Source organism: Saccharopolyspora sp. NPDC003752, from assembly GCF_053605825.1.
On record NZ_JBSGJZ010000049.1, the window covers coordinates 1 to 56,160 of the forward strand.

Annotated in this window: 50 protein-coding genes (1 of these 50 only partly in view); 23 read left to right on the forward strand and 27 right to left on the reverse strand. The window is 71.7% G+C overall.

All coding sequences use genetic code 11. The annotated features are described in order from the left end of the window. Window positions 1-129 precede the first annotated feature (129 nt). The 7 genes from ACWEV3_RS37645 to ACWEV3_RS37675 all read right to left on the reverse strand — a co-directional run bounded on the left by ACWEV3_RS37645 (window position 130) and on the right by ACWEV3_RS37675 (window position 8,955). Window positions 130-477 (reverse strand): hypothetical protein, encoded by a 348-nt coding sequence (locus ACWEV3_RS37645; RefSeq protein WP_452618476.1) that lies wholly within the window; start codon window positions 475-477, stop codon window positions 130-132. Next, on the reverse strand, window positions 474-1,133 hold the full coding sequence (locus ACWEV3_RS37650; RefSeq protein ID WP_452618477.1) for a hypothetical protein: 660 nt from the start codon (window positions 1,131-1,133) through the stop codon (window positions 474-476). Before ACWEV3_RS37650 ends, ACWEV3_RS37645 begins: the two co-directional genes overlap by 4 nt. Window positions 1,134-1,612: 479 nt before the next feature. Further along, entirely contained in the window at window positions 1,613-2,197 is a 585-nt protein-coding gene (locus tag ACWEV3_RS37655) for a dihydrofolate reductase family protein (protein WP_452618478.1), read from the reverse strand. Between the two features lie 387 nt (window positions 2,198-2,584). Continuing rightward, window positions 2,585-5,380, reverse strand: coding sequence for a hypothetical protein (locus tag ACWEV3_RS37660; RefSeq protein ID WP_452618479.1), 2,796 nt, complete (start codon window positions 5,378-5,380; stop codon window positions 2,585-2,587). A 136-nt stretch (window positions 5,381-5,516) separates the two neighbouring features. Further along, the gene (locus ACWEV3_RS37665; protein ID WP_452618480.1) at window positions 5,517-7,391 is read right to left on the reverse strand and encodes an HSP90 family protein; all 1,875 of its coding nucleotides are present in this window, start codon (window positions 7,389-7,391) and stop codon (window positions 5,517-5,519) included. A 473-nt stretch (window positions 7,392-7,864) separates the two neighbouring features. Then, window positions 7,865-8,320, reverse strand: coding sequence for a PaaI family thioesterase (locus tag ACWEV3_RS37670; RefSeq protein ID WP_452618481.1), 456 nt, complete (start codon window positions 8,318-8,320; stop codon window positions 7,865-7,867). Window positions 8,321-8,346: 26 nt separating this feature from the next. Next, window positions 8,347-8,955: a TetR/AcrR family transcriptional regulator gene (locus tag ACWEV3_RS37675; RefSeq protein WP_452618482.1), complete on the reverse strand. Its 609-nt coding sequence runs from the start codon at window positions 8,953-8,955 to the stop codon at window positions 8,347-8,349. 204 nt (window positions 8,956-9,159) lie between these two features. On the opposite strand from ACWEV3_RS37675, the gene ACWEV3_RS37680 reads away from it, so the two are divergent. From ACWEV3_RS37680 to ACWEV3_RS37695, 4 genes are all read left to right on the forward strand, one after another. Further along, window positions 9,160-10,179: a DNA-binding response regulator gene (locus ACWEV3_RS37680; protein ID WP_452618483.1), complete on the forward strand. Its 1,020-nt coding sequence runs from the start codon at window positions 9,160-9,162 to the stop codon at window positions 10,177-10,179. A gap of 108 nt (window positions 10,180-10,287) precedes the next feature. Next, window positions 10,288-10,602: a hypothetical protein gene (locus ACWEV3_RS37685; protein WP_452618484.1), complete on the forward strand. Its 315-nt coding sequence runs from the start codon at window positions 10,288-10,290 to the stop codon at window positions 10,600-10,602. Further along, complete coding sequence (locus ACWEV3_RS37690) at window positions 10,599-12,182, forward strand: alpha/beta hydrolase (RefSeq protein ID WP_452618485.1); 1,584 nt, start codon at window positions 10,599-10,601, stop codon at window positions 12,180-12,182. The genes ACWEV3_RS37685 and ACWEV3_RS37690 overlap by 4 nt, the downstream gene beginning before the upstream one ends. 190 nt (window positions 12,183-12,372) lie before the next feature. After that, window positions 12,373-13,575: an MFS transporter gene (locus ACWEV3_RS37695; RefSeq protein ID WP_452618486.1), complete on the forward strand. Its 1,203-nt coding sequence runs from the start codon at window positions 12,373-12,375 to the stop codon at window positions 13,573-13,575. Between the two features lie 268 nt (window positions 13,576-13,843). Here ACWEV3_RS37695 and ACWEV3_RS37700 read toward each other — a convergent pair whose 3' ends face one another. Next, window positions 13,844-14,527 (reverse strand): response regulator, encoded by a 684-nt coding sequence (locus ACWEV3_RS37700; protein ID WP_452618487.1) that lies wholly within the window; start codon window positions 14,525-14,527, stop codon window positions 13,844-13,846. Continuing rightward, entirely contained in the window at window positions 14,520-15,656 is a 1,137-nt protein-coding gene (locus tag ACWEV3_RS37705) for a sensor histidine kinase (RefSeq protein ID WP_452618488.1), read from the reverse strand. The genes ACWEV3_RS37700 and ACWEV3_RS37705 overlap by 8 nt, the downstream gene beginning before the upstream one ends. A 111-nt stretch (window positions 15,657-15,767) precedes the next feature. On the opposite strand from ACWEV3_RS37705, the gene ACWEV3_RS37710 reads away from it, so the two are divergent. The 3 genes from ACWEV3_RS37710 to ACWEV3_RS37720 all read left to right on the forward strand — a co-directional run bounded on the left by ACWEV3_RS37710 (window position 15,768) and on the right by ACWEV3_RS37720 (window position 21,484). After that, window positions 15,768-17,198, forward strand: coding sequence for a serine hydrolase domain-containing protein (locus tag ACWEV3_RS37710; protein WP_452618489.1), 1,431 nt, complete (start codon window positions 15,768-15,770; stop codon window positions 17,196-17,198). 316 nt (window positions 17,199-17,514) lie between these two features. Next, window positions 17,515-20,199, forward strand: a complete 2,685-nt coding sequence (locus ACWEV3_RS37715) for a sugar-binding protein (protein ID WP_452618490.1) — start codon at window positions 17,515-17,517, stop codon at window positions 20,197-20,199. A 163-nt stretch (window positions 20,200-20,362) separates the two neighbouring features. Then, window positions 20,363-21,484 carry an ROK family transcriptional regulator gene (locus tag ACWEV3_RS37720; protein ID WP_452618491.1) on the forward strand — a complete coding sequence of 374 codons (1,122 nt, stop codon included), beginning with the start codon at window positions 20,363-20,365 and terminating at the stop codon, window positions 21,482-21,484. A 157-nt stretch (window positions 21,485-21,641) separates the two neighbouring features. On the opposite strand, the gene ACWEV3_RS37725 is transcribed toward ACWEV3_RS37720, so the two are convergent. Together ACWEV3_RS37725 and ACWEV3_RS37730 are read right to left on the reverse strand one after the other, a co-directional pair. After that, window positions 21,642-22,196 carry a dihydrofolate reductase family protein gene (locus ACWEV3_RS37725; RefSeq protein ID WP_452618492.1) on the reverse strand — a complete coding sequence of 185 codons (555 nt, stop codon included), beginning with the start codon at window positions 22,194-22,196 and terminating at the stop codon, window positions 21,642-21,644. 111 nt (window positions 22,197-22,307) lie between these two features. After that, complete coding sequence (locus ACWEV3_RS37730; RefSeq protein ID WP_452618493.1) at window positions 22,308-23,648, reverse strand: erythromycin esterase family protein; 1,341 nt, start codon at window positions 23,646-23,648, stop codon at window positions 22,308-22,310. Window positions 23,649-23,773: 125 nt separating this feature from the next. Here ACWEV3_RS37730 and ACWEV3_RS37735 point away from each other — a divergent pair, with 125 nt between their 5' ends. Next, the gene (locus ACWEV3_RS37735) at window positions 23,774-24,910 is read left to right on the forward strand and encodes a serine hydrolase domain-containing protein (protein WP_452618494.1); all 1,137 of its coding nucleotides are present in this window, start codon (window positions 23,774-23,776) and stop codon (window positions 24,908-24,910) included. Window positions 24,911-24,926: 16 nt separating this feature from the next. Here ACWEV3_RS37735 and ACWEV3_RS37740 read toward each other — a convergent pair whose 3' ends face one another. Together ACWEV3_RS37740 and ACWEV3_RS37745 are read right to left on the reverse strand one after the other, a co-directional pair. Then, a complete protein-coding gene (locus ACWEV3_RS37740) occupies window positions 24,927-25,718 on the reverse strand; it encodes an SAM-dependent methyltransferase (protein WP_452618495.1) in 792 nt (263 codons plus the stop codon). A 565-nt stretch (window positions 25,719-26,283) separates the two neighbouring features. Then, window positions 26,284-26,853 carry an alpha/beta hydrolase gene (locus ACWEV3_RS37745; protein WP_452618496.1) on the reverse strand — a complete coding sequence of 190 codons (570 nt, stop codon included), beginning with the start codon at window positions 26,851-26,853 and terminating at the stop codon, window positions 26,284-26,286. A gap of 34 nt (window positions 26,854-26,887) precedes the next feature. Here ACWEV3_RS37745 and ACWEV3_RS37750 point away from each other — a divergent pair, with 34 nt between their 5' ends. Next, complete coding sequence (locus tag ACWEV3_RS37750; protein ID WP_452618497.1) at window positions 26,888-27,412, forward strand: sensor histidine kinase; 525 nt, start codon at window positions 26,888-26,890, stop codon at window positions 27,410-27,412. Continuing rightward, window positions 27,400-28,089, forward strand: a complete 690-nt coding sequence (locus ACWEV3_RS37755) for a response regulator (RefSeq protein ID WP_452618498.1) — start codon at window positions 27,400-27,402, stop codon at window positions 28,087-28,089. Before ACWEV3_RS37750 ends, ACWEV3_RS37755 begins: the two co-directional genes overlap by 13 nt. A 165-nt stretch (window positions 28,090-28,254) precedes the next feature. Here the strand turns inward: ACWEV3_RS37755 and eccD are convergent, their stop codons facing one another. From eccD to ACWEV3_RS37770, 3 genes are read right to left on the reverse strand one after another with little or no spacing between them, the layout of a single operon-like run. Next, complete coding sequence (gene eccD / locus ACWEV3_RS37760) at window positions 28,255-29,619, reverse strand: type VII secretion integral membrane protein EccD (RefSeq protein WP_452618499.1); 1,365 nt, start codon at window positions 29,617-29,619, stop codon at window positions 28,255-28,257. Further along, window positions 29,619-29,960: a YbaB/EbfC family nucleoid-associated protein gene (locus ACWEV3_RS37765; RefSeq protein ID WP_452618500.1), complete on the reverse strand. Its 342-nt coding sequence runs from the start codon at window positions 29,958-29,960 to the stop codon at window positions 29,619-29,621. Before ACWEV3_RS37765 ends, eccD begins: the two co-directional genes overlap by 1 nt. 19 nt (window positions 29,961-29,979) lie before the next feature. Beyond that, window positions 29,980-30,570 (reverse strand): hypothetical protein, encoded by a 591-nt coding sequence (locus ACWEV3_RS37770; protein ID WP_452618501.1) that lies wholly within the window; start codon window positions 30,568-30,570, stop codon window positions 29,980-29,982. A 132-nt stretch (window positions 30,571-30,702) separates the two neighbouring features. On the opposite strand from ACWEV3_RS37770, the gene eccCa reads away from it, so the two are divergent. The 7 genes from eccCa (at window position 30,703) to ACWEV3_RS37805 (ending at window position 39,569) form a co-directional block, all read left to right on the forward strand. Next, a complete protein-coding gene (gene eccCa / locus ACWEV3_RS37775; protein WP_452618502.1) occupies window positions 30,703-34,695 on the forward strand; it encodes a type VII secretion protein EccCa in 3,993 nt (1,330 codons plus the stop codon). Between the two features lie 28 nt (window positions 34,696-34,723). Beyond that, entirely contained in the window at window positions 34,724-35,080 is a 357-nt protein-coding gene (locus tag ACWEV3_RS37780; RefSeq protein WP_132484128.1) for a WXG100 family type VII secretion target, read from the forward strand. 31 nt (window positions 35,081-35,111) lie between these two features. Beyond that, window positions 35,112-35,441 carry a hypothetical protein gene (locus ACWEV3_RS37785; RefSeq protein WP_132483904.1) on the forward strand — a complete coding sequence of 110 codons (330 nt, stop codon included), beginning with the start codon at window positions 35,112-35,114 and terminating at the stop codon, window positions 35,439-35,441. Between the two features lie 315 nt (window positions 35,442-35,756). Then, window positions 35,757-36,116: a hypothetical protein gene (locus ACWEV3_RS37790; RefSeq protein WP_452618503.1), complete on the forward strand. Its 360-nt coding sequence runs from the start codon at window positions 35,757-35,759 to the stop codon at window positions 36,114-36,116. Window positions 36,117-36,121: 5 nt separating this feature from the next. Then, window positions 36,122-37,345: a WXG100 family type VII secretion target gene (locus ACWEV3_RS37795; protein WP_452618504.1), complete on the forward strand. Its 1,224-nt coding sequence runs from the start codon at window positions 36,122-36,124 to the stop codon at window positions 37,343-37,345. 170 nt (window positions 37,346-37,515) lie between these two features. Further along, window positions 37,516-38,283, forward strand: coding sequence for a hypothetical protein (locus ACWEV3_RS37800; protein ID WP_452618505.1), 768 nt, complete (start codon window positions 37,516-37,518; stop codon window positions 38,281-38,283). Between the two features lie 35 nt (window positions 38,284-38,318). Then, window positions 38,319-39,569: an alpha/beta hydrolase gene (locus tag ACWEV3_RS37805; RefSeq protein WP_452618506.1), complete on the forward strand. Its 1,251-nt coding sequence runs from the start codon at window positions 38,319-38,321 to the stop codon at window positions 39,567-39,569. A 143-nt stretch (window positions 39,570-39,712) separates the two neighbouring features. On the opposite strand, the gene ACWEV3_RS37810 is transcribed toward ACWEV3_RS37805, so the two are convergent. Further along, the gene (locus tag ACWEV3_RS37810) at window positions 39,713-40,087 is read right to left on the reverse strand and encodes a VOC family protein (protein ID WP_452618507.1); all 375 of its coding nucleotides are present in this window, start codon (window positions 40,085-40,087) and stop codon (window positions 39,713-39,715) included. 251 nt (window positions 40,088-40,338) lie between these two features. On the opposite strand from ACWEV3_RS37810, the gene ACWEV3_RS37815 reads away from it, so the two are divergent. After that, a complete protein-coding gene (locus ACWEV3_RS37815; protein ID WP_452618508.1) occupies window positions 40,339-40,536 on the forward strand; it encodes a hypothetical protein in 198 nt (65 codons plus the stop codon). Window positions 40,537-40,627: 91 nt separating this feature from the next. Here ACWEV3_RS37815 and ACWEV3_RS37820 read toward each other — a convergent pair whose 3' ends face one another. The 7 genes from ACWEV3_RS37820 to ACWEV3_RS37850 form a co-directional block, all read right to left on the reverse strand. Beyond that, window positions 40,628-41,794 carry a S8 family serine peptidase gene (locus tag ACWEV3_RS37820; RefSeq protein ID WP_452618509.1) on the reverse strand — a complete coding sequence of 389 codons (1,167 nt, stop codon included), beginning with the start codon at window positions 41,792-41,794 and terminating at the stop codon, window positions 40,628-40,630. Next, entirely contained in the window at window positions 41,791-42,450 is a 660-nt protein-coding gene (locus ACWEV3_RS37825; RefSeq protein WP_452618510.1) for a sensor histidine kinase, read from the reverse strand. Before ACWEV3_RS37825 ends, ACWEV3_RS37820 begins: the two co-directional genes overlap by 4 nt. A 147-nt stretch (window positions 42,451-42,597) precedes the next feature. After that, window positions 42,598-43,257 carry a response regulator transcription factor gene (locus tag ACWEV3_RS37830; protein ID WP_452618511.1) on the reverse strand — a complete coding sequence of 220 codons (660 nt, stop codon included), beginning with the start codon at window positions 43,255-43,257 and terminating at the stop codon, window positions 42,598-42,600. Window positions 43,258-43,710: 453 nt separating this feature from the next. Next, entirely contained in the window at window positions 43,711-44,349 is a 639-nt protein-coding gene (locus ACWEV3_RS37835) for a DNA-binding response regulator (protein WP_452618524.1), read from the reverse strand. Between the two features lie 69 nt (window positions 44,350-44,418). Further along, window positions 44,419-46,656 (reverse strand): sensor histidine kinase, encoded by a 2,238-nt coding sequence (locus ACWEV3_RS37840; RefSeq protein WP_452618512.1) that lies wholly within the window; start codon window positions 46,654-46,656, stop codon window positions 44,419-44,421. Further along, a complete protein-coding gene (gene eccB / locus ACWEV3_RS37845) occupies window positions 46,656-48,038 on the reverse strand; it encodes a type VII secretion protein EccB (protein ID WP_452618513.1) in 1,383 nt (460 codons plus the stop codon). The genes ACWEV3_RS37840 and eccB overlap by 1 nt, the downstream gene beginning before the upstream one ends. A 148-nt stretch (window positions 48,039-48,186) precedes the next feature. After that, window positions 48,187-48,735: a TetR/AcrR family transcriptional regulator gene (locus ACWEV3_RS37850; protein WP_452618514.1), complete on the reverse strand. Its 549-nt coding sequence runs from the start codon at window positions 48,733-48,735 to the stop codon at window positions 48,187-48,189. A gap of 66 nt (window positions 48,736-48,801) precedes the next feature. Here ACWEV3_RS37850 and ACWEV3_RS37855 point away from each other — a divergent pair, with 66 nt between their 5' ends. From ACWEV3_RS37855 to ACWEV3_RS37870, 4 genes are all read left to right on the forward strand, one after another. Further along, window positions 48,802-50,295, forward strand: coding sequence for an MFS transporter (locus tag ACWEV3_RS37855; protein ID WP_452618515.1), 1,494 nt, complete (start codon window positions 48,802-48,804; stop codon window positions 50,293-50,295). Between the two features lie 295 nt (window positions 50,296-50,590). Beyond that, window positions 50,591-50,962 (forward strand): OsmC family protein, encoded by a 372-nt coding sequence (locus ACWEV3_RS37860; RefSeq protein ID WP_452618516.1) that lies wholly within the window; start codon window positions 50,591-50,593, stop codon window positions 50,960-50,962. A 104-nt stretch (window positions 50,963-51,066) separates the two neighbouring features. Next, the gene (locus ACWEV3_RS37865) at window positions 51,067-51,711 is read left to right on the forward strand and encodes a class I SAM-dependent DNA methyltransferase (protein WP_452618517.1); all 645 of its coding nucleotides are present in this window, start codon (window positions 51,067-51,069) and stop codon (window positions 51,709-51,711) included. A gap of 249 nt (window positions 51,712-51,960) precedes the next feature. After that, complete coding sequence (locus ACWEV3_RS37870; protein WP_452618518.1) at window positions 51,961-52,215, forward strand: hypothetical protein; 255 nt, start codon at window positions 51,961-51,963, stop codon at window positions 52,213-52,215. A 140-nt stretch (window positions 52,216-52,355) separates the two neighbouring features. On the opposite strand, the gene ACWEV3_RS37875 is transcribed toward ACWEV3_RS37870, so the two are convergent. From ACWEV3_RS37875 to ACWEV3_RS37885, 3 genes are read right to left on the reverse strand one after another with little or no spacing between them, the layout of a single operon-like run. Continuing rightward, entirely contained in the window at window positions 52,356-53,588 is a 1,233-nt protein-coding gene (locus ACWEV3_RS37875) for a cytochrome P450 (RefSeq protein WP_452618519.1), read from the reverse strand. A 17-nt stretch (window positions 53,589-53,605) separates the two neighbouring features. Next, on the reverse strand, window positions 53,606-55,000 hold the full coding sequence (locus tag ACWEV3_RS37880; RefSeq protein ID WP_452618520.1) for an NAD(P)/FAD-dependent oxidoreductase: 1,395 nt from the start codon (window positions 54,998-55,000) through the stop codon (window positions 53,606-53,608). Then, window positions 54,990-55,202, reverse strand: a complete 213-nt coding sequence (locus tag ACWEV3_RS37885; RefSeq protein ID WP_452618521.1) for a ferredoxin — start codon at window positions 55,200-55,202, stop codon at window positions 54,990-54,992. The genes ACWEV3_RS37880 and ACWEV3_RS37885 overlap by 11 nt, the downstream gene beginning before the upstream one ends. A 174-nt stretch (window positions 55,203-55,376) precedes the next feature. Between ACWEV3_RS37885 and ACWEV3_RS37890 the strand changes: the two genes are divergently transcribed. Further along, window positions 55,377-56,160, forward strand: the 5' portion of a protein-coding gene (locus ACWEV3_RS37890) for a LysR family transcriptional regulator (RefSeq protein ID WP_452618522.1). The gene runs 80 nt beyond the window's last position; 784 of the gene's 864 nt are visible here — the first part of the coding sequence; it begins with the start codon at window positions 55,377-55,379; its stop codon lies beyond the right edge, outside the window.

The window sequence follows — 56,160 nt, forward strand, 5'->3', positions numbered from 1 at the left end:
GTGGCACCCGGGCCTCGACCTCACCGGCAAGCGGGTCGCCGTCATCGGCGCCGGTTGCACCGCGGCCCAGATCGTCGACGCGATCGCCAAGTCCCAAGCGTTGAAGCGGTGGCAACAGCCGACGAATGCCTAGCCACGCATCAAGGAATCCTTGACCGCAACCGCAGGAAACACCCTGACGTCAAGCTCACCAGAAAGTTCGACGGAATCAAACTCGACAATAAAATGTGTCTCGCCACGCTCAGACCTGATCGAAAGCGAAGTGGCCGTTTCTCTGAAAAATTCCCACAGCACGTCGTTACCCTGGCTCCATTCGAACCGGATCGACTTCTCATGCGTGTCATAGCTCAGCGCTAGATCGCCATTTTCTGCTGTGATCGTAATCGAACGAATCCAAGGCTCTTCCAAAGGCTGCGGAGATTCACCGAATTCGTTCAGAAATTCTTGTTCGCCAGGGACGTTGAGCACGTCGGTCATTTTTTGCCCCTCCTGGGGATGATCGTAGTGAGCCGCAATCCTTGCGGAGTAACCTGCCACGCAGTTTCTAGCTGAAGGAACCCGCCAGGGCCAGCAAAGAGCGAGTCTCGGATCTGATACGTGCCATATTCGTCTGTAAAGGTCCGGACAATGTTCTCATCTGATCTTACTACTTGCTCCAAGTGCCGCTTCAGTGCAGCATGGCCGTCTGGCGTGTCGAATATTCGAATACGGTTCAGTTCGTTGATCAGCTGCTTCGACCGGTTTGTGTTGTGCTTATTGGATCTCACCTTGCCGAAGAAGTATTTGAATTTACCCCGATCAATGATCGCACGATTTCGCCGCCCGCTAGTCACCTTCGTTGATTTTGTAGAGTTAGTGGAACTTGTTGCGTCTGGTACCCCTAGGATTTCGGCCTTGTATTTCTCGATGCGTTTCTGTACGTCTACACATAAGCGAAGGGCGTTCCCAATTTCGATCGAAGCCTGCTGCCAGGTTTCCAGGACTTCCGCGATTTCGGGATCGTTGCTTTCAGATACGGCCGAGTATAAGACGCTCGTCGCTTCGTCAATGAGGGATGCAGCCTGATTCAACTGGACAACAGAAAGGCGCTCTACAGCGAGGTCTAGGTTTCGTGCGATGTCGTCAACCGACATGCCCACCTTCTACGCTAGTCTGCTAACCCTCGGATGATAGCGATCATTGCGACAGCCACAGTGGCAGCCCAGCAGAAATCCAATCGCCGCCTGGTGGCAGCACACCGAGACGACACGGAACCGGGGCAGACCAGCCGCAAGGGGCGCAACGGCGGCCACACGACAGACCAGTAGCACAGCCACCAGCAGCAGCAAACCCCCGCCCAACGAACCGCAGCCGCAACCTTTCCCAGCCACCGTGACACATCGTGACCACGCCGCCACGCGGCAGCAGCGAACCGAAACACCAACGAACCGACGACACCGCCAACCCCAGCCACAACCATCCACACTCACCATGACCACCGCCACAAGGCAGCCCGGTCACAGCAAGTCACGAACTCGTGCAGGTGACGGCAATTTTTTGGACGCATGTGCGGGTTCCCGACGTTTGATCACCCTCTACGCCCTAACCCATTTCGCGCGAAATTGCCCGCCTGTCAGGTGCCGGGCGAGCCTTGCTCCGCCGCAGCGGTGGGGCGGTACCGCACGTCGATGGCCGATGCCGGGTCGCTCGCGCCGACGCGGTGGAGCCGGATCGGCGCGCCGCCCGGGTTGTCGTACAGCCGGATGCCGTCGCCGAGCAGGACCGGCGCGATGTGCAGGTCGATCTCGTCGATCAGCCCCAGTTCGAGGAGCTGGCGGCCGATGTCGGCCGAGAAGATCTCGAGGTTCTTGCCGCCGGCCGCCTCCAGGCCGATCCGCACCGCCTCGGCCGGACCGCAGTTCAGGAACGTGACCCCGTCGGTGGGCGTGGCGTCCTCGGGGTGGTGGGTGAGCACGAAGACCGGTCCGCTCCAGGCGCCGCCGTAGATGCCGCCAGGGTCCGGGTAGCGGTCCCAGCCGTCCCGGCCGCCCAGCACGGCGCCGGTGGTCGTGGCGTACTCGCCGGCCAGGCCATCGCGGGACGATACGCCGGCCATCCAGTCCATCCCGTGGTCCGGTCCCGCCACGAAGCCGTCCAGCGACATCGTGAAGTGCCAGAGCACCTTTCCGCCCGCGACCTGCGGTTCGATGTCGCCCATTCGTCGCCTCCACGGTCTGATTGCAGTCTGCAATCGGTGTGTTCCCAAGTTAGGGCACCCGATAGCAGGCCGCAACCGGTCCGTGGCGGTGGGTTGAGGGCACTGATGATCACGAAATCTGTTTCGTCCGAGGGCAGGAAGCGCACCTGCAGGATCTTGCCCGGCTGCATCTGGTCGACCACCTTCGGGAGCACCGGCCGGTCCTGCCGGATGTCGAAGGTGCCGCCGTCGGGGCGGGTGATGCGCACCGCCAGGTCGAGCACGCTCTTGCCGTCGCGGATCTCGCCGGTCGGCGCATTCCTGTGGGCGCAGGACGGTTCCGGCCTCCGACCGTTCTATGTGGACAGAGGTGGTGCCGGGACGGCCGCCCGCCCCGGCACCGGTGGATCACTCGCTCCGCCCCAGTTCCGCGAGGTATTCCGCCCGCTGTTCGGTCAGGCGCTCGACCAGGGCGGGTGCCTCGGCCCGCTCGATGGCCGAGGTGTAGCAGGCGAGCGACTCGTCCGCGCGACCCTGGCCGCGCAGGATCTGAGCGGCCAGGAACTCGCTGTTCGCGCCCGCGTTCGCGTCGCCGCTCGCGGCGTACCCGTCCGCCGCCGCCAGGGCGCACTGGACCGCCTCGTCGTGGCGCTCCGCACCGGCGAGCTCGCGCGCCTTGGAGTCGGTGGCGTCGGCCGCGAGCCACGCCTCGCCCGCGGCGTTCGCCTCGGCGATCACCGCGTCGAAGTCCGCGATGGCCGACTCGTCGCCCAGGTTCGCCTTGGCCAGCCCGCGCTCGTTGAGCATCCGCAGCGCCGACTGAACGTCCCCGGCTGCGCGCGCCCGCTCCAGCACGGCGTCGATCACCTCGATGGCCTCGTCGTCGCGGAACTGCACCAGCATCCGCGCCAGCTGCGTCGCCAGGCCCACCTGCAGCGGCAGGTGTTCGGCCTCGACGGCGTGCCCGAGCCCCCGCTGGAACGCGCCGTAGGCGACGCCCGGCTGGTCGCCGCGCAGGGCCGCGACGCCCAGGCCCAGCATGGTCTCGCCGAGGGCGACCGGCGGCGCCCCGGACTCGGACTCGCCGCGGTAGACCTCGTCGATCACCTCGATCGCCTCGTCGGCCTGGTCCGACCAGGTCAGGTACTGCCCGAGCCGGAACTTCTCGGCGAAGGCGCCGGTGATCCCGGCGGATTCGGCCTGCCGCAGCGCGAACCGCATGCGGGCCGCGGCCTCGGCGTCACGGCCCAGGTCCGAAAGCAGTTGCGCGCTCAGGCCGGCGGCGTTGAGCACCAGCCGGGCACCGCCGATGGCCACCTGCAGGGACAGCGCCTCCTCGGCCGCCTGCAGGGCCTCGTCGAGCAGGCCCCGGGTGGCCAGCGCCTGCGCCTTCATCCGCAGCCCGACCTGGCGGGTCTGCCTGCCGATCCCGGCATCCTGGAGCAGGTCGTCGATGGAGCCGACGGCCTCCTCGAACCGCTGCGACATCATCAGCAGGAATGAGCGGTGCAGCACGGCGTGGTTGCGCAGCTGCCGCTCTGCGATGGTCGGCTCCGCCACCGGCACGAGCAGGGCCGCCGCTTCCTGCGCGTCGCGCAGTGCTTCGTCGACCCGATCTTCGGTGCCGAGCACGTCCGCCCGCGTCGCGAGCAGATCGGCCAGGACGTCGCGGCCGGCGCGGGCGCGGGCGTCCTCGATCGCGGCGTCGAACGCCGGCAGGTCGGCCGCTGTCGCGGTGCCGTACAGGGCGAGGCCGATCTGGTCCTCGACGTCGGCGTAGTCGTCCCGGCCGAGCTCGCGCAGCGCCTTTCCGCGGTCGGCGAGCGCGTTCGCGGCCTGCTCGTGCCGATCCCTCGCCACCAGGGCCTGCACCGCGACGCGGTAGGCGTCGGCGGCGATCGCCCGCCCACCTGCGGTGAGAGCGCGCTCGACGGCGTCCATGACCCCGTCGTGATCTCCGGTCGCGGCGCGCTCACCGGCCCGCCGCAGCCAGTCCTCGGCCGTGGCCGGCTCGGTCGTGGTGACCTCGGCCGCCACGACCGGCGTGTAGGTGCTCGACTCCAGCGGCACGTCGTAGCGCTCGTCGGCGAGCGCCCGGGACCAGGCCACCTGCCGGGTGTGGAAGTCGTTGCCGTTGCGGACGTCGAACGCCGCCGCCAGCCGGTCGGCCGCCGCCCAGAACGTCGCGGCCAGGTCCGCCGCCGTCCACGGGCCGGCGTGGTCGCCCAGCAGCGGCGCCAGCGCCGGGTCGTCGGAGTGCCGCACCGGCGTCGAACCCTGGCCGGCCCGGGTGACCGCGTCCAGCAGCACGGCCGCGGCGCACGACCCGGCGAACTTCTGCCGGTCGTTCATCGGGTCCACCACCAGGTCGCGGATGTGCCGCTCCAGCAGCGCCAATCCGCGTGCCTCGTTGCCCGTGACCGCGCAGAAGACCCAGTGCCGGGCGATCATCGCGATGTTGTCCGGGTTGCCGCGCGCGGCCCGGTAGCCGCGCATGTGCGCGGCGGCGGCGTCCTCGCCGCGCCCGAGCCTCAGCAGCGGCAGCAGCGAATCGGCCTCGTTGCCCTCCGGCTCCTCGCCGCAGCTGAGCTGCTGCTCCTGGATCTCGTCGAACAGCGCCACGGCGGCCGCGTCGTCGCCGATGGTCTGCTGGTAGTCCGCGAACTCGCTGCGCGCGCAGGCCTCGCAGTGCGAGTATTCGTCCCTGGGCAGGGCTTCCAGTTCCAGGCGGAACCGCTCGGCGTCCTCCAGCCGCCCCGTCTCCACGGACGAGGAGAACAGCGACTGCACCACGCCGGAGCGGCCGACGCCGGCCTCGGTGTAGCGGCGGTCCATGTCGGCGAGCACGGCCTCCAGCTGCGCCGAGGAGAACTGCAGGCTGCCGGTCACCGTGGAGGCCATCCACTTGAAGTACCAGAGCAGGTCCCAGGAATCGGCGGCGCCGGTGAGCTCCGAGGGGAACCGGACCGGGTCCGAGTCGAACTTGCCCAGGCACCAGGCGAAGGCGGCGAGCATGCCGTCGGTGTCGCCGGTCATCTTCGCCGAGGTCACCAGGCGCATCCGCGCCGCGTAGGCGAGTTCCTCGTGCCCGGCCTCCTCGGACAGCGCGATGGCCTGGTCGAGCAGCGCGCGCTCCGGCGCGCCGTACGGCGTCCGGTCGGCCTCGTCGAGCAGGTCGGTGATGGTCTTGGCGGCGTCGCTCATGACTGGTCCGCCTCTCCGCGATTCACAGTGGTGGTTGCGTTCAGCCCGATCTCCCGTTGCGTGGTTTCTCGTGGTTGGTTCGCGTCACGGTCCCCTGAGGTGCGGTTGAGGAGGACTGAGGTTGACACAGGGCTACTCATGCCAGGTCGCTTTCGAATCCGATGGACAGGTGGACGAGATCGGTCATCGTCGTCGTGAGCAGACGGCGATCGCGGGCGGACAGCGGGCGGTGGCCGGCGAGCATCGCCTGCAGGTAGACCAGTTGCACCGAGCGGGAGAACACCGCCTCGTCGCGGACGTCCGCGAGCTGCCGGACCAGCGGGTTGGACCAGTTCAGGCACAGCCGGGCCGTCGCGTCCGCGCCCCGCACCGCCGCGTGCTTGGCCATGAACGCGTCCGCGTCGGAGACCAGACCGGCCCACAGGGTGGGGGCGACGTCGGTGGCCTTGGAGCGCTCGATGTGCCGCAGCACCTCCGGATCCGCCACGTACAGCGCGGGCAGGTCCACCGGCGCGAACATGCGCACCGCCGCCTCCGCGCCGGAGTCCGCGAGCACCGCGGTGGCGCGATCCTCCAGCGCGACAACGGATTCCCGGTCCGCCAGCGGCGGCGGGTTGAGGTTGTCCAGCTCGGCGGTGACGCTGACCCGCTCCAGCGCCAGGCCCGGGGTGAGCTCCACCAGCTGCCGCAGCAGGTCGGCGTCGAAGGCGTACCCGGCGTTCACGATGGGCGCGTCCGCCGGGATCACGGCCGCGATCTGGCGGAACTCGTCGACGGTCTCGGTGTAGCGCACCCGGGGGTTGAGGGCGGCGTAGTCGGTGACCTTCATGGTGCCCGCGCTGGTCTCGACCGTGAGCCAGGAGAACAGGATCCGGGCCAGTTCGGCGTCGTGCACGGCCAGCGCCTTCATGCCCTGCTGGTGCACGCCCATCACCTGGCCGAACAGGTGCGGGTCGGTGCGGGCCGTGCCGAGCAGCCACCGGCGCAGCTGGGCGCCCAGTTCCGTGCGGGTGTGCTCCAGGTCGTCGCCGCCCACGAACGATTCCCGGGACGCCGTCGGCTTCAGGTCGGTCGTGTCCAGCACGCACCGCACGAAGAAACCCCAGTCGGGCAGCAGGTCGTCCACCCGCTCGCTCAGCAGCATCCGGCCCAGGTACACGCGGTTCGCCTGGTTCCCGCCGGGCGGCGGCGCGTACGGCAGCACGAACGCCACGCCCCGGGTACCCGTGCCGGGCGCCTCGACGGGGAACGCGGCGAGCGGCTTCGCGCCGACGATCTCGGTGCCGAGCTCCAGCACCTGCTCGGGGTGGGCGTGCGGGTCCAGGAACACCGGCGCGCGGGTGATGGTGTCCCGGGTGCCGTCCGGCGCGGCGACCTCCACCGGGTGCGGCAGGTACTGGCCGAACCTGGTGGCCAGGGCGCGAACCCGGGCCGCGGCGAGCATCTCGGCCTCGTCCGGGCGCGGGGTAAGGCGCACCGTGGTGCCGACCGGCAGCGCGTCGGTCTGGTCCTCGGGCAGCTCGCGGACGTGGAAGGTGCCCTCCGCGCGCCCGACCCATTCGATGGCGCGGCCGCCGCGCGCGGACCGGCTGAGCACGGTGATGTGGTCGGACACCATGAAGCAGGAGAGCAGGCCGATGCCGAACTGGCCGAGGTAGTCCTCCCGGCGCAGGTTCAGCACCTCGTCGCGCTTCGAGGAGCGGCCCACGGTGGCGAGCAGGTCGGTGGCCTCGGCCGCGGTCAGCCCGATCCCGTTGTCGGTGAAGGTGAAGTCGGGCCGGCCCGCGGCGGCGGGCGTGATCCGCATCCGCCCCTCGGGGGCCGCCGGGTCCAGCCGCCGGCGGGCCTCGATCGCGTCGCGCCCGTTCTGCAGCAGCTCCCGCAGGAACACCTGCGGGCTGGTGTAGATGTGCCTGCTGAGCAGGTCCACCACGCCGCGCAGGTCCACCTGGAACGGGCGCGCGGATACCTGCTCCGCCGGGTTCCCGGGCTCGGGTGCGGTGGTGGGCATGGCGGAACTTCCTTTCGCGGTGCGCCCGCTGGTGGGGCGCGGGTTCGGGCCGCGTGGTGGCGGCGGGACCGTGCCGGAGGTTGCGATCGGAGCGAGTGCGGAAGCCCGACCGCGGCCGGGTCTCCGTTGGCGGGAGGGAAAGCCGATGCGCTGGGCCGCTTCGCAGCCCCGGCGGCCTCGCCCGGTTCAGATATACCACCTGCCACCGACGATTCCGACGCTCGGTCGCGCTCGGCAGTGGTGATCTGGACCATTCGGCCGCACGGAATCCTTGCGGTGTGGGCAGAAATACCCACACACGGAACCGGTGGCCACTCGCCGCGCTGGCGGCGGATTTCTCGGAGTCCTCTTCGGACCCCGGTGGCGGAGCGTCAGGATCGTCCTGCGCGGACGGCGAAATCGAGCACGAACAGTTCACCTTCCGTCCGGGGATCGGTCGCGAAATCCACACCGGACTCGTGCGATCCGGGCGGTCAGCCAGAGGGCTGGAGGATCAGGCAGGTCGTCGTGGCGTGCGCCATCAGCTTCCCGTGCTCGTCAAGCACTTTTCCCTCGGCCGTTGCCGTGCTGCGGCCGGCGTGGATGACGTTGCCCTCGGCGGTGAGGGTGCGTCCGTCGGTGCGCGCGGCGCGGATGTAGTTCACCTTGAGTTCGAGGGTGGTGTAGCCGACGCCGGCCGGGAGCGTGGTGTGCACCGCGCAGGCCATCGCCGAGTCGAGCAGGGTCGCCGCGATGCCGCCGTGCACGGTGCCCAGCGGGTTGGCGAAGTCCGGGCGGGTTTCCAGCGAGATGACGATCCGGCCGTGTTCCACCTCGTCGAACCGCATGCCGAGCAGCCGGCCGATCGACGGGATGTCGTCGGTGCGCTCGGACTGCACCCAGCGCATCAGTTCGAGGCCGGACATGGTGGCGAGGTCTGCGGTGGACACGGGAAGCTCCTTGCCGTTGCTGATGATCAGGCCGTTCCTCGGGACCGGCCGGTGGTCTCCTGCAGGGTGCGGGACAGCAGTTCGTGGATCTCGACCGCGGCCGCTTCCATCGGCGCGGCGCTCTTCTCCGCCTTGCACATGACCACCGCGCCTTCGGCGGCGGCGATGACGAAGGCGGCCAGCCGCTTCCCGCGTTCTTCGGGCAGGCCGTGCCGGCGGAACAAGGCGGTCAGCGCCTCCTGCCAGCGGGTGAAGACCGCGCCCGCCGAGCTCGCGAGCTGCGGCGCGTCGTCGTTGGTCTCCACGGCCACCGCCACGATCGGGCAGCCGGCCCGGAAGTCGCTGGCCACGATCCGGTCGCGCCACAGCGCGAAGAAGGCGTCGATCACCACCACGGGATCGTCGGCCTGCGCGGCGGTCTCGATCAGGCCGGTGATCGACTCGCCGGCGAGCGTCACCGCTTCGTCGACGAGCTGCGTCCGCCCGCCGGGGAAGTGGTGGTAGACCGAGCCGCGAGGGGCGCCGCTGTGCGCGAGGACCCGGTCGATGGTGGTGGCGGTGGCCCCGTGCTCCCGCAGCAGCGCCTCGGTGCTGGTGAGCATCCGCTCGCGGCTGTCGCTCCTGCGCGGGCTCACGCGGCCACCGTCCCGGCGCCCGCGGTGGATGGGCCGTTGGTCATGCCGAGCGCCTCCCGCACGCCGAAGAAGCTTCCGTTCGGTAATTTATGACAGGTGACATAGTACATGCGAACGGGTGAACGGCGGTGTCCCCGAGGGGGTTCGGCCTGCCTTGTATGATCCCGATCTTGTTCTGGGGCGGGGCGACGGCTGGGGATTCTTATGCTGCAGGGTCTGGGCATCAGCGAGCCGGGAGAGCAGGTATACCGGCTGCTGCTGACCGGGTCCGCTGCCGAGCCCGGAGTTGCCGGGGCCCGGCTCGGCCTGGCGCCCGACGAGGTGGCAACCGCGCTCGCCGAGCTCCGGGCGAGCGGGCTGGTGGAGGAGTACGACGACGGCACCGGCTCGATCCGCCCGGTTCACCCCAACATCGCCTTCGGGCCGCTGCTCGCCCGCGCCCGGGTGGCGCTGCGCGCCGAGCAGCAACGCGTCGAGCTGGCCGCGGCGACGGTGGAGGAACTTTCGGCACTGCAGCCGCAGGGAATCGCCGTGGGCTCGCCCGAGGTCGAGCTCAACCGCGGGCCCGCAGCGGCCTTCAGCTGCCTGGAGCGCATCGCGGCGACCGCGCGCGAGGATGTGCTGGTGCTGGCGGCATCCGGGCCGGCTCCCGGCGTGCCGGATCCGACGGACTACCGCCCGGTCGTGCAGCTGGCGGTGTCGCTGGCCGAACGCGGCGTCCGGCTGCGGGTGATCATGCTGGACAGCATCAACTACCTGACGCCGCTGGTCGAAGGCGCGCGGCGGATGCAGCAGGCCGGCGTGGAGGTCCGGATGAGCCCGACGCTGCCGGTCTGGACGATCATCGTCGACCACGAGTACGTGGTGACCGCCCTCGACATCGCCGACCACGACCGCGGGAGCATGCTGGTGCGGACTCCCGGCGCGGTGGCCGCCGCCGCCGACCTGTTCGGCCGGTGCTGGCGGGCGGCCGCGCCGCTCGGCGAGGCCGGGCCCGAGCCCGCCATCGGGCCGCTGACGACCGCACAGCACCAGCTGCTGGTGATGGTCGTCAACGGCAGCAAGGACGAGGCGGTCGCGCGCCGCTTCAGCGTTTCCACCCGCACGGTGCGCCGGATGATCGCGGACCTGTACGAGGTCGCCGGGGTGTCCGGCCGCATCCAGCTCGCCTTCCGCGCGGCCAAGCTCGGCTGGCTCGACGGTTCCGAGCTCGACCGGCTGTGAGGCGGTGCCTGTCCGGCGGCGGACATGGCCGCACGCGGACGGATCGGCACCACCCGGCACCGCCGTCCCACCTGCACGGCCACCACGAAAATGACGGAGGTGCAGGCGATGTCGTTCACGATCCGCCCGGACGAGCTGTGGAAAGCGGCCGGGCAGGCGAACTCGGCAGCGGAGCAGGTGCGAGGAGTCGCGTTGCGGACGGGCCCGGAGCAGATCGCTCGCGCACTGCCCGGAGCAGCAGCGTCCTCGGCGGCCGCGGCGCTGGCGGGGGACTGGAATGCCGAGATCGAGCAGTGGGCGCGGGCGGTCGGCGACTACGGGCAGAACCTGGACGCGTGCGCCGCCCAATACCTGACGGGCGACAACAGCGTCGCCGAGGAGTTCACCGCGATCCGGCTTTCGGCCTTCGGAGGTCTCCGATGAGCATCACGATCGGAACCATCCGGAAGTGGGAACCCGGCGCGCTGGACGAAGCGGTGCAGACGCTGCTCAAGCACCGCGACGCGTTGATCGCGCTCGACGACGAGGTCACCGGATGCAAGCCGCCGGCGAGCTGGCGAGGGGCGGCCGCGGCCGCGGCGGCTCCCGCCCACGCCAGGATCGCCGCCTCGGCGCGGCGGCTGACCGCCGAAGTCGCTGCGGTCCGGACGGCGGTCGCGGACGCCGCGGATTCCGTCGAGGCGCTGCGGAAATCCCTGGCGGAGGCGGAGAACCTGGCCGGGTCCAACGGATTCACCATCGCCGACAGCGGGGCCGTCGAAGACACCGATCCGCCGCGGAACGTGCCGGCCGGCGAACTCGACGCGGTCAAGGCGGAACGCCGGGCCGTGCAGCTGGAACTGGTCGAACGGGTCCGGGAGCTGGTGCGGCGCGGTGGCCTCATCGATGCCGGGCTCGCGAAGGTGCTCGGCATCGCCCGAGGCGACGAGTTGCAGCCCGCCGGCACGCTGATGCAGGCCGCGGAGGCCGGAGCGAAGGCGGGCGACCTGCCGATCACGCCACCGCCCAACGGCAAGCCCGGCGCGAACGCCGCGTGGTGGGAATCGCTGCCGGAGGCGGACAAGAAGGCCGTGCTCAAGAACCACCCGGCCTGGATCGGCAACCTCGACGGAGTGCCCGCCGCGTTCCGCGACCAGGCGAACCGGGCCAGGCTCAAAGCACTCCGCGCCTCGGTGCAGGAGGAACTCGACGGCACCCTCACCGACGAGCTCTCCACGTCGTGGGTCTACACCGACGCGGAGAAGAAGATGGCGGCGATCCACGCGATCGACAAGCAACTCGCGCAGGGCGACCGGCAGCTCCTGCTGCTGGACATGTCGGAGGAGTGGCCGAAGGCCGCCGTCGCCACGGGAAACGTGGACACGGCCGATCACGTCGCGGTGCAGGTCCCCGGGATGAACTCGACGGTCGGCGGCACCCTGGAGCTCAAGCAGGACGAGATGACCCGGCTGCACGAGGAGGGCAAGTCGGTGGCCGGCGTGACCTGGATCGGGTACGACTCGCCGAACATGCCGGAGTCGCTCGTCAACGGCCAAGCGAAAGAGGGCGCCGCCGACCTGGCCCGCTTCTTCCAAGGCATCAACGCCTCCCGGGACCACGACCCGCACCTGACCGCGCTCGGCCACTCCTACGGGGCGGTGACCACGGAGGCGGCCCTGAAGAACGAGGGGACCGGCGTGGACCACACCGTCCTGTTCGGCGGCCCCGGGCACGTAGTCGACCACGTGTCGGAGCTCAAGGTGCCCGCCGGCTCGGTCTACACCCTCAGCGCGGACGCGACCGTCTCCCTGCACGGCAAGTCCGACTTCAACAACGACATCGTCGAAGCCATGGGGAGCATCTTCCGCACCGGGGAGCTCGACGGCGCGACGGAACTGTCCACCGACGCCCGGGGCAAGAACCAGCCGACCAATGGACACTCGGCCTATCTCGACGCGGGCACGACGAGCTACGAGAACATCAAGAAGATCGTGACTGGAGAACAGGACGACGTGGTCGAATGAGCTACCTGGCCGAGCGCGGTGACCGTATTCGTTCCCGGGCGGTTCCGCCGCCTTCGCCCGGACCGGCCCGATGCGGCCGCAGGGCCGGACGGTGGGCGTCGCTGAAGCGGGCACCTCTGCCGGATTCCAGGGGCGTGGCGGTCGAGGTCTCGCCGTGCGGTGTGCCCGGGACTCCGGTCGGTGGTGCGCTGTGAACGCCGATAAGACGTTGAGCAGCGAGCGGACTCCGGTTGGTGCGGTGCTGCGTTCTCGTCATGTTCCGCGCCTGCTGTCGGCTTCGCTGATCGGTCGGCTGCCGACCGGCATGGCGCCGCTGGCGATCCTGCTCACCGTTCGCGACGGCGGCGGCGACTACCGCTTGGCGGGCTTCCTGATCGCGCTCTACGCGGCGAGCGCCGCGGTGTGCGGGCCGGTGATGGGCCGGCTGATCGACCGGACGCGCCAGGCCCCGGCGCTGTTGGTGAGCGCGTCGGTGTCGGCCGCCGCGCTCCTGCTGCTGGCCTTCGCGGATCCGGTGCGCAGCCCGGCGATCGGCGCGATCGCGGCCGTCATCGCCGGCGCGGCGACGCCGCAGCTCGAACCGTGCCTGCGGGTGCTGTGGGAGCACGTGGTGGCCGGCGAGCGGAACGTCCGGGCCGCGTTCTCGCTGGACGCGGCGACCCAGGAGCTCATCTTCGTCACCGGCCCGCTGGTGGTGCTCGGCGCGATCGCCGCCGCGGGCCCCGCCGCGGGTCTGGTTTCCGCCGCGGTGCTGGGCTTTTCCGGTGCCGTCTGGTTCGCGACCGCCCGCCCGGCCCGGGCGTGGCGCGGCACGCGGGTGGAACGCCACTGGGCCGGGCCGCTGCGCGGTGCGGGAGTGCTCCGGCTCTTCGCGGTGCTGGTCTGCGTGGGGGCCACGATCGGCGTTTTCACCGTCGGCATCACCGGATACGCCGAGGCTGGGGGAAGTTCCGCCCACGCGGGCTGGCTGATCGCGCTGAACGCGGCGGGAGCGCTGGCGGGCGGGATCGGGTACACGGCCGTGCGCGCGGCGCACCGCGAAGACCGCCGGCTGCTCGTGCTGCTGGCGTTGCTCGCCGCGGGCTACCTGCCGCTGGTGCTCACGCCCGGCATCGCGCTGATGTTCCCGCTGGCCTTCCTCAGCGGATGCGCGCTGCCCGCAGTGCTGGCGTCGGCGTTCGCGCTCATCGCCAGGATGGCGCCGGACGGGACGCTGACGGAGGCGCACGCCTGGATGATCACCTCGTTCGGGGTCGGCAACGCGATCGGTTCGGCGCTGGCCGGGACGCTGCTCGACCTGGCCTCCGCCCGGTCCGCGTTCGTGCTGGCCACAGCCACCGCGGCGGCGTCGGCGCTGATGGCCGTCCCCCGGTTGATCCGCAATTTCCATTGAAATGAGCCTTTTTCATCCTGGTCGGCCCGCAGCCGCGGGTCGCAGAGCTGCACGTCGATGGGCTGTCGCATGCGCCGAAGGCGCATAGCCCACCTACGACGCCGGCACCGCCGCGGGTTCTCAGAGGCTTCCTGGCGAGGACGGCCCCTCCGCCGTGTATTGGGCATACATCAGGAGGGGCCCCCACAGTCCAGGGAGCCTCTGAGGTTCCGCTACCCGCACCGCCACGCAGAACGAGGTTGGAAAAACCTCAATTGAACCTTCGATTTCAATGGAAATTGCGGCCGTTCCAAGGCCGGTCGGGCAGGCCGGACTCGTAGCCGGCGATCACCAGCTGGGCCCTGTCCCGCGCGGCCAGCTTGGTCATCAACCGTCCGATGTGGGTCTTGACCGTGCTGCGACTGAGGTGCAGGTGCTGCTCGATCTCGGTGTTGGACAGCCCGCGCGTGATCAGCGCCAGCACCTCCAGCTCCCGCTGCGTGATCCCGCTGAGCTCGCGGCGGGGCCGGGCCCGCGGTGCCGGACCGCGGGTGAACTCGGCGATCAGCCGCCGGGTGACGCTCGGGGCGAGCAGCGCTTCGCCGGCGGCGATCACCCGGATCGCGTCGAGCAGCTGGTTGGGCCGGATGTCCTTGAGCAGGAAGCCGCCGGCGCCGGCGTGCAGCGCCCGGTACACGTAGTCGTCGAGGTCGAACGTGGTGAGGACCAGCACTTTCGGCGCCTGCGGCAGCGCGGTGATCCGCGCGGTGGCGTCGATCCCGTCCAGCTCGGGCATCCGGACGTCCATCACGACGACGTCGGCCGCCCGCTCCGCCGCCAGTTCCACGGCGGCGGATCCGGTGGCCGCCTCGCCCACCACGACCATCCCCGGGGTGGCGTCGATCAGCAGGCGGAGGGTGCTCCGGAACAGCGCTTCGTCGTCGGCCAGGAGCACGCGCAGCTGCTCACCCATCGGCCGCCTCGAACGGAAGCCGGGCACGCACCGCGAACCCGCCGCCGGGCTCGGGGCCGATGTCGATCGTCCCGCCGTGCAACGCGACTCGTTCGCGCATCCCGAGCAGGCCCTGGCCGGGCGGCCCCGGCCGCTCGGGCGGCTTCCCGTCGTCGACGACGGACACGGTCAGGACACCGGCTTCGGTGCTGAGGCAGAGCCGGCAGCCGGTCGCCCCGGCGTGGCGGAGCACGTTCGTGAGCGCTTCCTGCGCGATGCGGTACGCCGACGCCCGCACCGCCATCGGCACGTCCGCCAGGCCGGATTCGTCGAACTCGACCGCGACACCGGCGGCCCGGACATTGGCGACCAGGCCGTCGAATCCGGAATCCGGCGATGCCTCGGCCGGATCGCGCAGCGCGCCCAGGACGGCGCGGACGTCGGCCAGCGCGCCGCGGCTGACCCGCTCGATGGTCGCGAGCGCGGCCCGGCCCTCGTCGGGGTGGCTGTCCACCAGGTGGTTGGCGACCGCCGCTTTCATCGCGATCAGGCTGAGGTTGTGCCCGACGACGTCGTGCACGTCCCTGGCGATGCGCAGCCTTTCCTCGACCGCCGCCTGCCGGGCGCGGAGCTCGGCGAGCTGGGCGGCTTGGCCGCAACGCGCTCGCACCGTCCGCGCGAGAACCCAGGTGCCGGTCAGAACGACCGCGCTGTAACCGAACACGCTCGCCGGAGTGGTCGCGAAGGACTCCGCGTTCTCCGGCACCGCGGCGAGCGGCAGGCCCGGAACCAGGACCACCGCCAGCCCGGCGACGGCGACCCCGGCCAGCGCAACCGCCAGGAACCCCCAGGAGGGGAGTGCAGGGCTGGACAGCCCGACCGGGTAGAGACCGAAGGCGATCGCCAGGACCCCGACGTCGTTCGCGGTCCCGGTGGCGATCGCGGTCATGCCGGCCACGAGCACGACGCCGAGAACCGCTCGCGGCCAGCGCCTGCGCACCACCAGCGGCGCGCACAGCACGACCGCCAGTGCCCATTCGAAGGGCGCGGCACCGGGCGCGAGCAGCGCCGCCACGAGCACAAGCGCGGCCGCCACCACGGCGTCGAGCGCGACCAGTCGTCGCGATGCGGCGGTCCCAGGAGCGATCACGCGACGACCATATCCGCGGGAGAACACCCCCACATCGGACCACGGTCCGATCCCGCGGTTCGGCCCCTGGTCCGATGTGGACACGACGATCCGCGGCCGACACTGCTCGGCGTGGTCATCAAAGCACTCATCGCATCCGGCGCGTTCGCCGTCGCCGCCGCGCTCGCGCCGCCAGCGGGCGCCGCCGACATCGACTCCGTCGTCGAGGAATACCTCCGGGACAGCGGCCTGCCTGGCGCGGCGGTCGCCGTCACCCGCGGCGACGAAGTGGTGCGAGCCGCCGGGTACGGCCGCACCCCGGCGGGCGAGCCGGTCACGGAGCACACGGCGATGGCCGTGGCCTCGGTGAGCAAGTCGATGACCGCGCTGGCCGTGGTGCAGCTGGCGGAGGCGGGCCGGGTGGACCTCGACGAGCCGGTGCGCAAGTACCTGCCGGAGTTCACCACGGCCGACCCGCGCGCGGGCCGCATCACCGTGCGCCAACTGCTGGACCAGACCTCCGGGCTCTCCGACTCGACCTACCCGCCCTTCAGCCGGCCGCAACCGGATTCGCTGCGCGCGGCGGTGGCCGGGATGAACTCGGCGGAGCTCACCGCCGAGCCCGGAACCCGCTGGGAGTACCACAACCCGAACTTCCAGGTCGCCGCCCGGCTGGTCGAGGTGGTCGCCGGGCAGCCCTTCGACGGCTACCTCCAGGAGCACGTCTTCGCGCCGCTGGGCATGGCGGACAGCCGCACGATCGACACGGCCGACGAGCTGCCGCCGAGCGGGCGCGGTCATCTGAAGGTGCTCGGTTCGGCCATCGCGGTGCCGGAACCGCCCGCCTTCGGCAACGGTTCCGGCGGCGTGCTCAGCTCCGCGCACGACATGGCCGCATGGCTGATCGCGCAGAACAACGGGGGCCGCGGGCCCGGCGGGGCGACCGTGGCCACGGCCTCGGCCATCGCCGCCACGCACACCCCGTCGTCGGAGGTCTCCGGCGACTACGCCCTCGGCTGGTCGGTGGGCACGACCGGCTCCGGAGCGCCGGTCGTCGCGCACAGCGGCGACCTGTTCACCGCCACCGCCTACCAGGCGCTGCTGCCGGCTTCCGGGTACGGGATCGCGGTCATGGCCAACACCGGGCTCGCCCACGGCGACGCCAAGGCGATCGCGGATAGACTCATCGCCCTGGTGGAGGGCACCCCCGCGCCTGAGCACAACGATCCGCTCGTGGTGGCCGACATCGTGTTCCTGGTGCTGACCGCGGGTGCCGTGCTGCTCGCGACCCGCGGCGTGCTGCGTTCGCGGCGGTGGGCGGCGAAACGGTCGAGCGCGGTTCGCGCCGCATTCCGCCTGCTGCCGCTGGCGATTCCGCTGCTGGCCTTCGCGTTCGTCCACCGGGTGGTCAGCGCGCTCTACCGGGGCCGGGACGTCGCCTGGGTCCAGGTGCCGTACCTGTACCCGACGTTCATGCTGCTGCTCGCGACTGCGGCCGCCGGAAGCATCGTGGTGCTATCGGTGCGGATCGTGCGCTTCATGCAGGTCACTCGTGGCAGGTGAACCCGAGTGTCCCTCGTGGACATTCACAGGGGTGGCCCGGCCGGGATCGCCGCTTGCGAGTGTCCTCTCACGCCGGGAGGGATCCTCCAGGCGTGATAGAGGAAGCGGCCCGCGATTTCCGGGCGCCTGTTGACTTTCCCTTTTCCTTCTTCCTAGCATTCCTCGATCCCCCGGTCCCGAGGATGTGGTGATGCGGTCGAATCCGGCCGAAAAGCGCGTGGTCGGGGGATTTTCGGGGAACTTAGTTTCTGTTGCGGGAGATCTTTTCCGGCGCGGGAGTTCCTTTTTATCTCGTCCCACTTTTCGTGGAGGAAGAATGCGGAAGTATCCGGCGATCGCTGCCGCGGTCGCGGTGTTCGCCTTCGGTTCGGGAGCGGTCGCGGACGCCGTGCCGCGCCCGGCCGACCCGGTGGAACTCGACGTGCTGTTCATCGGCGCGCACCCCGACGACGAGGCAGGCACGCTGTCCACGCTCGGCCAGTGGAGCGAGCAGCACGGGGTCAAGGCCGGTGTCATCACGACGACCCGGGGAGAGGGCGGGGGCAATGCCGTCGGCTTCGAAGAAGGCCCGCCGCTGGGCCTGATCCGGGAGGGTGAAGAGCGGCGCGCGGTCGGCAAGGCCGGCGTCGGACACGTCTACAACCTGGACAAGCTCGACTTCTTCTACACGGTCAGCGCGCCGCTGACCGAGCAGGTCTGGGACCACGAGGACACCCTCTCCCGGATCGTGCGGGTCGTTCGCGCGACCAAGCCCAAGGTGATCGTCACCATGGACCCGTCGCCGACGCCGGGGAACCACGGCAACCACCAGCAGGCGGCGCGGCTGGCCGTCGAGGCGTACCTGAAAGCCGGCGACCCGGCGGCGTTCCCGGAGCAGATCTCGGGCGAGGACCTGAACCCCTGGCGGGTGGGACGGATCTTCCAGGCGGGCGCGCGGGGCACCGCGGACCCCGGGCCGGACTGCGAGGCGTCCGGCTACCGCCCGGCCGAGCCCACCGACCGGGTGCTCGGCGTGTGGGCGGGGCATCCGTCCGCCGCCAACGGCGGGAAGCCGTGGTCCACAGTGGAGCGCGAAGCGGAGTGGGAGTACCGCACCCAGGGCTGGGCGAGCAACCCGCCCGCGCCGACGGACCCCGCGAAGATCGGCTGCGACTGGTTCACCGAGATCGACAGCCGCGCCCCCTACGGCCCGGACGCCGCCGGGGTCGCTGCCGCGCTGGACGGCGCCGTGCTGCCCGGCTCGGGCGGGCTGCCGGCGGGCACGGAGCTCGCGGTCGAGGCCGACCGCTTCGACGTCGTGCCGGGCGCGCCGTTCGAGGTGACGGTCCGCGCCAAGGCCGCAGGCCGCACCATCCCGCAGGGCCGGGTGCGGCTGGACGTGCCGGAAGGATGGCAGGTCGCCGGCTCGGGCGAGCTCGGCACGGTGCCGCCGGGTGGTGAGAAGGCGGTCCGCTTCACCGTGACGCCGTCGGCGGACGCCACGCCGAACACGCGCTCCAGGCTGGCGGCGAGGCTGGACACCGCCGACCGCGCCAGCGGGGTTTCCTCGCGCGTGGTGCGGGTCGTGCCCGCGGTGCGCGGCACCATCGAGCCGCTGGCGCAGGTCGGCCAGTTCCGGGACTGGGCCGGAAGCATCGGCGCGCCGCAGCTGGACAGCCTGAACAAGCCGGTGCTGACGCTGGGCAGCGGGCAGTCCCGCTCGGTGCGGGTCGACCTCGTCAACCACGGCGAGACCCCGGAAAGTGGCACGGTGCGGCTGAACCTGCCCGACGGCTTCCGCGCGGACGCCGCGGAGAAGGAGTACGCGGCCCTGGCACCCGGCGCCGCCGGTTCGGTGACCTTCGAGGTGACCAACACCGACCCGGGCCTGCCGACGTCCAACCGCGCTCCCAACGACGGCGACTACCCGATCACCATCGACACCACGTCGACGCGCGGGACCGGAACCGAGGCGGCGGCGCTGGAGCTGGTCCCGGTGACCACGATCCCGAAGGCGCAGTCGGCCCCGGCCGTCGACGGTGTGGCGGGCGAGGGCGAGTACACCGGCCCGGATCTGGACCTGTCCTCGCTGTGGGAAGGAACCCCGGCCCCGGCCGACGACATCTCCGGGACGGCGAAGGTGACCTTCACCGACGACGCGCTGTACTTGCTGGTGCACGTGACCGACGACGTCCTCGGCACCGTCATCGAGCCGAACGACTGCAAGCGGCACCGCCGCACGGATTCGGTGGAGATCACCATCGACCCGGCGGGCGGGTCGGAGAACACCGCCACCGCGTTCAAGTCCGGGATCTTCCCGATCACCAACGATCCCGAGCACGGCAACCCGCCGTGCTTCGAGCGGGACGCGGACAACCACCAGGGCCCGGGCCAGGAGACCGCGCCCGGCATGCAGGTGGCGTCGAAGCTCACCGAGCCCTACGGCGGTTACTCGGTCGAGGCGAAGATCCCGTTCTCGGTGCTGCCGGACGCCGTCGACCCGGCGCGCATGGGCCTGAACGTGCTGATCTACGACTCGGACACCCAGGACAAGACCACGCAGACCCGGGTCGGCTGGTCGACCTGGAAGGGCGTGCGCGGCGACCCGTACCGCTGGGGCCTGGCCGAGTTGCCCGGCTACCAGCCGCCGGCCGCCCGGCCGAAGGAGCCGGTGCTGCCGGACACCGCGGCCCGGAGCGTGGATTCGCCGCTGAGCATCCTGCAGTCCAGTGCGGACGGAGTGCCGCTGTCCGGGGCGCCGGGCCTGGCCGCGGACGCGGTGCAGATCCGCACGGTGCGCCGGGTGGACGCGACGGCAGTGGACGTCGAGCTCACCGCGAACGTCGTGGGCGTGGTCCGGCTGTTCGGCTGGGACGGCGAGCAGGCCACCGGGCAGGTGAGCCGCGAGCTGCCGAAGGGCGCGACCACGGTGCGGCTGCCCGTCGGCGCGGCTGATCGCGTGCTGTTGTCCTACGAGTCGGGTGGCGCCACGCTCGCCCGCACCGCGCCCGTCGAGGGCTGATGCGGCGGTCCTGCCGGTCCCGTCCGGCAGGACCACTCGCCACGCCCGTGCGCACTTTGTGTCGCCATGGCAACAGAAAGTGCGCACGGGGCTGCGCGGCCTTGGATCTGGCGGTGCCGCGGGCTAGACTTTCATTTCGACAGAAAGAAAGTCGAGGCGGCCCGTGACCAGAACGCTCGCCGAGGATCGGCGGACCTCACCAGGCAAGACCCCGCGCGGGCGGCGAGACGGCCGAGCGGCGGTGCTCCGGCAGCTGCGCGAGCGCCCGCTGTCCCGCACCGACCTGGCTGAGCTGACCGGGATCAGCCAGCCGGTGATCACCAGGCTGGTCCGGGACCTGCTGGCGGACGAGGCGGTGCACGAGATCGGCGCGGCCGGCTCCACCGGTGGCCGCCGCCCGGTGCTGCTGGCGATCCGGCCGCGAAGCCGCTGGGTGCTGCTGGCCCGGCTCGCCCGCGGCCGGGCGGAGCTGGCGCTGGCCGACCTCACCGGCACCGTGGTGGCGCACCGGCACGCCGCCTACGAGGGCGACCGCATGGCGCCGGCATGGCTGGTCGGCGAGCTGGTCGCGCTGTGCCGCGCGAACGGTTTGGCAGCCTCCGACGTGTGCGGCGTGGCGGTCGCGGTGCCGGGCGTGGTGGCCCCGGGCACCGGGGTCGTCGGCACCGCGCCGGACCTGGGCTGGACCGGCCCGGAGGCGCTGGGCGAGGCGCTTGCGGGCCGGTTCGGCGACTGCGTGCTGGTGGACAACGACGTCAACCTGATGCTCACCGGCGAACGCGTGCACGGCGCGGCCCGCGGCGCCGACGACGTGGTGTTGCTCTACATCGGACGGTTCATCGGGGCGAGCATCATGTTCGGCGGGCGGGTGCTGCCGGGCGCGCACGGCGCCAGCGGCGAGATCGGCCTCCTGCCCCTGCGCGAGCAGGCCGGGGACTCCACAGTGGAGCAGCGCTACGGGCTGGGCGGGCTGGCCGACGAGATCGGCACCGCGGAACCGGTGCGGGCGCTAGCCGACCGGGGCAGGCTGGACGAAGTGGTCGCGGCGTGGACCCACCTGGCGGTGGCGCTGTCGCTGGCCGTGGACCCGGCGCTGGTGCTGGTCGGCGGCGCGGCCACCGAGCTCGGCGAGCCCGGCCTGGTCGGCATCCGGTCCGAGCTGGCCCGGCGCGTGCCGGTCTGCCCGGACGTTCGCTTCGCGGAACTCGGCGACCGCGCGGTCACCCAGGGAGCGCTGGAACGAATCCGGGACCTGGTGATCGACACCGGAGCCCTCCGCGACTGACGCGCCGCAGCATCGGAACCCGCGGAACCCCTGGCGAGCCGGGCCCGTTCGCTTCACACCCGCAGAATGGGGGTGAACGGCCCGTTCGTCTCGTCTATCGAGGTGAACGGCCCGTTCACCTCGATCTGGTCCGCTGTCGTGCGCTTCGGGTGGTGGCTCAGGACTTCGCGGGGCCGTAGGTCAGGTGGACCACGCCGTTCTCGAACACTTCCTGCCCGGTCAAGGCCAGCGGGAGGCGCGCGGTGCCTTCCGGGAACAGCTTCTCCCCGGAACCGAGGACGAGCGGGTAGACCAGCAGGTGCAGGCCGTCGACCAGGCCGTCGGCCAGCAGTGCGCGAACCAGCGTGCCGCTCCCGCTGATGTAGATGTCGCCGTCGACGTCGTCCTTCAGCTTCTGGATCGCCTGCGCGTCATAGGCCCCGAACACCGTCGAGTTGTTCCAGATGTCGGCCGTGGTCAGGGTCGACGAGACCACGTGCTTCGGAGTGTCGTTGAAGAACGGCGCCCCCGGGTCGTCTTCGGCGGTGCGCCCGGACCAGGCCGGGGCGAACATCTCGAAGGTCTTGCGGCCCAACAAGATCGCGCTGCTGGCCTCCGTCAGGCCGCCGATCGCGCGAGCCATGCCCTCGGTGAAGCCGTACTCGGCGGTCCAGATCGGGCTCTCGAACACGCCGTCCAGGCTGACGAACTCGTGCACGTGGATCTCGCCCATGTCGGTCTCTTCCCGTCTCGGTGGTGGCGCGCGGTCCGGGCCCGCGACATGCCGGTGGCCCAACCGTACAGACTCCCCGCCACGCGAAAACTCAGCTACGGGCCGGCCGTGTCATGCATTCGCCGAGCAACCTGTTCGTTGGCCGGATCCTGGCGGAGCCAGTCGAGCGGTTCGCCGGTCGGTTGCCCCGTGGGCCGGGGTGATCTGGTGGATGTGCACGACGGCGTCGAAGGCCTGCTTGGGGTCGAGGTCGATCAGCTGGGTCTGTCCGGACATGGCCGTGGCCCCGGCAAGGAGTTCCGGTGGCGCGTGACGCAGATCCACGAGGTGTTGCGGGAGGCCGACGGCGTCCAGCAGTGCATCGAGGGAGTGGGAGGGTGCGCTGAATTCACCAGCCGGGGTGGTGTAGCGCCGGGCGGGGGTGGCGTCGAGGTCGACGCCGGGCACGATCCCGGCGCCGCGAGTGGTGCCGATAACGACGAGTTCTTGGCCCAGGACGGGTGCTAACAGGCTTCCGATGGGTTCGGTGCCGTCGAAGGTGGGAGTGCGTTGCAGGTGGACGTTGTGGGCGCCGACGATCACCCGCTCCTCGCGGCCGAGGATCCAGTGGAGATTGTCGGCCATGACCTCGTTGCGCAGGTTGCGCCTCGGCTCCGGGTAGAGCCCGTGCTGGAGGAAGTCGACCACGCGCTGGGCTCCGTGGGCGCACCGGAGTGCGATCTCGTCGTCTGCTGCGGTCGCTCGTGCCACGAGCTCGGTGACGCCACGAGAGAGCTCTGCAGGGACGTCGGGCGTGTCCGGCCCGTCCGCGGAGGCCGCGCGCGTGGGGTCGCCGAGATCGGCGGCGGCCAGCAGCTCCCGGTCCCCGGGCTGTGGGGACAGCCGGTCCAGGCAGGCGGCCACCCCGGCTGCTGGATTGGCGCACCAGCCGGGCACGTCCATGCCGTAGAACCCCACTTGATGGCTGTGGGTCGCATTCCAGTCGCGCATCCACTGCAGTTGGGCATGCATTTCCTCGCACCGGCCGAAGGCATAGGTGATTCCGCGGCGGGCGATCGTCGCGAGACTGCCTGGCCCGCCGCGCACCCACTCGTCAACGGCCAGGCCTTCCGGCAGGCCGGACTCCAGCACGAACGCGGAGAACCCGAGTTCGCGAACCAGATAACGCGCGATTCGGTCGCGTAGCCGGACGAATTCGGAGGCGAAGTGCGCACTCTCCCCGAGGCAGACCACACGGGCCTCGCCGACGAGATCGCGCAAGATCTCGAGATCGGAGTTGTCGCTCGTGTCGGGATCGAGGGTGAGCAGCGGGTTCACGATGGCGCGGATGGACTGTGCGGGCACGGTCGGTGACCTCCGGATGTTCCGTGAGTTCGCTGACAACGCTCGGAGCAGTGACCTCAGAGAGGATGACAGGGAATGTGGCCCCGACAATCCCGTTTTGATGTGCACGCCCGGCGCAGCGCCTCCATGCCGCTCCGACGGCCGTGCGATCCGGACCGGACGGCCGCCGGACCGATGAGTTCCGGCGGGCTTGGTCGTCTACCTGCTCAGGCATCACGACTAGAAGGTGGATCATGACTGGCCTGCACGACATCCTGCAGAAGCACGTCGACGATGGATCGGTACCGGGGGCGGTGGGGCTCGTGGCTCGCGGCGACCGGGTCGAGGTGGCCGCCGTCGGCTCCCTCGCCGTCGGCGGCGCTCCGATGGCGCGGGACTCGATCTTCCGCATCGCCTCGGTCACCAAGACCGTCGTCGCCGCGGCCGTGCTGATGCTGGTCGACGACGGCCTGATCGGGCTGCACGACCCGGTCCGGGAGTGGCTGCCGGAACTGGCCGAGCCGTCCGTCGTCCGCACCCCCGGCAGCCCGGTGGACGACGTGGTGCCGGCGGCCCGGCCGATCACGGTGTTCGATCTGCTCAGCTCCACCGCGGGCTACGGCTTCGCCTCCGACTTCGAGCTGCCTGCGGTCCAGCGCCTGTTCTCGGTGCAGCGGGACGGTCGCGAGCCGCAGGGCTTCCCGGCGGCGGACGAGTGGATGGCCGAGCTGTCCCGGGTTCCGCTGCTGCACCAGCCGGGCGAGGCGTGGCTGTACGACACCTGCTCGGCCCTGCAGGGCGTGCTGATCGCCCGGGTTTCCGGCCGTTCGCTGCCGGACTTCCTGGCGGAGCGGGTGTTCGGGCCGCTGGGCATGGTCGACTCCGGGTTCGTGGTCCCTGCCGAGAAGCGGGCGCGTTTCACCAGCTACTACCGAAGCGGCCCCGCCGGGCTGGAGCTCGCCGACGGCCCCGACGGGCAGTGGAGCATCCCGCCCGCTTTCCCGCTGGGTTCGGGCGGGTTGGTCGGGACCGTCGACGACTGGCTCGCCTTCGGCCGGATGCTGCTGGCCGGCGGCACCACCGCCGACGGCCGCCGGCTGCTGTCGGCCGATTCGGTGCGCATGATGACCAGCGATCACACCACCGCGGCCCAGCGCGAGACCGGTGAGGTGTTCCTGGAAGGCCAGGGCTGGGGTTTCGGCGGCGCGGTCGACATCGCGGCCATCGATCCGTGGAACGTGCCGGGGCGCTACGGCTGGGTCGGCGGGACCGGGACCTCGGCGCACATCGTCCCGTCCACGGGCGCGGTAGCAATCCTGTTCGCCCAGGTCACGATGGACGGCCCGGTCCCACCCGAGTGGATGCGGGATTTCTGGCGGTACGCGTGCTGACGCCCCCGCCGGACGGTCAGGGCTTGCGGCCGATGCCGCCGAGCGTGGACAGGTCGGCCGGGGAATCGACCGGTGGCTCGTCGGGGCGCCAGCGGGTGCAGGGCACCAGCCCCGGTTCGAGGAGCTCCAGATCGCGGAAGTACGCGGCGATCTGCTCGGGGCTCCTGCTGTGGTAGGGGATCGCGCCGGCGTCGGCCTGCTTGCGCCGGGCGGCCAGCAGCCCCGGATCGGTGTCCGGGCTGTCGAACAGCGCGAGGTAGCTGCCCGGCGACAGCGCCCCCAGCAGCCGGTGCACCAGGGACCACGGATCGTCCTCGTCCGGGACCAGGCCCAGGATGCCGAACAGCACCAGCGCGACCGGCCGGTCGAGGTCCAGCGTCTCGGCGGCGCACGCCAGGATGGTCTCCGGGTCGCGGATGTCGGCGTGGATGTAGTCGGTGGCGCCCTCGGGGGTGCCGGTGAGCAGCGCCCGGGCGTGGGCCAGCACCAGCGGATCGTTGTCGACGTAGACGATCCGGCATCCGGGGGCGTGCCGCTGCGCGATCTCGTGGGTGTTGTCGGCGGTGGGCAGGCCGGTGCCGATGTCCAGGAACTGGTGCACCCCGGCCTCGACGACCAGGTACCGCACGGCGCGCGCCAGGAACGACCGCCCGGCGCGCGCCGCGAAGTCGATTCCGGGGAACAGGGCCCGGAAATCGTCGCCGGCCGCGCGGTCGACGGCGTAGTTGTCCTTGCCGCCGAGCCAGTAGTTCCACATCCGCGCCGAGTGCGGCACGGATGTGTCGATCTCGACGGACTCGTGTGCCATTCCGCAGTACCCCCTGTTGCAGATCGCGGGGAAAATACCACGGCCCGCTCGCCGGGAGGGCCCGTTCGGGCAGGCCGCCGAACAGCACGCCGATCAGGATCGGCCGCAGGCGGACGGTGGTGAAGCAGATCTCGTTGTGCAGCAACCCGTTCAGCCGGGGAGCGGCAGCGGCCCGTGGTGGAAGCGCTTGGCGCGTTGAGCCCGTTGGCTTTCAGGGTGACCTGCCATCAGCCCGCTCATGGCGAGCCGGGGACAGGTGCGCGCGTGCTCAACGGCCGGCTCAGCGCTCATCCGCCTACCAGCGTCTCTCGGGCGCGTTCGGTAGCGGCGATGGCCCCTGCGACGGGTAGGGCGATCTTCGCCCACTGGGGGAGGTGAATCGGCGAGGTGAACGTGCCGGTGTGCTGGGCGACGACAGGGATCCGGGTGAGGCCCTCCGCGGCCAGGGAAAGGCTGACGGCGAGTCCTGCGAGGAGTATGGCGATGGCTGCTGCGCCGATGAAGGCGCTCGTGCGGGGGAACCGCTGGAGCCCGGTTCGACCAGCCCGGTCTGCCGATGCATCGGCTACGCGGTGCAGCGGGCGTCGTCGGGCGGGGTCTGCAGGTCGATCAGGTAGTCGGCGACGAGGCCGTCGACGCACTCGCTCTGACCCAGCAGCGCGATGCCGTGCTGGGCGCCCTCCACGGTCAGCAGGCTTCCGCCCAGTACGCGGGCCAGGTTGACGCCGCCCTGGTACGGGGTGGCCGGGTCGCCGGTGATGGAGATCGTCAGCGTGGGCGGCAGCCCGACCGGGCCGGTGACCCACGGCTGCGGCAAGGTCGGCGGCTGCGGCCAGGCCTCGCACTCGTGGTGTGATTCCCGCACCGGTCGGCCGGAGTCCATGAACGGGGCGGCCGCGCGGATCTGCCGGGCCAATTCGGTCTGCTCCGCAGGACTGCGACGCGGCGAGTCCATGCACCGGATCGCGTAGGCCGCGTCGGCGGAATTGTTGTAGCGGCCGTCGGGACCACGCCCGAAGGCGCTGTCGCGCTGCGCCTGCAGCACGTCGCCGCGTCCGGCGGCCAGCTCGGCGAGTCCTTCGGTGAGCTTCGGCCACAGCGACTGGGCGTACAAGGCGCTCGTCACCGCGTTCATGACGTCGTCGTAGGTCAGACCGCGACCGTCCGAGGTGGGTGCGGGGTGCTCGGAGGTCGCCCGCGCCTCGGAGGTGGTCCGGGAGAACGCGCACCGAGCCCTGCAGGACCTGCGCGAGGTGATCGGCGTGCTACGCGCCCCGGTGGGCGAACTCCCGCTGCCGGGCGTCGAGGACGTCGTCGACCTGATCGACGAGGCCGAGCGTGCCGGCACCCCGGTCGAGCTGCGGGACGATTCCGGGGTGACGACCGGCGGGCGGGCCGTCCCCGCGACGGTGGGCCGCACGCTCTACCGGCTCGTGCAGGAAGGCCTGACCAACGCCCGCAAGCACGCGCCCGGCGCGCCGGTCGTCGTCCGGATCACCGGTGAGCCCGGCGACCACCTGGCAGCAGAGATCGTCAACGAGCGGCAGTCCGCGCCCTCCGCGCAACCCGCCGGCTCCGGGGAAGGGCTGCGCGGGCTGGCCGAGCGGGCCACGCTCGTCGGCGGCCTGCTCGACCACGGGCCGACCGGCTCCGGCGGATGGCGGGCCGGGATGCGGCTACCGTGGCCGGCGTGAACGATCCCGCACCGACCGTCGACGTGCTGGTCGTGGACGACGACCCTATCGTCCGCTTCGGGCTGACCATGATGCTGCGCGGCGCCCCCGACCTGCGGGTGGTCGCCGAGGCGGGCGACGGCGCGGAGGCGGTGGAGCTGGCCGACCGCCACGCACCGGACGTCGTGCTGATGGACATCCGGACGCCCGGCACGGACGGGCTCGCCGCGACCGAGACGCTCCGCCGCCGCCCGCAGGCACCGCAGGTCGTCGTGCTCACCACGTTCGACGCCGACGCGCACGTGCTGCGCGCCCTGCGGGCCGGGGCGGCCGGCTTCCTGCTCAAGGACACCCCGCCGGACGAGCTCGTCGTCGCGATCCGGCACGCGGCACGAGGACGTCCGGTGCTCTCACCGGAAGTGACCCGACGGCTCATCGACCGCGTTGCCGGGTCCGAACAGGACACCCGTCGCGATGCGGCACGCCGTCGACTCGGCCTGCTCGCCGACCGGGAACGCACCGTCGCGATCGAGATCGGCGCCGGGCGGTCCAACTCCGAGATCGCCGCGCGCCACCACCTCGGCCTGGCGACGGTCAAGACCCACGTATCGGCCATCTTCACCAAGCTGGACCTCAACAACCGCGTGCAGGTCGCCCTGCTCGTGCACGACGCCGACCTCGACCCGCGAGGTCGGTGAGCGCGCTCCGGCTTCGGCCGGGGACCGGCGACACCGCACCCGGCAGGCGAGCAAGCCTCCTCTTACGACCGCACCCTCCTGCTGCCGCAATTTCAATGGAAATCGGACCTTCGATTTCCATTGAAATTGCGGGACGACGGCCGTCGGAACGTTTCGCCAGGCGGTTCAGCCGACCGCGTCGCGGATCGTGTTGTAGAGGTCCAGGACCGCTGCCGCCGTGGGGATCAGCGCGATCAGCACCAGGTATTCGAGGATGTCCAGCCAGCGGGCGCGGAGCGGGGACGGCAGGCTCGCCGGGTTCCGCGCGGCGTAGTGCAGGCAGCCCGCTCCCGCCACGGCGGCGAACGCGGCGAACGCGAGCGTCCAGTAGTAGTCCAGTGTGGACAGCAGTCGCGCGCTCAGGCCGATCAGCAGGAACAGGCCGATGACGATCACCGCCACTCGCTGAGCGGTGCCCGCGTAGGAGCGCGAGCGCAGCAGCCACGCGGTGGCCGCGAGCGCCACCAGCACCGCCGCCCACGGCGACGGGTCGCCGAGCAGCACGAGGCAGCCTCCGGCCGTCACCAGGCCGAGCGCCGTGACCAGGCCGGTGAGGACGTCGGTCGCGGTCGTCGTCGGGCCGAGCACCGACGAGTCGAGCGTGGGTCGTTCGTCGGCGCGGAACGAGTCCATGTCCGCGGGCACCCGGGGCATCGGCAGCTTGGCCAGGCGCAGCGCGATCATCGGTGCGGCGGCGGTGAGCGCGGCCGTCAGCGCCACCGAGACCGCCGCGACCGAGGTGCCCGGCAGGTCGAACAGCGGCACGCTCGCGGTGATCAGCGCGCCGAGCGCCGAGGCCGCGACGATCGGCGCGAACACGGTGAACCGGTGGACCAGCATCGCCGCCGCCGTCGCGTACAGCGCCACCGCGCCCAGGCCCGCGGCGAACGATCCCACCTCGATCGGCCAGGGCAGGTGCGGCGGCAGGGCCGTGATCCCCGCCAGCAGCGCCGCGACCACGCCCGCGCCCGCGGTCGCGCTGCCGGAATCCAGGTCGCCCCGGGCCCGGGACAGGGCGCCGCCCGCGACCGCCAGCGCCACGGCGATCACCGCGCATCCGATCGGCGCCGCCAGGCCGCCGGCCAGCGCCGCGGCCGCGAAAACGGTGGCACCGACGAACAACGCCACGGCGGCGAAGAGGCTCAGGTTCCGCCCGGCCCTCGGCCGCCACGGCCCGGAACGGGTCTGCGCGGCACCGGCGATCGCGTCGACGGTGTCGTCGAAGACCAGCGGGATCTCCTGCCTCGGGCGGGGATTCAGGCAGAGGATCTCGCCGTCCTGCACCAGGGTCGCCGACACCGTGAGGCCGGGCGCCAGCGCCGAGCCGCCGATGCGGGCGAGCACCCAGCCGGGGTGCTGCTCCGGACGGCTCGGCACCCCGGTGAGCCGGACGAGCTGCGGGATCAGCTCCGCCACCGTGCACTCCAACGGCAGCGCGACATCGATCCTGGAGCCCGGGGCCACCACGGTCACCCGGCGCGGAGTGGGCATCACGTCCACTCGTCGGCGGCGTCGAGCGCCGGCGCGAGCCGCTGCGCCGCGTGCTGCGCCAGCCGGTCCAGCGCGTCGTTGGCGGCTTCCACCACGATCGCGCCGATATCGCGGGCGTCGTACCGGCGCAGCGCATCGGGGTCGATCGAGACCTCGGTGAACCTGCCGGTTCCCCGCACGGTGACGGTCACCTCGTTGTCCCGGGAGCAGCCGGAGACGAGGGTGGTGTCGACGTCCTGCCGGGCCCGGTCGATCTCCGCCTGCTGGTCCTGCAACCGCCGCATCAGCTCGGCGAGCTCCGGCGGGTCGTCCTGGCCCTGGTGCGCGTGCAGCGCGTTCATCGGCGATGTCCCGTTCGGTTCAGGCGGCCACCGCGGCGGGTGCGCCGCTGTCGGCGAACAAGGTGGACAGTGTCTGGCTGAGCTCGTTCCTGGTCTGCTCGGCGTCCGACTCGGCCTGGGACTTCGCCTGGAGCGCCTGCACGACCGCGTTCATGATGGCCAGCGCGATGGCTGCCTCGCGCCACGGCGAGGACATCGAGTGCGCCGCCCTGATGGCGTCCATCATCCGCTGCACGATGTCCATCGCCGTCTCGAAGAAGCCCTTCTTCTGCGCCTGCGCGGTGTTGCGCGCCTTGACCAGCGCGTCCGAGGCGGCGGTGAGCCGCTGGCTCTCCTTCTCCAGAGCCACTTTCAGGGCGTTGTTGAGCTGGTCGACGAAGTTGTCGGACGTCTGCCGGCAGGCGTCGTAGCCCCGGCCGTTCCAGGTCTCGCCCAGCTGGGTCACGATCCGCCCGGTCGCCGACGCGGCGGCCCCCACCTGCTCGGCGCACACCGCGCAGTCCCGCGCCTTGGACCGCAGCTCTCCCGGGTCGCCGGTGACGTCGCTGATCGTCTGGGCCAGCAACGACAGCCCCGCCCTGATGATCGCGGTGACCTGACTGGTGTCCATCCCGCACCTCCATTCTCCGCGAGCGTAGGTCCGCCGGGATCTCAGGTGGACGGCAAAAGTACCCACCTGCGCAGCGGCGGAGATGACCACACTCGGGACCGGCACGCGTTCCGAGCCCGGGGAGTTGAACCGATGCGGACCCAACCAGCGCTGCGCCCGGGGCGCGCGCCGGAGCAGCACGTGGGCGAGATCGTGCTGCAGGCGCCGCCCAGCCTGGTCAAGGGCGGCCAGTCCTGGATGCAGCTGCTGTTCATGGTGCCGATGATGCTGGGCATGGGCGCCATGTCGTTCGTCTACATCGGACGATCCGGCGGCCCGATGACCTACCTCTTCGGCGGCCTGTTCCTGGTCGTGATGATCGGCATGATCACGATGTCGCTGGCCGGCGGGCGGCAGTCCACCAAGGCGAAGATCAACGAGGAGCGCCGCGACTACCAGCGCTACCTCGCCGGGCTGCGCAAGCAGGTGCGCGAGACCGCCGAGGCGCAGCGCGCCGCGCTGCTGTTCGCACAGCCCGAACCGGAGGACCTGTGGACCCTCGTGCCGACCCCGCGGCGCTGGGAGCGGCGCAGGCGCGACCCGCACTTCGGGCAGGTGCGCATCGGCCGCGGGCCCCAGCAGCTGGCCACCCCGCTGCGCGCCCCGCAGACCGCGCCGCTGGAGGACCTGGACCCGGTTTCCTCCACCGCGCTGCGGCATTTCATCCGCACCTACTCGACGGTGGCCGACCTGCCGGTGGCCATCGCGCTGCGCGGCTACGCCCGGATCGGCGTCAGCGGGCAGCGCGAGGAGGTCATCGAGCTGGTGCGCGCGGTGCTCGCCCAGGCCGTCACCTTCCAGTCGCCGACCGACCTGCGGATCGCGCTGTGCCTGGGGCCGCGGCGGTGGGCCGACTGGGACTGGGTGAAATGGCTGCCGCACGCCCAGGACGACACCGACCCCGACGCGGCGGGACCGGCCCGGCTGGCGGCCGGCGACATGGGCGCGCTCGCGGAGCTGCTCGGCGACGACTTCGGCGAGCGCGCGGCCTTCGGCAGGCAGGCCGACGCCGACCGGCCGCACCTCGTGGTGATCGCCGACGGCGGCCGGGTGCCGCCGGATGCCGAGCGGCAGGGCGTCACCGTGATCGAGCTGTCCGAGCTGCCGCCCGCCGAATCGCGGGCGAACGCCCTGTTCCTGCACGTCTCCGACGGATTCGTGGGCATGCTGGTCGGCCGCGACGACGAGGTCGGCTTCCGCTACATCGGCGAGCCGGACCGGTTGAGCACCACCGCCGCCGAGACGCTGGCCAGGTCGATGGCCCCGTGGCACTCCCCGGGCACCGCCGGCGCCGAGACGCCGATGTCCACCACCTTCGGGCTCGCCGACCTGCTCGGCATCGGCGATCCGCGCGACACCGACCCGGCCGTCACCTGGCGCCCCCGCACCGCCCGCGAGCGGCTGCGAGTCCCGCTCGGGCTCGATCCCGACGGGCTGCCGGTGGAACTGGACATCAAGGAGTCCGCCGAGGGCGGGATGGGCCCGCATGGGCTGGTGATCGGCGCGACCGGCTCCGGCAAGAGCGAGCTGCTGCGCACCCTGGTCACCGGGCTCGCCGTGACGCACTCGTCGGAGGCGGTGAACCTGGCGCTGATCGACTTCAAGGGCGGGGCGACGTTCGCCGGGATGAGCGAGCTGCCGCACACCTGCGCGGTGATCACCAACCTCTCCGACGACCTGGCCCTCGTCGACCGGATGGCCGACGCGATCAACGGAGAACTGGTGCGCCGCCAGGAGTTGCTGCGCGCCGCGGGCAATTACGCGTCGGTGCGGGATTACGAGCAGGCCCGCGAATCCGGCGCCGACCTCGCGCCGCTGCCCGCGCTGCTGGTGATCATCGACGAGTTCAGCGAACTGCTGTCCAGCAGGCCGGAGTTCATCGACCTGTTCGTGATGATCGGCAGGCTCGGCCGGAGCCTGTCGGTGCACCTGCTCCTGGCGTCCCAGCGGCTGGAGGAGGGCCGCCTGCGCGGGCTGGACGCGCACCTGTCGTACCGGATCGGGCTGCGCACGTTCTCGGCGTCGGAGAGCCGGACCGTGCTCGGCGTGCCCGACGCCTACCACCTGCCCGCCGTGCCGGGCTCGGCCTACCTGAAGAGCGACACCGACACGCTGCGGCGGCTCAAGGCCGCCTACGTCTCCGGGGAACTCGCGCCCCGGGCCGCCGGTTCGGCCCCGGCGCTGGCTCCGGGACGGCGGGTGATCCCGTTCGGGCTGAACAGGATCGTGGATCCGGAACCGGTTCCCGAGCCGCCCGCTGCGCCGGAGCAGGGCGAGAGCACCGGCGAGACGATCATGGGCGCGATGGTGTCCAGGCTGATCGGCAAGGGCCCGGCCGCGCACCCGATCTGGCTCCCGCCGCTGGACGAGCCGCCTACCCTCGACCAGCTCCTGCCGCCGCTGGAGCTCGACCCGGAGCGCGGTCTGCGCCCCCGGGGCTGGAACGCGAACCTGGCCGTCCCGGTGGCCACAGTGGACAAACCCTTCGAGCAGCGCCGCGACCAGCTGTGGGTGGACTTCTCCGGCGCGGCGGGCAACCTCCTGCTCATCGGCGCGCCGCAGAGCGGCAAGAGCACCTTCCTGCGCGGCATGATCGCCTCGCTCGCCCTCACCCACACTCCGGCGGAGGTGCAGTTCTTCCTGCTGGACATGGGCGGCGGCGCGCTCGGCTCGATCGCCGGGCTGCCGCACGTCAGCGGCCACGCCCTGCGGCGGGACGAGGAGCGCTGCCGGCGCATCGTCGCGGAGGCCACGACCCTGCTGGAACAGCGGGAGGCGTTCTTCGCCGAGAACGGCATCGATTCCATCCAGACCTTCCGGCAGCGCCGCGCGGAGTTCACCGAAAGCACCGGCGGACAACGTGAATTCGGCGACGTCTTCGTCGTCGTCGACGACTGGGCGACGGTGCGCCAGGAGTTCTCCTCCCTGGAGGACTCGCTGGTCAAGCTCGCCACCCGCGGGCTCGGCTTCGGCATCCACGTGATCATCTCCACCACCTGGTGGCTGAGCATGCCGACGCCGCTGCGCGACAGCATGGGCACTCGCGTCGAACTGCGGCTCGGCGACCCGAGCGACTCGATGATCGATCGCCGCGCCGCGCAGAACGTGCCCGCCGGAGCGCCCGGCCGGGGCATCACGCCGGAACGCCTCCACATGCTGGGCGCACTGCCCAGGGTGGACGGTGACCAGCGCGCCGAAACGCTGGGCACGGGCACCGCCGATCTCGTCGCCCGAGTCTCCCAGGCCTGGCCGGGCCCGCCCGCACCGCGCGTGCGGCTGCTGCCGCGCGAGATCACCGTCGACCGGCTCGGCGCGCCGCCCGGCCGCGCGATCCCGCTGGGCGTGGCGGAATCCGACCTCCGGCCGGTGTTCCTCGACTTCGACAAGGAACCGCACTTCATCGCGTTCGCCGACGTGGAGAGCGGGAAAACGGCACTGCTGCGCACCATCGCGCACGGCATCGCCGACCGCTACACGCCGGCCGAGGCGCGGATCATCGCGGTGGACTACCGGCGCGGCCTCCTCGGCGCGGTCGCCGAGGAACACCTGCTCAGCTACGCCGGATCCGAGCCGGTGCTCGACGACGTCGTCGCCCAGGTCGCCCAGGCCATGCGAGAACGCCTGCCGGGACCGGACATCACGCCCGCACAGCTCCGCCGCCGCGACTGGTGGCAGGGCCGCGAACTGTTCCTGCTCATCGACGACTACGAGCTCGTCGCCTCGCCGGGCAAGGTCTCGCACCCGCTGCTGCCGCTGCTGGACCTGTTGCCGCACGCCCGCGACATCGGCCTGCACCTGGTGCTCGCGCGCGGCAGCGGCGGCGCGGCGCGCGCCATGTTCGACCCGGTGATCCAGCGCATCAGGGAGCTCGGCTCGCCGGGCCTGGTGATGTCGGGCAGCCGGGACGAAGGCGCCCTGCTCGGCGACGTCCGCCCGCGCAAGCAGCCGCCAGGGCGCGGGGTCCTGGTGCGCCGCCGCGCCGGGCACGAACTGGTCCAGGTGGCCTGGACTCCGTTCGATGCGGGCAAAAGTGCCGTCGGCGACGACGTGAGTTCTGCCGTGGGCGACCGCGCCGAACGTCCTTAGTGTCTGCAGGTGAAAGGAGGCGATGAACATGAGCACACCCCAGGGTGTCGTCGTCGATCGGGCGATCATGACCAAGGCGGCCGGCGACTTCGACGACACGGCTACGCGGATCCGCGAGATGATGGCCAAGCTCAACGCCGAGGTGGAGGGTCTGGTCGGCGCGACGCAGAACTTCAACGGTGCGGCCCGGCTGGCCTTCGACCAGAACAAGATGCTGCTCAACGACAAGATCCAGCGGGCGCAGAACGCGTTGACGGTCATCGCGACGAAGTTCAACGAGGTCATGAACCAGCACGCGGGCTTCTCCGAGCAGCAGAGCGCGCAGATCAACCAGACGACCGCGGCCGTGCACTCGGGCGGCATCATCGCCGGCCTCAACGGCTGACGCGCACGGACCAGTCCGGGAAGGAGAAGACATGATCTACGCAGGTGGGCCATCGAGTGACACCGTCGCGATGAACTTCGGCGCGGTGGACAACGCGGGCGGCGCGCTGGTCCGGTACTCCGGCGCGATCGGCAACGCGCTCGGGGAGCTGGACACGGCGCTGGGCCCGGTGCGGGAAACGTGGTACCAGTCCGGCAGCCAGTCGGGTTCCGACGCGCGGACCGCCGAGGCCAACCTCCGCGGTGCGCTGGGCGAGATGACGCAGATCATCAACAACCTCGGCTCGCTGCTGAGCCGTTCGGCGATGGACGGCGCGGCCCTGGACTCGGCGCTGGCCGGCAAGTTCCAGCAGGGCGCGTAGAGATGGTTTTTGCGTAGCGGTGCGGGTGGCGGCCCCCTGCGGGAGTTGCAGGCGCCGTCTGGACTCCGGGATCCCCGACGACCGATACATGGCGCTGGGGACTGGCGTCGCCCAGTGGCCCCGAAGGGCGGGCGCAGTCCGAGAACCCGCGGCGGTGCGAGCTGAGTCCCGCACCGCAAGCGGCTACGCCGCTTGTAGAACAGCTTTCGGGCGGGCAGGGCCCCGCTCCGGGGTCGTGGGACAGGGGAGTGCGCGATCCCGGAGCGGGGCGACGTCGGTAGTCGCGGTCGCATCGATGGGCGGAAAGGGATGTCCATGTCCAGCAACGAGTCGTTCGCGGTCCACCTGCGGTCGCTGGTGGAGTTCGCCGGTGAGCTCGCCACCCAGCTGTCCGGGATGGACCGGCCGGCCGGGCAGCTCGACTCGCTCACCGAGCGCGAGCTGCGGCTCGGCGAGTTCGGCGAGGCCCATTCGCTGTGGGAGAACCACTTCCTGGCGATGGCGGAGATGCGCGGCCTGGTGAGCCGGGCCCGGGAGGCGATCGACTTCGCCGAGAAGATCACCGGGACCGTGCTCTCCGCGTACGAGCAGCACGACGACCAGGTCACCGCATCGTTGTCCGGGCTCGGCGCGGCCGTGCAGTCGGTCGGCCTGCCCGGCGTGGGGAAGGCGTGAGCGGGATGCGGGAACCGACGAACTTCTCCGCCTACAGCCATGCGCAGCTCTTCGCGATGCTGCAACGCGGCGACGACTCATCGGTGCGTCCGGCAGCGGACTCCTGGGACAGCGTCGGCGCCGCGCTGCACGAGCAGGCCGGCAACCTGGAGGCAAAGCTCGCGAAGTTCCAGGACCAGTGGCGGGGCGGAGCCTCCGAGCAGTACCGGGTGATGATCAACGACCTCTCCGGCGGGCTCCGCCGGATCGGCGACGCGGCGTTCGCCATCCGCGACCGGGTGCACGACTCGGCCGACGCGCTGGCGAAGGCCCGCACCGAGATGCCGCCCGCGGTCGAGGTCGCGGAGCTGCCCGCGGAGACCGCGCAGCTGGCCACCACTCCGCTGGAGGTCGACCAGTCGGCCTCGCCGGCGGCCGTGGCCCAGCTGCGCCAGCGGCAGGCCGATGCGGCGAAGGCGGTGCAGGAGCACCAGCAGGCGACGGCGGCCGCGGATGCCGCGCACGCCAAGGCGATCGCCGTGATGACCGAGCTCGGCGGCCAGTACCGCGCGGCGGACCAGGGGATGCCGCTGGCGGACCAGACCGAGGTGCCGGACGCGCCGGTGCCCGGCGAAGGAGAAGGCGGCGGGCCGGACGGCGGCACCGGTGGCCACGACGGATCCGGCGGCGGGGCAGGGGAACCCGAGCCCGGGCAGCAGCCCGAGCCCGGTGCGGAACCGCGCACGCCGCTGTTCGGCAACATGTTCACCGCCGGGCTGGCCGCGGCGTCGGCCGCCGGCATGGGACGGCTCGGCGGCTTCCGGCCGCCGAAGGTGCCGGAGTGGGGGAAGCCGAAAGACCCCGCGAACGAGGAGAAGGACGAAGCCAAGCCGGTCGGCATGCCGCGCGGCGCGATGCCCGGACTCGGCGGCGGGGGATCGCTCGGCGGCGGAACGGCCGTGCCCGCCCCGACGGCGGCGGCCGGGCTCAGCGGCGTCGCTGCGGCGCCGAACGCGATGGGAGCCGCGGGAGTGCTGGGTGCCGCGGCGGGAGCGGTCAACGCGGCGGGCGGCGGCGCCGGCGGCATGCCGATGATGCCGATGATGCCGTTCGCGCCGGGAGGGCAGGACATGTCCGGAGCGCGCCGCATCCCGCCGTGGCTGGTGGAAACCGAGGAGGTCTGGGGCGAGTCCTCGGTCATCACCCCCTCCGTCCTCGGCGCCGAACCACCGGACCAGCGCTCGTTCTGACGGGAAGTTGCTTCAACGCGCTTGCGGGTGGCGGGCTCTCGGACGCCGTCCGGACCGCGGGATTCCCGGGGCTGGCCTCGTCCGGCGGCCCACGCCTGCGAACCCGAAGTCGAGACCCCACCGCATGCGGCTGCCGCCGCATCCCGAAAGGACCCGCAAGAGGAGAGGCAATGCCAACGCTCACCGACCAGCAGATCGCGGAGCACGCCGCGAACGCCGGCTTCACCGGCGAGGACCTGCGGATCGCGGTCGCCGTCGCGCTCGCGGAGTCGCGCGGGGACCCCGGGGCGATCGGCGACGTGTCCCTGCAGAACGAGGTGTACGGCCCGTCGGTCGGGTTGTGGCAGATCCGGTCGGTGAATCCCGGTCACGGCAACGCATTCGACCAGCGGCACCGCAACGAGGCGGCGAACGCCGACCCGGCGACCAACGCGCGCAACGCCCACGCGATCTTCGAGGCGCACGGGTGGGGCCAGTGGTCGACCTACACCGGCGGCCAGTACCGGGAGTACCTCGGCCGGGCGCGGGATGCGGTCCGGCAGGGCCGCGCGCAGAACTCGGCGAGCACCGGCGCGTCCGCCAGCAACCCGGACGGTTTCCGCGCCGAGGTACCGAAGTTCTTCGACGCGGTGGCGAAACTCGTTGAAGGGACCAGGAATCCGCTGCTGAACACCTCGCAGGCGCTGCGGCACGGCGCCGCGTCGCAGAACGCCTTCGGCCGGGTGCAGGCATCGGCCGCGGCGGCGGGCGCGCACCGGTCGAACATCACCAGCAGCTGCGAGGCCACCAGCAAGGCCCTGGACCGCGACCAGAAGTTCCGCGACGACCTCGACTGGGCGGCGCGGATGATCCGGCAGCACGACGAGCGCGCCACCCGCGCCCAGCAGGCGCAGCACGCCCTGCTCGACGACATCACCCCGCCGACCCTCAGGACCTGAGCGGTCGCCCGGATTTCCCGTGAGGAGCCAGGAGAATGGACCGTTCCGAGCAGACCTCGGTGGCGCGGTTCGCGGTGAACCACGCCGCGCTCGACACCGCTGCGCAGGCGTTGCCCGACCAGGTGGCGGTGCTCGGTGAAGCCCGCCGCAACCTCACCGCGCGCACGCTGGTGACGTCCGCGTTCGCGAACGTGTCCGGGTCGCAGGCGGCCCAGGCCGGCCATTCCGGCAACATCCAGCTCAACGAGCGCGGCCTGCAAGCCGCCTCCAGCAGGCTGACCGGGATCATCGACGGGATCACGTCGTCGAACGTCGCGGTGCGCCGCTGGGACGCCGAGCAGGCCGCCAAGATCCGGCGGCTGAACCCGGACCTGGTCGTCCCGGAGCTGACCGACGGTCCCTCCGGTGGCTCGATCGCCGACCTGAACGCCGCCAACCGGGCCCAGATCGAGGCCGCGCGGACGGTGGCCGGCGCGGAGCTGAAGGAGTTGGAGGCAAGGCCGGGCCCGGGGGACCGCGAGCCGGAGATCCGGCACCTCCGGGAGAAGATCGCGGCGTACGACGAGATCCTCAACAGCAACACGCAGATCATCGAGTTCGACCCGGCGGGGGACGGGCGGATCGTGGGCCTGATCGGCCGGCTCGACTCCGACACCCGGTCGGTGGCCGTCCTGGTGCCCGGCATGAACACCGGGCTGGAGGACTTCCCGCGCTACGCGGACCGGGTGGGCAGCTTCGCCGGCACCGACCCGACCGGCCGGACGGCGTCGGTGCTGTGGATGAACGGCGACTTCCCGCAGGGCCTGCCCGAGGCGAGCTCCGCGGGCCCGTCGCGGGAGATGGCGCCGCGGCTGGCGGAGTTCGTCAACAACGATCTGCGCCCCAGGCTGGGGGAGGGCGCCCAGGTCACCGTGATCGGGCACAGCTACGGCGGGGCGATCGTCGGCCTCGCCGACGCGGCGGGCATGCGCGCGGACAACGTGGTCCACGTGGCATCGGCGGGGATGGGCGAGGGCGTGACGGAGCTGACCAACCCGTACCCGACGGCCCGGTACTCGGTCACGTTGGAGCACGACCCGATCCAGTGGGCGCAGGGCCGCGTCCACGGGCCCGACCCGGACGACTTCCCCGGCGTCACACCGCTGCCCTCCAGCCACGACTCGGACGGTTGGTTCGTCCCGGACGTGTCCTCGCACAGCAGCGTCCTGGACCCGGGCTCGCCGTCCTGGCGGGACATCAACGACGTCGTCCACGGCGCCATCGGGGAAAGGCGGTCCGCGCTGTGACCGCCTGACCACTGTGGACCGACCCGCGAACCCGGCCGCTGAGCGCAAACCCCCCGTCGCTCAGCGGCCGTTCCACTTCCCATCGCGCCCGGGGTCGTGAGCGGCAGTGGTCGTTCGAACGGCCACTGCCGCTCACGACCCCGCTACGCCTCCGCCCAGACGCCGAGTTCGTTCCCGCTCGGATCGGTGAAGTGGAACCGGCGCCCGCCGGGGAACTCGTACGGCCCGTTCACCACCCGGCCACCGGCGGCCTGCACCGCCTCCGCGGACCGGTCCAGGTCCGTCGAGAAGAGCAGCACCAGCGGCCCGCCCGCTCGCACCTCCTGGTCGGTGCGCAGGCCGCCGACCTCGGGTGCGGATTCGTCCTGCGAGGCCCGGATGCCGGCGTAAGCCGGGCCGTAGTCGTTGAACCGCCAGCCGAACGCTTCGGAGTAGAAGCGCTTGGCGGCGTCGAGATCGGTGACCGTGAGCTCCACGTAGTCGATGGCGTGGTGCCGGTGCGGAGATGACTGGGACATGCCCGGCATTGTGTCCCAGGGCTATGACATCGCACCCCGGACCCAGCCGTGCACAGCTGGGCGAGTGGGAGGGCGCGGTCGGCCCTGGAACGGGCGTTGGTCTCGGGCTCGGCCAAGCGGCCCCGGCCGTCCCAGGCGAAGGACTCTACCGTTCGACCGTCGCGACGCTTAGCGTGAAACCCGTACGAGCAGGGGAGCGGGGAGCTGTGAATGGGACAGTTATCCGCTGGGGGGCGGGGCACGAACTTCTGATGCAGATCGAACGGACCCCCACCGGCACCTGGCGAGTCACCTTCCGCGTGCCGGGGCATCCCGAGGTGATCGTCGCGTACGACACCGAGAAGGAACTGCGCCGCGACCTCGCAGCCTTGCTCGATGGGACTGCGGAACCGCCGTTCCGCGGGTGGCCCTTGCCCCGCGAAGAGGCACACCAAGACCAAGACGAGTGAGCCCCAGGTCAACGGTTGAGTTCGCTACCACAGCACAAAAGACTCACGGCCCCGTGACCAGCGAAAACATCGGTCCGGTCGAGAACGCGGCTCAGGGGGAGCGTCGGGAGCCCGGGCGCCAGCCGCGGGCCTTGCCGAGCCGGATGGTCGTTCGTGCGACGACGGCGAGAGCGGCGGCGGCGACGCCCAGCAGCGCGAGCCAACCCGGTAGCGGCTCGTGGTCGGGCAGCGGCGCCGGGCCCGCGGCCGGACGCACGGTCGCCACCGGCGGCGCCGGGGCGTTCGGGAGCTGAAGCGCGGAAGGATCGTCGGGCAGCTCCGCGGCCACGGCGGCCCCGACGTTCAGCACGCCCCACCCCAGCCGGGGGTCGTGCCCGTTCGGCGGGTGGCTGGCGGTCCGGGCGAGCCGTTCGGCGACCTGCTCGGCGCTCAGCCCCGGCCGGTAGGAGCGCACCAGCACCGCCGCGCCCGCGACGTACGCCGCCGAGAACGCCGGGCCGTCCACGCCCCAGCGGTGCCCGAGCCCGCCGCGGGCCCCGGCGGAGAGGCCGGTCAGGTCCGTGCCGGGGGCGGCGATCGAGAGGTGCGGGCCCGATTCGTCCTGCACCGCCGCGCCGGATGGGTCGAGCGCGCCGACCGCCACGACGCCGGGCAGTCCGGTCGGGTAGGACAGCGTCCCGGGTTCGTCGCCCACCGCAGGCGACACGACCAGCGCGTTGCCGGCCAGGGCATCCCGCACCGCGTCCTCCAGCGCCGGGCTCGTGCGCGGCGCCGGCACGGCCACCAGGATCACCGTGGCGCCCGCGTCCACGGCCCGCCGGATCGCGCCGGCCAGCGCGTCCGGGTCGGGATCGCCGCCGCCGGAGCGGGTTTCGGTGTACCGGATCCCGAGCAGGCGGGCGCCCGGCGCCATGCCGGCGAAGGCCGTCGCCGGGTCGGGCCGCGCGCCGACGATGCCCGCGGCGAAGGTGCCGCGCCCGTCGCAGTCCCCGAGATCGGAGCCCGGCACCACCTGTCCCGGCCTGAACTGGTCGTTGCCCGCGTCGATCCCGGTGCCGACGACCGCGAGCAGCTGCCCCGTTCCGTCGGCGACCGGCCAGGTCCCCGATGCGTCGGTGAGCCGCTGCGCCCACCCCATCGCCTCCCGGTACACACCGGCGGGCGCGGCGCACTGCGCGGAGGCGGGCGGCGCGCCGATGAGCAGGCCGGCCCCGAGCGCCGCGCAGACCGCCGCGGCCAGCGGCGCCCCGCGCGTCATGACTGCGGAACCCACAGCGTGACCTGGGTTCCCCAGCCGGGGCGGGATTCGACGCGGGCGGAGCCGCCGACCTCCGCCATCCTGGCCGAAATCGACTCCCTGATGCCGAATCCGGCTTCCCGGCCCGCCATGTCGAAGCCGGACCCGTGATCGCGGACGACCACTGCGATCCCGCGGTCGCGCTCCTCGACGCGCACGACGGCGCGATCGGTCCCGCTGTGCTTCTGCGTGTTCCGCAGCGCTTCCCGGACGGCGTCGCGCATCGCGGCGCGCCGATGGACCGGGAGCGTGTCGTCCACGTCCCCCCGGATCAGTTCGGCGTGCAGCCGGTGGCGTGCCAGATCCGCCGCCAGCGCCACCAGATCGGGTTCGAGCCGCGCGCGCCCCGCCTCGGTGCGGGCCGTCATGTCCCGCCGCACCAACGCGGCCTGCTCCTTGGCGGCCTGGCGCAGCTCGGCGAGCCGGGCCGGCGCGGCGGCCGCATCCGACGGGGCGGCCAGCGCCAGCGCCTCCAGCGTCGGCAGGACGGTGTCGTGCAGGTACCGGTTCATGACGGCCCGCTCCCGCCTTCGCCCGCGCCGGTACCCGGCGTGGTGCGCGAGCCGGACGCTGATGGTCAGCATCGCCATCAAGCAGATCGTGGACGCGAGGATCATCACGCGCTTCTCCCGACGTCAGGGCCTGTTCCCAGGCTCACCTCGCGCGACGGTGCGGACTCCGTCCTCCGCAATTTCCATTGAAATCGAACCTTCGATTTCAATGGAAATTGCGGATCCGCGCGACCGCACCGCCGCATTCCCCTCTCAGGCCGGCATCCGGTCGGGCGCCGGGCAGGTGACGAAGCCGTTCTCGATCGCGTAGGCGGTGAGCGCGGGACGCCGCCGCAGTCCCGTCTTGTCCCTGATCCGGTCCAAGTAGGACCGGACCGTGCGGATGCTGATGCGCAGGCCCATCGCGATGTCCTGGTCGCGTTCGCCGGCGGCGAGCCTGCTGAGCACCTCGGCCTCGCGGTGCGAGAGCTCGATGCGCGCGCCGGCGTTGCGCTCCCGCGAGGTGTCCAGCACGACCGCCGCGAGCTTCGGGGCGACGTGGCTGCGCCCGGCCGCGATCTCCCGGATCGCCGCCAGGATCTCCTCGCCCTCGGCGTCCTTGCAGAGGAAGCCCCGGGCCCCGGCCAGCATCGCGCCGACCACCTCGGTGCGGTCGGCCATCGCCGAGACGACGAGCACCGGGTGGCCGCGGCGCACGAGTTCCATCACGGCCGCCGCGCCCCGCACCCCGGGCAGCCCGAGGTCGAGCACGACGATGCTCCCGGCGCACCGGCTGCGGGCCGCGAACTGCGCGACCGATTCGGCGACCGCGTCCACTTCGACGTCCGGCGCGTCGGCGAGCATCCGGGCCACCGCCGCGCGGTACAGCGGGTGGTCCTCCACCACCCCGACTCGAATCCGCTTGGTCTCCACCGATTCCTCCCGATTGGATCTCCGCGGAGGACGTTAGCGAGGTCCGCCCGCGCGCGGTGGGGGCCGTTCGTACCCCATTTCCGGGCGGCCCGTCCGTCAGGGGCGGCCCCTTCGATGCCGCCGCGTGCCGGTCGCCCTCGATGGTCGTCCTGTGCTCGATGTCGGGGTTGTGGCAGGTCGTAGATGTCGTGGCCGGTGAGCCCGCCGGCGATGAGCGGCTCGATGCGGGCCAGCGGGCTCCGGCCAGGCCGGTGCCGATGCGGGGCATGCGGACGCTCGCGGCGAGGTGTCGCGGGCATCGGCGCACTGCGTCGTAGCGAATGGGCGGGCCGGAGCTGCGGCTGGCCGATCACGTTGGCGCTCCAGGTGTCGGGTGCGACCTGGACGAGTCGGGTTGCTCCGAGCTCGAAGTCGTTGCGGCCTCATGCCATCGCCGTGACGGGCGCAACGGGATCAGAGTTCGTCGGCGCGCACCAGGCCGTCCTGGATCGCGCGGGCGACCAGCGCGGCCTTGGTCGGGGCCTCCCGGCCGACGTTGGCGTACTTGATCCGCACCCGCTCCAGGCAGGAGTTGACCCGGTGCACCGTCAGGTTGAGCCGCCGCGCCACCATTTCCTTCGACTCGCAGTGGAACCACTCCAGCAGCACCTCGGTCTCCCGGGGCGACAGCCGGGGCCGGTTCGGCCGGTCGTCGGTGCCGAACGCACCGGACAGCGACGGCGGCAGGTACGGCGCGTTGCTCGCCGCGGCCTGCACGGCGGCGACCAGGTGGTCCTCGCCCTCCGCCTTCGTCAGGTACGTGAAGGCGCCGATGTCCAGGCAGGTCAACACGGTTTCCCGGTCGGCCCGCATGCTGTAGATCACCACCGGGCGGCCGGCGTCCACCAGCCGCTTGAGGTCGCCGTAGGCCGGGCCGGTGATGTCCAGCTGCAGGTCGAAGATCACCACGTCGGCGGTGGCACCGGGATCCAGCCACGCGACCGATACCGCCGGGCCCGAATCGAGCACCTTGATCGGCGGGTCGGCCAGCGAGCACCAGGCCCGCACGCCGGCGACCACCGCGGGATGATCGTCTACCACCACGACCGTGATCAACTCCAACCTCCGCTGCGCGATGTCGTGTCATTGCTGGGAATCCCGCCTCGGCGGGCGGGGAGGACGTCATGTCGGGAGGCTCCACTTCGCCTCGATCCAGATCCGGCCGCCGTCCACCACCGTCGACGTGACCACGTCGCCGTCGGACCGGGGTTCGGCGAGCACCGGTTCGACGGCCGCGGCCACGAGGCTGACCGTGACGGCGTCGCCGGAGCCGGCCACCGTCACCCGCACCGTGCCGGTGGCGGTGGCCAGGGCGGTGACCGCGGGCTCGGTGAGCTTGCGCCGCACCTCCCTGGGGATCGCCGGGCGCTTGCCGTACTCGGCGAAGCGCACCGAAACCCCTTGCCGCTCGGCCAGTTCTATGCAGGCCCGGAGCTCGTGCAGCAGCGGATCCGGGGTGGAGGCCTCCTCGGCGAACAGGCGGCGCATCTTCGCCGCCTCCACCGAGCACCGCCGGCGGACCGACACGTCGCCCGGGTCGAGGGCGCCCGAGCCCAGGCCGTCGAGCAGCGGAACGGTCGTGCCTTCCAGGTCGGCGTAGCGGTTCTTGCGGTCCTGGTGCAGCTGCCGCGCCACTTCTTCGGCGGTCCGCAGCTGTTCCTCCTCCCTGGCCGCCCGGGCCGAGGACACCGCGAGCACGCGCAGCACCGCGGCGATCAAACCCATCGCGGTCTGGTAGCTGAGGATCAGCACGGTCGCGTTCACCGCGTCGGAGAACGAGGTCGCGGCGTTCCCGGCGAGCCCGACCTGCACGAAGGTCATCACGTACTGGGCGACGAGCGTCAGGGTGAAGGTCGGGATCCGGCAGTCGAGCAGGAGCAGCGCCACCGTCCAGCCGGCGTCCCCTTCGGACCAGTGCGCGAAGCCGAGCAGGTGCTCGGGCTGCACCGACGCGGTCCCGGCCGCGGACAACGCGAACACCAGCGCCAGCAGCGGCCAGCGCCACCGCCCGATCGGCCGCTGCCTGCGCAGGCCGACCAGCACGACCAGGGTCACCGCGAGGAACCCGGCGAAGGCGAGGAACTGGGTGGGCGCGGAGCGGTAGCCGTCCAGGTTCGACAGCAGCTTCGGCAGGTCGAGCAGGCACAGGATGACGAGGTTCATCACCACCACGGCCCACTGCATGCCCTGCTGGAACTTCGTGGCGATGATCTCGGCGTCGCCCCCGGCGTCCTCCGCCGCCCCGAGCGGGCACGTCATCCGCACCCGGGTTCCGCCGCCGGGGCTGCTGATCACCTGCGCGCACCCGCCCGTCCGGCGCATCCGCTCCACGAGCGAGCCGGTCACGCCGTAGCGGTGGCCGGAGATCCGGTCCGGGTCGAATCCGCGCCCGGCGTCCACGACCTCCACGACGACGCTGTCGCCGTGCTGCGCGACGGCCACGTCGGCCCGGTCGACCCCGGCGTGCCGGACGACGTTGGTCAGCGCTTCCCGCGTGCCGTGGCAGAGCGCGGCCGCTTCCACCGCGGGCACCACCAGCTCGTCGGGCGCGGTCAGCCGGACCCGCAGCGGTGTCCTGGTGATGGTCTCCCGCAGCATGCCGACGAGATCGACCTCGCCATCGGACACCTCGGACCGGCCGCGGATCACCTCCAGGTCCCGTTTCGCCTGCTCCGCAAGCCAGATCTGCCGCTCGGCCACCACCCCGGCGCCGACCATCAGCAGCGTGGCCGACGCGGTGTCGTGCAGGGACGCGAGGTGCTCGCGCTCGTCGGTGCGCCGCGCCTCGGCGACCGCCGACCGGCGGCGCACCCGCTCGCCGCGGGCGACGATCTGGTCGGCGGTCCGGGCGCCGCGCCGGACCAGCAGGTAGAGCCCCCAGGACAGGCCGGCTTCCATGAACATCCACAGGTGGATCGGCGCGGCCGTCAGCCAGTGCTCGGGCAGCGAGAGCGCCGTCCCGGCCAGGTGCGCGGCGGTGATCACGGCGGTCGCCGCGCCCAACGCCCCCGTGCCGAGCTGCCAGGGATAGGCGACCACGGTGATAGCCGCGGCGACCCGGACCCAGCTGGTGCCCTCCGGGCTGGGCGCGGCGGGCGTCGTCCAGACCTGGGTGAGGCAGATCGCGCACATCACCAGCACGTCGACGGCGACCGGCCAGCGCGCGGCAGAGCGGGACATCCGGGCGGCGTACCACGCGTTCCACGCGTTGAGCGCCAGCACGATGAAGATGGCCCAGCCGGGTTTCCGCTCGTTCTCCAGCACCAGCGAGGCCCCGCTCGCCACGGCGATCACGACGAAGCGCAGCCACACGGCGTAGCGGAGTCCCAGCCGGACGAGCCCGCGTTCCGCCGATCCCATCAGCCCGGGAACACCTGCCCGGCCAGTGCCGGGTCGAGCACGGCGCCGGTCGGGAACAGCGCGAGCACCGACGCGGGCACGCCGTGCGTCGGCCGGTTTCCGTAACCGAGCGCGGAAACCGCCTCGTCGCCCGGGATCGGGTACTTCATCCCAGCGTCGGTGATCAGGTACACCGCCCCGGCGGGCACGCCCGGTGCCGGCTCCTCGGCGACGACCGCGCCGGACCCGCCCGGCACGTACACCTCCGCGGCGGTGCCCGGCGTGGACGCGGTCACCGGCACGACTTTTTCCCCATCCCGCAAGGGAAGCGCCTGGCCGACCGTGACCCGCTCGCCGGTGGCGCACACCGTCGGCGCGCGGCCGGGCTTGACGGGCTCCGGGCGCCGGTCGGGGTAGCCGTCCTGGCGTTCCGGCGATCGCGGCACGCCGCCGATGTCGGCGGTGGCGACCTCCACCCGGTGCGGGCGCCCGCCGGGGTAGGCGGCGGTGTTCTCCGGCGCGCCGAGCAGCAGGTCCGCCTCGGTCTCGGTGATCACGGCCAGGCCGTCGCGCCGCACCAGGTAGTACTCGCCGACCTCGGACACCAGCACCTGCCCGACGGGACGGGTCTCGGACCCGACCCGGATGCCGGGCTTGCCCGCGTCCGGCACGGCGATGGTGGCCAGATCCCGGCCCGCCGGAAGGGTGTTCAGCCACGCGGGCGCCACCGGGACCTCCTCCGCCGCGGCGTAGCCGAGCGCGACCACGGCGCGCTCACCGCCCAGCCGGTACCGGTGTCCGCCGGTCACCAGGAAGCGCTCGCCGGAGGGCAGGCGGGCCAGCAGCGCCTGCCCCTCGCGGAGTTCCGCGCCCGCGCCGATCGGTCCTAACAGGACGGTGGTGATCGGGGCCTCGCCGCTCGGCCGGTCGGGCGCGACGCGGGTGCAGGCGGTCCAGGCGCCGGTCAGCAGGCGATCGCCGCCCGGCAGCGAATCCGGCGCGCCCGCGATGCCGACCGCGGCGCCGCGGGGCGCGCCGCTCAGCGCTTTTGCGGACACCGTCACGGTTTTGCCGCCGTCGCCGCCCGCGAGCAGCCGCGCCGAGGCGTAGTTGAGCGCCGGGTGCAGCAGGCCGTCCTGCCCGAGGACGAACCGGGTTCCGGTCTCCTTCTCGATGATCACCTGGCCGCCCTGGCGCCACGCCTCCGCGCGCGTCGGGGCGAGCAGGCCGATGACGCCGAACACGGCACCCACCAGCAGTGCGACCGCCAGGCCCAGCGCCGTGCCGAGGACGACCCGCTTGGCGGGCGCGACCGGATGGTTGGCGTCGGCGGAGACGAGCGCGGATACCAGTCGTCGGCGGAGGAACCGGTATGCCTGGATCTGATCCCGCTGCGTCCACACCGTGCGACCCCCGCATGGAATTCCCGACGAGCCAAATTGGTCGGGGTGGATCTTACTCAGCGGTACGATCTTTTGTATACGAACTGGGTAACACTCGCCAAGTTCCGGGCGACATACCCAAAAGGCTTCTTCCCGGAAATGGTGGCGATCAGGCCCCGCGCGCCGCCGCGACCTGTTCGAGGATCCGGTCGAAGACCCGGCGCAACAGGTCCGGGTCAGGGCGAGGTAGGCCGGACAGCGCGCTCAGGTAGAGGCCGTCGCCGACCAGGCGGACGGTCTCGGCCAGCACCGGGTCGCCGATGTAGTCGGTGAGCAGTTCGGACCAGCGGCTGAAGACCCTGGCCAGCACCTCGGTGCCGTCGTCGGTGAGGCCTTCGCCGCTGCGCAGGGCCGCGATGACCGACCAGTAGAGCGCCGCCTCCTCGTCCGACTCGGGCAGCGAGGTCTGCAGGAAGTACCGGACGACGTCCACGCCTTCCCGGGTGGCCTGGGCGAATTCGGCCTCGGCGTCCTCGTCGATCCGCCGCGTCAGCCCCTGGAGCATCGCCTGCTTGGAGCGGAAGTGGTAGAGCAGGCCGCCCTTGGACACGCCCGCCTCGGCGGCGACCGATTCGAGGGTCACCGCCGCGGTGCCCTGGCGGATCAGGATCCGCTGGAGCGCGTCGAGGATGCGGTCGCGGGTGCTGGTGGCTGCCATGGGTGGCACTGTACCGTCCGGACGGTTACTATACCGTCCAGACGGTACAGTCGAAACGAGTAGAAAATGTTAAAGCTGAATTCGCCTCAGATTTCTCGCACGCAGTGGACGGCGCTGGGCGCCCTCCTCCTCCCGGTTCTGTTGATCTCGGTCGACAACACGGTGCTGAGCTTCGCCCTCCCGCACATCAGCGAGGAGCTGCGGCCCACCGGCGGACAACTGCTGTGGATCGTCGACATCTACTCGCTGATGCTGGCCGGCCTGCTGGTGACGATGGGCACGCTCGGCGACCGGATCGGCCGCCGCAGGCTGCTGCTGATCGGCGCGACCGGCTTCGGCCTCGCCTCCGTGCTGGCGGCCTTCGCGCCCACCCCCGAGCTGCTCATCGCGGCCCGCGCGCTGCTGGGCGTCGCCGGCGCGACGCTGATGCCCTCGACGCTGTCGCTGATCCGCAACATCTTCACCGACCCGCGCGCCCGGACCACCGCGATCGCGGCCTGGACCGCGACCTTCGCCGGCGGCTCCGCCTTCGGCCCGCTGCTCGGCGGGCTGCTGCTGGAGCACTTCTGGTGGGGCTCGGTGTTCCTGATCAACCTGCCGGTGATGGTCCTGCTGCTGATCGTCGGCCCGCTGGTGATCCCGGAGTCGCGCAACCCGGCGCCCGGCCGCTACGACCTGGCCAGCGCGGGCCTGTCGCTGCTGGCGATGCTGGCGCTGGTCCTCGGCATCAAGGAGTTCGCCGGCGGCGGCGCCCTGGCGCTGCCCGCGGTGGCGGTCGCGGCGATCGCCGGTTACGCGTTCGTGCGCAGGCAGCGCAGGCTGGACGCCCCGATGCTGGACCTGGCCCTGTTCCGCAACCCGCGGTTCAGCGTCGCGGTCACCAGCAACCTGCTGGCGGTGTTCGTGATGGTCGGCGGGCTGTTCTTCATGACCCAGTACCTGCAACTCGTGATGGGAATGAGCCCGCTGCGCGCGGGTCTCGCGCTGCTGCCGGGCATCGCGCTGTCGGTGCTCGGGTCGCTGGTGGCGGTCCGGCTGATCCGCCGGGTCCGGCTGGCCGAGCTGCTGGGCGCGGCGATCCTGGCGACCGCGTTCGGCTACCTGCTGATGGTGCTGCTGCCCGCGGAGGGCGGCACCTGGCTGGTGGTCGTGGCGTTCATGGTGGTCGGCCTCGGCGCGGGCATCACCGAGACGGCGACCAACGACACCATCATGAACAGCGTCGCCCCCGAGAACGCGGGCGCGGCCTCGGCGATCTCGGAGACCGGCTACGAGCTGGGCGCCGCGATGGGCACGGCGATCCTCGGCAGCGTGCTGACCGCGGCCTACCGCGGCCGCGTCGACGTCGCGGGCGTCCCGGAATCCATAGTGGACACGGTCCGGGACACGCTGGGCGGCGCGTTGTCGGCGGCGGCCGAGCTGCCGGTGGAGCAGGGCATCGCGCTGCGCGAGTCGGCGGCGCACGCCTTCACCTTCGGGGTGCACATCACCAGCGCGGTCGGCGCGGTGATCCTCGCCTACGCGGCGGTCCAAGCGTGGTGGGTCCTCACCCGCCGCTGACGACAACCGAAAGTCCAACGGTTCCGCAGTTTCTCATCCGCGGGTGGTTCCCCGCCTATAAGCGAGGGGCTGCGTCCTCATCCCGTCCACCTCCCCGAGCGGACCGCAGCGTGCAGGCCCCGCTTCATCCGGAGGCCTGCCGCGGGTCTGGGGGCGGCGAGCAACCCAGCTCGCTTGTCTGGCCGCGACCGCCGCATCAGGAAGATCGTTCCGCTATCTGGAATTGTTCTCCCAAGATATGAGCTCCTAGCGTTACGCTCTCCGCCTATCGGTACTCGGCAGAAAGGCGCGGCTTGTGATCGAGGCGATGGCACTTCCAACGCCCTACCAGGTCAGGTTCCGGACCGGGGAAAATGAGGGGATCGCTGACACGCTCAAGGGCGGGATCGGCGGTTCGGCCGGAATGCGGCCGCATGAGCTGTTGGAGGCATCGTTGGCTTCGTGCATGACGATCTCGGCGCGGATGGCGTTGGCGGATCTCGGTGTCACGGAGGCCGAGGTGGAGGTCCGCGTCTACCTGGAGCGTGAAGAGTGGACTACGCGGTTTCGGTACGAGCTTGCCCTTGACCCGGAGCTTGATGCACACCGGGCGGCGGTCGTCGCGCGCATTGAGCGTTCACCAGTGTTGAGCACCCTGAGCAAGCAACTGCTCTTCGAGCCTGCCTAGTTGTGGTGTCGCGGGACGTTGGTTGCACGAGGTCGTCGTCCAGGGCGAGTTGAACGGGGTCGTCGTCGGCCGGTCGATGATGATCATGGGCTAGCGTGCCGGCCATGAACACGGACGACTGGTTGGCCGACACCCGAACCTCGTACGACACGGTCGCGGCCAGCTATGCGGACCAGGTGCGTGACGCCATCGCCGGTCATCAGCACCTTCGCGCGGCGCTGGCGTTGTTCGCCGACAGTGTGCGGGCCGCTGGCGGTGGGCCGGTCGCGGACGTCGGCTGCGGCCCCGGACATGTCACTGCTCACCTGCGCGATCTGGGTGTCGACGCCTTCGGTATCGATCTCTCTCCCGGGATGATCGACGTGGCCCGGCGCGACCACCCCGGCCTGCGGTTCGAAGTGGGCTCGATGGCGGACCTGGAACTCCCGGCCGCGTCGGTGGCCGGCCTGCTCGCCTGGCAGTCGTTGATCCACATCCCGGACGACGAGGTGCCGACTGTGTTCGGGCACTTCCACCGAGCATTGCGCCCAGGCGGACCGCTGCAGCTCCTGTTTCACGTCGGCGACCAGTCGCAGTTGAAGACAGCGGGCTATGGCGGTCACCCGATGAAGGTCCACGTCCACCGCCGCCAGCCGGACCAGGTGGCAACCTGGCTGCGCGACGCGGGATTCGAGGTCGCGGCCCACATGCTGCTTGACCCGGATGGGAAAGCTCCGCAAGCGGTTCTTTTCGCACGCCGCCCGTCCTAGGCGCGCTCGTGGAACCCCCGCCGCCGGGAACGGGAAAGCCCGGCACCGGGGGATTTCCCGGTGCCGGGCATTGCCCCGGTGGTTACTGCGTTGCGGCGTTCTGCGGTGTGTTCTGCTCCTCGTCGCCGAGCTTCATGCCCTTCGTTTCCGGCAGGAGCCAGAACGTGATCAGCGTGATCACGCCCAGGGAGATCGCGTAGATGTTGAACCAGCCCGACAGGTCCAGCTCCGACAGGTACGTCTGAACGTATGCGCGAGGACTCGCGGGTGCGGTTGTGCATGTCGGTGACGGGTTCGGCGAACCTCGTGGTGAACGCGTGGACGGCGGACATGGGTGATCTGTGCCTTGAGCGGCTGTTGCCCGCAGGAGGGATCGTGAACAGCTCGGTGATCCTGCGGACCCGGAAGCGGGTGGGCTGGCTGATGCACCCGGATGGCCGCTGCACGGGCGAGGTCATCCCGCTGCCCGGTCCACTGCCAGGCGAGCCCGACACCAGTTCCTGACCCCGCCTACTTGTCCTAATTGGACGGCTCCGCCCGGCTGCCCCCGAAGTCGTCCGGTGCCTGGCATCGTTGGCGATTTCGCGCGAAATCGCCGCACTGCTGGCGGCAGCCGGTGGGAATCGAAACGCGGTGCCGGGGCGTCAGGCGGCCAGGCCGTCGATCGTCACCGGTAGGTGACGGGGGCCGCGCAGGATCGGGCTCGGCCGGTACGGCGGCGGGTCTTCGACCAGCCGCGGGTCGCGCAGCCTGCGCGCGAGTTCGGTCAGCGCGATCTGGGTTTCCAGCCGGGCGAGCGGCGCGCCGAAGCAGGCGTGCACGCCGAAGCCGAAGCCGAGGTGCTGGTTGTCATCGCGCTTCGGGTCGAAGCGGTCCGGATCGGGGAAGCGCGCCGGATCCCGGTTGCCCGAGGCCAGCAGCAGCCACACCGGCGCCCCCTTGGGGATCACGCTGCCCGCGACCTCGACATCGGTCAACGTCGTGCGCTGGGGCAGTATCTGCACCGGAGGCTCGTAACGCAGCAGCTCCTCCACGGCGCGGGCCGCCGCCATCGGCTCGGTCCGCAGCAGTTCCAGCACGGCCGGCTTCCGCAGCATCGTGAGCATCCCGTTGGTGATCAGGTTGACGGTGGTCTCGTGGCCGGCGATCAGCAGCAGGACCGCGTTGGTGATCACCTCCAGCAGGGACATCCGCCCCTCCGGCCCCTCGTCGGTGATCCACGCGGACAGCATGTCGTCGCCCGGGTGGCGGCGGTGCTCCTCGATCAGCGCCGCCAGGTACTGCCCGAGTTCGAGGCGGCCCTGGCGCACCGCGTGCCGCTGCGTCTCCTGGTCCTCGGCCGGGCTGAGCCCGGCGACCACCACGTCGACCAGCCGCCGGAAGTGCGGCTCGTCCTCCCGCGGCACGCCCAGGAGCTGGCAGATCACCGCGACGGGGAAGGGGTAGGCGAAGTCGTCGACCACGTCGAAGCGGTCCCGGCCGTCGAGCCCGTCGATCAGCCCGGTCACGGTCCCGGCGAGGTCGCCGCGCATGTCGTGGATGCGCCGCGGGCTGTGCGGGGGACCGAACGGGCGCATCGCCAGGCGGCGCAGCCGGTCGTGCTCGGGCGGGTCCAGCCGGATGAAGCTGGGCGGCAGCATCCCCTCGTCGTCCGGTGTCGTGCCGACCAGCGGATCGGCGCCGGGGGCGAGGTTGCGGGCGTCGGAGCTGATCCGGGGGTCCTGCAGCAGGTTCCGGATCTCCCAGTAGGTGGTGACGAGGTGGATGCCGCTGTCGTCGCGCACCACCGGCGTGCCGCGGAGCTCGGCGTAGACCGGGTACGGGTCGGCGCGGACGGCTTGGTCGGTGATCCGCCGCACGAGGCTGGTCGTGTGCATGGACGCGCTCCTCGGAGTCAGGCGCGGGCCGGTGTGAAGACGACCCGCCGTTCGCTGGGCGAGTGACCGGTCAGGGTGACGGTGGGGCTGTGGGTGGGCAGCGCCGGATCCGGGAACCTGGCCGGCACCGGCCGCAGCGCGGCCGAGCGCTGGTCCACGCCGGGGAAGTCCGGCGGGAACGGCGCGGCCTGCTCGATCAGCCGCTTGTAGAAGCCCATCCACTTCCCGTGGTCGAAGCCGACCGCGGCGATGACGCGCCCCTGGTAGCCGTAGGCGGCGGCGAAGCAGTGCGCCTCCAGCGCGCCCTGCTGCACGATCAGCTCGTCCGCCATCGACGGCACCCCGACGGACTTGATGTTCACCCCGAACTGGGCCGACCAGAACGACGGCATCCAGAGGTGCGGGCGCCGCTGCGAACCGGCGCTGATCATGTTGTGCGCGGCGATCTCGGCCTGCGCCACGGCGTTGCCCCAGTGCTCCAGCGCGAGGAACTGGTACCCGAACAGCGGATGCGGGGTGCGCGCCACGTCGCCCGCGGCGAACACGTCGTCGGTGACGATGCCGTGGACGTCGAAGGCGCGGCAACCGGCGTCGCAGGCGATGCCGCGGGGACCGGCGGCCAGGCCCGAACCCGCTAGCCAGTCGGTGTTGCGCACCGCGCCCAGCGCGACCACGGCCACTTCCGCATCCACCACGGTGCCGTCGGACAGGTGAGCGCGCTTGAGACGGCCACCGGCATCGCCTTCCAGCGCGGTCACCATGACCCCGCAGCGGAGGTCGACACCGTGCTCGCGCTGCAACTGCGCGGCCACGTCGCCGACCACGCCGCCGAGCGCGCCCACCAGCGGAGCTTCGCCGCGCTCGGCGACGGTGACCTGCAGGCCCCGCTCCTGGCACGCCGAGGCGACCTCCGAGCCGGTGAAGCCGGCGCCGATGACCAGCACCCGGTTCGGCCGCCTGGCCAGCCGCCGCGCGAGCCCGGCGGTGTCCTCCCTGGTGCGCACCACGCACACGCCGTCGAGCGCGGCCTCGGTCTCGTGCGGCCACGGGCGGGAGCGCCCGCCGGTGGCGATCAGCAGGCGGTCGAACCCGACCTCGCCGCCGTCGCCCAGCAGGACCCGGCGGTTGTCCCGGTCGAGCCCGGTGGCGGCGACGCCGAGCCGCCACTGCGCGTCGATCGCGCGCCGCCGGGGGAGACCGGTGTCCTCCGGCAGCGACCGGCCGAGCAGCACCTGCTTGGAAAGCGGCGGCCGGTCGTAGGGCTCGTGGGGCTCGTCCCCGATCAAGGTGAGCGAGCCCGCGAAGCCTTCCTCGCGCAGCTGCTCCGCCGCCCGCAGACCGGCCAGCGAAGCGCCGACGATCACGATGCGGCCGTCCTCGCGCAGCGCCGCCAGCTGGCTGTCAGCGGACATCGCCGCCAGCCCTCCGGCGGTCGACCAGGATCGCCTGGACCGGACAGGCCGCGGCGGCGCGCAACACGTCGTCGCGGTGCGCGTCGTCGGCGCGCGGCTGGTAGAGCAGGGCCTCTTCGCCGTGCAGCGAGAAAACTCCCGGCGCCAGGAACACGCATTGCGCGAATGCCTGGCAGCGGTTCAGGTCGACGACAATCCTCATCCCGACTCGCCCCCCTCGACGTCGCAAGGAGCGTCGGCCGCATCGAGACACCCGCGCCCCGCCTCATGCTGGCAGCGGGCCGACCACCCCGCATGACCACGTTCCTCGCGGGCCCGAACGCGGCCGACCTGCTCCGGTGCTGGTTCGATGCGGATTCAGCGATATGGTCGATGGATGGAGATCCGGCAGGTCGAGCACTTCCTCGCCGTGGTGCGCAGCGGCAGTTTCACCGCCGCCGCGCGGGAGATCCACATCGTCCAGTCGGCGCTGAGCGCTTCGGTCCGCAAGCTCGAAACCGAGCTGGGCGCACCGCTTTTCGAGCGGACCACCCGCCGCGTGGCGCTGACCGAGGCGGGCCGCGCCCTGCTGCCGGTCGCCCACCGGCTCGTCGCCGACGTGGACGCGGCGCGCGGTGAGGTGTCCGCGGTCGTCGGCCTGTCCCGGGGCCGCGTTTCCATCGGCACGATCCAGACGCTGACCGTCGTCGACCTGCCGCGGGAACTCGGCGTGTTCCAGTCGCGGTATCCCGGGGTCCGGATCCACGTCCGCGACGGCGCCGTGCCCGAGCTCTCGGCGGCCGTCGCCGACGGCGAGCTCGACCTGGCCTACCTGGCCGCAGATGGGCCGCTGCCGGGCGAGCTGATCAGCTTCGCGCAGTGGACGCAGCGCATCGTCCTGGTCACCTACCCGGGACATCGGCTCGCGCACCGGCGCCGGGTCCGGCTGGCGGAGATCGACGACGAACCGTTCGCGGACTTCAGCGGGAGCGTGCTGCAGGCGATGGTGCGCCGCCGGTTCGCCGAGGCCGGGCTCCGGCACAACCCGGTGTGCGAGGCCACCCACGTTCCGCTGCTGATGGAGCTGGTGGCGACGGGGTTGGGCGTCACGATCGTCCCGCAATCCGTCGCCGAGCGGGCCGGGCTGCCCTTCGCCCGGATCGAAGGCACCGACTTCTCCC

Excerpts from the sequence above, each read along its gene's own strand:
- ACWEV3_RS37645 (WP_452618476.1), bottom strand. The coding sequence starts at position 477 with ATGACCGACGTGCTCAACGTCCCTGGCGAACAAGAATTTCTGAACGAA.
- ACWEV3_RS37650 (WP_452618477.1), bottom strand. The coding sequence starts at position 1,133 with ATGTCGGTTGACGACATCGCACGAAACCTAGACCTCGCTGTAGAGCGC.
- ACWEV3_RS37655 (WP_452618478.1), bottom strand. The coding sequence starts at position 2,197 with ATGGGCGACATCGAACCGCAGGTCGCGGGCGGAAAGGTGCTCTGGCAC.
- ACWEV3_RS37660 (WP_452618479.1), bottom strand. The coding sequence starts at position 5,380 with ATGAGCGACGCCGCCAAGACCATCACCGACCTGCTCGACGAGGCCGAC.
- ACWEV3_RS37665 (WP_452618480.1), bottom strand. The coding sequence starts at position 7,391 with ATGCCCACCACCGCACCCGAGCCCGGGAACCCGGCGGAGCAGGTATCC.
- ACWEV3_RS37680 (WP_452618483.1), top strand. The coding sequence starts at position 9,160 with ATGCTGCAGGGTCTGGGCATCAGCGAGCCGGGAGAGCAGGTATACCGG.
- ACWEV3_RS37685 (WP_452618484.1), top strand. The coding sequence starts at position 10,288 with ATGTCGTTCACGATCCGCCCGGACGAGCTGTGGAAAGCGGCCGGGCAG.
- ACWEV3_RS37690 (WP_452618485.1), top strand. The coding sequence starts at position 10,599 with ATGAGCATCACGATCGGAACCATCCGGAAGTGGGAACCCGGCGCGCTG.
- ACWEV3_RS37700 (WP_452618487.1), bottom strand. The coding sequence starts at position 14,527 with ATGGGTGAGCAGCTGCGCGTGCTCCTGGCCGACGACGAAGCGCTGTTC.
- ACWEV3_RS37715 (WP_452618490.1), top strand. The coding sequence starts at position 17,515 with ATGCGGAAGTATCCGGCGATCGCTGCCGCGGTCGCGGTGTTCGCCTTC.
- ACWEV3_RS37725 (WP_452618492.1), bottom strand. The coding sequence starts at position 22,196 with ATGGGCGAGATCCACGTGCACGAGTTCGTCAGCCTGGACGGCGTGTTC.
- ACWEV3_RS37735 (WP_452618494.1), top strand. The coding sequence starts at position 23,774 with ATGACTGGCCTGCACGACATCCTGCAGAAGCACGTCGACGATGGATCG.
- ACWEV3_RS37740 (WP_452618495.1), bottom strand. The coding sequence starts at position 25,718 with ATGGCACACGAGTCCGTCGAGATCGACACATCCGTGCCGCACTCGGCG.
- ACWEV3_RS37745 (WP_452618496.1), bottom strand. The coding sequence starts at position 26,853 with ATGAACGCGGTGACGAGCGCCTTGTACGCCCAGTCGCTGTGGCCGAAG.
- eccD (WP_452618499.1), bottom strand. The coding sequence starts at position 29,619 with ATGCCCACTCCGCGCCGGGTGACCGTGGTGGCCCCGGGCTCCAGGATC.
- ACWEV3_RS37765 (WP_452618500.1), bottom strand. The coding sequence starts at position 29,960 with ATGAACGCGCTGCACGCGCACCAGGGCCAGGACGACCCGCCGGAGCTC.
- ACWEV3_RS37770 (WP_452618501.1), bottom strand. The coding sequence starts at position 30,570 with ATGGACACCAGTCAGGTCACCGCGATCATCAGGGCGGGGCTGTCGTTG.
- eccCa (WP_452618502.1), top strand. The coding sequence starts at position 30,703 with ATGCGGACCCAACCAGCGCTGCGCCCGGGGCGCGCGCCGGAGCAGCAC.
- ACWEV3_RS37780 (WP_132484128.1), top strand. The coding sequence starts at position 34,724 with ATGAGCACACCCCAGGGTGTCGTCGTCGATCGGGCGATCATGACCAAG.
- ACWEV3_RS37785 (WP_132483904.1), top strand. The coding sequence starts at position 35,112 with ATGATCTACGCAGGTGGGCCATCGAGTGACACCGTCGCGATGAACTTC.
- ACWEV3_RS37790 (WP_452618503.1), top strand. The coding sequence starts at position 35,757 with ATGTCCAGCAACGAGTCGTTCGCGGTCCACCTGCGGTCGCTGGTGGAG.
- ACWEV3_RS37795 (WP_452618504.1), top strand. The coding sequence starts at position 36,122 with ATGCGGGAACCGACGAACTTCTCCGCCTACAGCCATGCGCAGCTCTTC.
- ACWEV3_RS37800 (WP_452618505.1), top strand. The coding sequence starts at position 37,516 with ATGCCAACGCTCACCGACCAGCAGATCGCGGAGCACGCCGCGAACGCC.
- ACWEV3_RS37805 (WP_452618506.1), top strand. The coding sequence starts at position 38,319 with ATGGACCGTTCCGAGCAGACCTCGGTGGCGCGGTTCGCGGTGAACCAC.
- ACWEV3_RS37810 (WP_452618507.1), bottom strand. The coding sequence starts at position 40,087 with ATGTCCCAGTCATCTCCGCACCGGCACCACGCCATCGACTACGTGGAG.
- ACWEV3_RS37815 (WP_452618508.1), top strand. The coding sequence starts at position 40,339 with ATGCAGATCGAACGGACCCCCACCGGCACCTGGCGAGTCACCTTCCGC.
- ACWEV3_RS37820 (WP_452618509.1), bottom strand. The coding sequence starts at position 41,794 with ATGACGCGCGGGGCGCCGCTGGCCGCGGCGGTCTGCGCGGCGCTCGGG.
- ACWEV3_RS37825 (WP_452618510.1), bottom strand. The coding sequence starts at position 42,450 with ATGATCCTCGCGTCCACGATCTGCTTGATGGCGATGCTGACCATCAGC.
- ACWEV3_RS37840 (WP_452618512.1), bottom strand. The coding sequence starts at position 46,656 with ATGGGATCGGCGGAACGCGGGCTCGTCCGGCTGGGACTCCGCTACGCC.
- ACWEV3_RS37850 (WP_452618514.1), bottom strand. The coding sequence starts at position 48,735 with ATGGCAGCCACCAGCACCCGCGACCGCATCCTCGACGCGCTCCAGCGG.
- ACWEV3_RS37855 (WP_452618515.1), top strand. The coding sequence starts at position 48,802 with ATGTTAAAGCTGAATTCGCCTCAGATTTCTCGCACGCAGTGGACGGCG.
- ACWEV3_RS37865 (WP_452618517.1), top strand. The coding sequence starts at position 51,067 with ATGAACACGGACGACTGGTTGGCCGACACCCGAACCTCGTACGACACG.
- ACWEV3_RS37870 (WP_452618518.1), top strand. The coding sequence starts at position 51,961 with ATGCGCGAGGACTCGCGGGTGCGGTTGTGCATGTCGGTGACGGGTTCG.
- ACWEV3_RS37875 (WP_452618519.1), bottom strand. The coding sequence starts at position 53,588 with ATGCACACGACCAGCCTCGTGCGGCGGATCACCGACCAAGCCGTCCGC.
- ACWEV3_RS37880 (WP_452618520.1), bottom strand. The coding sequence starts at position 55,000 with ATGTCCGCTGACAGCCAGCTGGCGGCGCTGCGCGAGGACGGCCGCATC.
- ACWEV3_RS37885 (WP_452618521.1), bottom strand. The coding sequence starts at position 55,202 with ATGAGGATTGTCGTCGACCTGAACCGCTGCCAGGCATTCGCGCAATGC.